Origin of the sequence: Kitasatospora sp. NPDC001547, from assembly GCF_042894165.1 — a bacterium.
In the GTDB taxonomy this organism is placed as follows: Bacteria; Actinomycetota; Actinomycetes; order Streptomycetales; family Streptomycetaceae; genus Kitasatospora.
In genome coordinates this window covers 342,013-398,408 of record NZ_JBIAVL010000003.1, presented here as the reverse complement: position 1 = coordinate 398,408, position 56,396 = coordinate 342,013, and the positions used below count along the sequence as shown (strand labels likewise).

Sequence of the window (56,396 nt, the reverse complement as noted above, 5' to 3'; positions counted from 1 at the left end):
GCGGTGCATCAACCACCTGGAGAAGATCAACGGCGGCCGCCTCTGGGTGGACGGCGAGCTGGTCGGCTACCGCCAGAAGGGCGACCGGCTGCACGAGCTCAAGGACCGCGAGGTCGCCCTCAAGCGGCGCGACATCGGCATGGTCTTCCAGCGCTTCAACCTGTTCCCGCACATGACCGCCATCGAGAACGTCATGGAGGCGCCGGTCCAGGTCAAGGGCGAGAGCAAGGCCGAGGCCCGCGAGCGCGGCATGGCCCTGCTGCAGCGGGTCGGCCTCGCCGACAAGGCGAAGAACTACCCCTCGCAGCTCTCCGGCGGCCAGCAGCAGCGCGTGGCGATCGCCCGCGCGCTGGCCATGAAGCCCAAGCTGATGCTCTTCGACGAGCCCACCTCGGCGCTCGACCCTGAGCTGGTCGGCGACGTCCTCGACGTCATGCGCGGCCTCGCCGAGGAGGGCATGACCATGGTGGTCGTCACCCACGAGATGGGCTTCGCCCGCGAGGTCGGCGACGCGCTGGTGTTCATGGACGGCGGTGTGGTGGTCGAGTCCGGCAACCCCCGCGAGGTGCTCACCGACCCCCGGCACGAGCGCACCAGGGCCTTCCTGTCCAAGGTGCTCTGAAGCCCGTACCACCGGCGCCCGGCAGACCCGTCCTGCCGGGCGCCGTCCCTTTCCCCGCCCGGGTAATAGGCTGGAATCGCCACCGGGTAATAGGCTGGAGGCAGTCAGCCCGTTACCGAATTCTGGAAGGACCCCTGTGGAGCTCGCCGCCTACGCCGACCTCGCCGTCCGGCTGGTGAACACCGAGGAGCCCGAGCGCGGCACCGACGCGCTGACCTCCGTGGAGGCGGTGCGCGCCCTGTTCTCCGACTCCTCGCGGGCCGCCGCCCTCGCCGACGAGTCCGACCTGCCCCGGCTGCGGGCGGTGCGGACCCGGCTGCGCGGGGTCTTCGAGGCCGCCGCCGACGGCGACGAGATCCGCGGCGTCGACCTGCTGAACAGCCTGCTCATGGAGTACCCGGTCAGCCCGCTGATCTCCGGGCACGACTACCTGGACGACGCCGGACGGCCGCGCTGGCACCTGCACCTGGCCGACAACTCGCCGACCGCCACCGCGCACTTCAGCGCGGTCGCCTGCATGGGCCTGGCCGTCCACCTGACCGAGCTGGGCGCCGACCGGCTCGGCATCTGCCAGGCCGCGCCCTGCCGCAACGCCTACCTGGACACCTCGACCAACCGCTCCCGCCGCTACTGCTCGGACCGCTGCGCGACCCGCGCCAACGTGGCCGCCTACCGGGCCCGCAAGCGCCAGGAGGCGGAGGCGGCGGCCCGCGAGTAGGTCCTAGACCCCGTCCACCCAGGCGCCCAGCCGGCGGGCCAGGCCCGGCACCCGGGCCAGCCGCGGGGTGAGCAGCAGCCGCTCCAGCCGGCGCCCCGGCGCCAGCCAGGCCGGGCTCGGCCGCAGCCGCAGCAGCACCCGGCCGAGCACCAGTTCGTCCGGGACGGCGCCGTAGCTGCGGCTGTCGCTGTCCACCGGACGGTTGTCGGAGAGCAGCCACCAGCCCTTGGACCGGCGCTCGGCGGCCCGTTTCACCACCAGCAGGTCCTGCTGGAAGGGGTGCCGGAAGAGCACCACCGCCCCCGGCCGGATCGGCGCGCCGTAGCGGACCAGCAGCTGGTCGCCCTCGCGCAGGGTCGGGACCATCGACGGCCCGGCCACGTCGACCAGTCCGAACGGCAGCGCGCCGCCCCGGCCCCGTCCGTCGGCTCCGGCGCCCTCCGGTCGCGTGCTCCGCGCCACGACTCCTCCTCCCGCTCCGCCCGCCCCCAGTCTGCCGTACGGACCGTCACCGGCCCGATGTCCGGATTACCCCGGTTCCGGGTCCGTCTTTTGCCCTAGGCCCGCCGCCCGACCGCGAAACCGCGAGGACGGCGGGGTAATCTCGGGCGCGGGAAGACGATCTAAGGAAGGACTCCCATGTTCTCTCGTCTGTTTGCACCGCGCGCCACCGCCCACGCCCACTGCGACCTGCCCTGCGGCGTGTACGACCCGGCGCAGGCCAAGCTCGAGGCCGAGTCGGTCAAGGCCACCCAGGAGAAGTACCAGGCCAACGAGGACCCGCACTTCCGCGCCCGCGCCATCATCATCAAGGAGCAGCGCGCCGAGGCCGTCAAGCACCACATCTCGGTGCTGTGGAGCGACTACTTCAAGGCCCCGCACTTCGAGAAGTACCCGCAGCTGCACCAGCTGATCAACGACACCCTGAAGGCCGCCTCGGCCGCCAAGGCGTCCACCGACCCGGCCACCGGCCAGGCCCTGCTGGACCTGATCGCCGAGGTCGACAAGATCTTCTGGGAGACCAAGCAGGCCTGAGCCTGACGCGTCGCCACCCGACCGCCCCCGTCCGCGCAGCCGGACGGGGGCGGTCGCGCGTTCACCGCCCGGCCCACCCCCGGTAAGGGTTGCCTGCCCTGAGTGGCTGTTATGCTGCCAGGGCGTCCGAGGGGGAAGTCCGGTGTGAATCCGGCGCTGACCCGCAACGGTGAGCGCGGCCCGTACCAGCCCGTACGACCGCGCCAGCCCGATCGCCCTCGGCCGCTGACCTCCCGACAACTCGCCGCGGACTGCGAGGGGAACGGCGCCCCGGCACACCTGCGGCCCGCGCCCGCCCCGGCGCACCCGCGGCCCGAGGCAAGGCGTCCCCGTGAACCGCGCACCCGCAGACCGTGCAGCCGGCCCGCCCGCCCGGCGCACACCCGTCGCCCCGCTCGCCGCCGGGCTCGCCGTCGCGCTGCTGCTCTCGCTGGTCTGCGGAGTCGCGCTGGGCTCCTCCGGACTCGGCCTGCCCCGGGTGCTGCGACTGCTGGGCGCCGGGCTGACGGGCGGTCGGCTGGACGCGGGCGAGGCGGCCGCGTACGCGATCGTCTGGGAGATCCGGCTGCCGCGCACCGTGCTGGCCGCCGTCGTCGGCGCCGGGCTGGCCGCCTGCGGGGTCGCCGTCCAGGCGCTGGTGCGCAACGCGCTGGCCGACCCCTTCGTGCTCGGCGTCTCCTCCGGCGCGGCCGTCGGCGCCAACGCCGTCCTGCTGTTCGGGGCCTTCGCCTCGCTCGGGGTGTGGGCCGTCTCCGCGTCCGCCTTCGGCTCCGCCCTGGCCGCCATGACGCTGGTCTACCTCGCCGCCCGCACCGCGTACGGGCTCACCCCGCTGCGCCTGGTGCTCACCGGCACCGCCCTGTCCTACGGCTTCTCGGCCACCACCACCCTGATGGTCTTCGCCGCCGACCGCGGCGAAGCCGCCCGGGACGCCATGATGTGGCTGCTCGGCAGCCTCGGCGGCGCCACCTGGGGCAAGGTGCCGATCGCCGCCGCCACGGTGCTGGCCGGCCTCGCCTACCTGACCGGCGCCGCCGGGCGGCTGGACGCGCTCGCGATGGGCGACGAGACCTCCGCCTCGCTCGGCGTGGACCCGGACCGGCTGCGCCGCGAGCTGTTCGTGGTGACCGCCGCCGTCACCGGCACCGTGGTCGCCGTCAGCGGGGCGATCGGCTTCGTCGGGCTGCTGATGCCGCACCTGTCGCGGATGCTGGTCGGCGCCGGGCACCGCCGGGTGCTGGTGGTCGCGCCGCTCGCCGGGGCGCTGCTGCTGGTCTGGGTGGACATCGCCTCGCGCACCCTGCTGGCGCCCGCCGAACTGCCCGTCGGGGTGTTCACCGCGGTCCTCGGCGTGCCCGCCTTCCTGGTGATGATGCGCCGCCGCGGCCAGGCCTTCGGAGGCAACCGGTGACCGACGTGATCGAGGCGGCGGCCGGGACCGGGCCGACGCGGGCCCAGGACCTCGCCGTCGACGCCGTCTCGGTGGAACTGGCCGGCACCCGGCTGGTCCACGAGGTGAGCCTGGCGGCCGCCGCCGGGCAGGTGGTCGGCCTGATCGGCCCGAACGGCAGCGGCAAGTCGACCCTGCTGCGCTGCGTCTACCGGGTGCTGGAGCCGACCGGCGGCGTGGTCCGGCTGGCCGGGGACGACCTGCACGCCCTCACCGCCCGGGAGAGCGCCCGCCGGGTGGCCGCGCTGACCCAGGAGCACTCCGCCGAGTTCGACTTCACCGTCGCCGAGGTGGTCGCCATGGGCCGGCTGCCGCACCGCCGCGGCTTCGGCGGCCCGGCCGCGGGGGACGCGGAGCGCTGCGCCGAGGCGCTGCGCAAGGTGCGCGCCGGACACCTCGTCGACCGGGGCTTCCTGAGCCTGTCCGGGGGCGAGAAGCAGCGGGTGCTGTTCGCCCGCGCGCTGGTCCAGGAGCCGCGCCTGCTGGTGCTGGACGAACCCACCAACCACCTCGACATCGCCCACCAGTTGGAGGTGCTGGCCCTCGCCCGCGAGGCCGGGCCGACGGTGCTCACCGCACTGCACGACCTCAACCTCGCGGCGGGCCACTGCGACCTGCTGTACGTGCTGCGGGCCGGCCGGATCGTCGCCTCCGGCCCGCCCCACGAGGTGCTCCGACCCGCCCTGCTGGCCGAGGTGTTCGGCGTCCGGGCCACCCCGGTGCGGCACCCCGGGACCGGCGCCCTCCAGCTGCTGTTCGACCGCCTCGACCACTCCGCCTGATCCGTCCCCCGGAGGAACCACCGTGCGCACCAAGGCCGTTGCCGTCACCACCCTGCTCGCCCTCGGACTCGCCGGCTGCGGCGCCGAGATCGCCCCGAAGGAGGCCGCCACCGCCTCCGCCCACTACCCGGTGACGGTGCGGAACTGCGGAGACGAGCTCACCTTCGACCGCAAGCCCGCCCGGGCGGTGACCAACGACGTCGGCATCACCGAGCTGATGCTCTCGCTCGGCCTCGCCGACCGGATGGCCGGCTACGTGATGCCCGACGACAAGGGGAGGATCGACCAGGTCGCCTGGAAGGACGGCTACCAGCGGACGAAGTGGCTCTCCAAGCAGCAGATCACCAAGGAGATCGCGCTGGACGCCGAGGCCGACCTGGTCTTCGCCGGCTGGCACTACGGCTTCGACGAGGGCCGGGGCGTCACCCCGCAGGCCTTCCGGACGCTGGGCATCGACTCGTACGTCCTCAGCGAGTCCTGCCGCAGCGGCAAGGGCACCGAACGCGGCGTGATGGACCCGCTGGAGGCGCTCTACACCGACCTGGCCAACCTCGGCGAGATCTTCGACGTCAGGGACCGCGCCGACCGGCTGGTCGCCGACTTCAAGGCGCAGATCGCCGCCGTCCCCCGGCCCGAGCGCCGCCCGTCCGTCTTCCTGTACGACAGCGGGCAGGACAAGCCGTACACCGCCGGGAAGTTCGCCGCCGCGAACGAGATCATCGCCAAGGCGGGCGGGACCAACGTGATGGGCGACCTCACCGACAGCTGGGTCACGGCCGGCTGGGAGAGCGTGGTGCAGCGCGACCCGGAGGTGATCGTGATCAACGACTACGGCGACACCGGCGCCGAGGAGAAGCGGCGGTTCCTCACGTCCTTCCCGCCGCTGGCGAACGTGGCCGCGATCAGGAACGACCGGATCTTCGTGATGGACTATGTGGACCTGGTGGAGAGCCCGCGCAACCCGGCCGCGATCAGCTCGCTGGCCGGCTACCTGCGCACCGTACCGGCCCGCTGACCGGCCCGGATCCCGCTCCCCCGGGCACGGACCTCCGGGCGTACGCTCAAGGTACGAGCCGACGGAACCCGACCGGAGGAGCGAGACCATGACCACCACGGCGACCCCCGCCGCCTTCGACACCCGTGCACTGCGCGAGGGCATCGAGCGCTGCGACGCCGAGGTCCTCCTGGCGCTCTACGCCGAGGACGCCGAACTGCGCGTGGTCGATCGCAAGACCCAGCCCAGCCATCCCCTGGTGATGCACGGGCGGGAGGAGATCGGCGCCATGCTGGACGACGTCTACGGCCGCGAGATGACCCACAAACTGGAACAGGTGGTGGTCCAGGGCGACCACGTCGCGTTCCTGGAGTCCTGCCGCTACCCGGACGGCGTCCGGGTGCTGATGTCCTCGATGGCCGGTCTGCGGGACGGCCGGATCGTCGACCAGACCTCCGTCCAGGCCTGGGACGAGACCGGTCCCGAGCAGTAGGCTCACAGGCATGATCCGCACCGCCGTCGCCACCGACGTCCCCGTCGTCCACGCCATGATCCGCGAACTCGCGGACTACGAGCAGGCCCTGCACGAGGCGAAGGCCACCGAGGAGCAGCTGCACGAGGCCCTGTTCGGCGCGGAGCCGGCCGTGTTCGGGCTGATCGCCGAGGACGACGCCACCGGCGAACCGGTCGGCTTCGCGCTCTGGTTCCGCAACTTCTCGACCTGGCGCGGCACCCACGGGATCTACCTGGAGGACCTGTACGTCCGCCCCCAGGCGCGCGGCGGCGGCCACGGCAAGGCGCTGCTGCTGGAACTCGCCCGGATCGCCGTCGAGCGCGGCTACTCCCGGGTCGAGTGGTCGGTCCTGGACTGGAACCAGCCCTCGATCGACTTCTACAAGTCGATCGGCGCGGTGCCGATGGACGAGTGGACGGTGTACCGGCTCACCGACGAGGCCCTGGCCGCCGCCGGACGGCGCTGAACGGCCCTGCGCAGTCCGGAGAAAGGGTCTGCCACCCTGCGTCGCAATGCCTTACCATGAGTAACTCCCGAACCGGGGTGCGGAAGGCAGAACGATGGCGGATCCGCGACGCCGGACCCCCTCCAGGGGTAGCAAGCGGTAACAAGCGGGGTACCAAGAAAGTACAGCGCGTCACCCAGGAGGCAAGGGTGTCCCAGATCGACGGCGATCTCGGTGTTCAGGACTTCGTGGAGGTCCGGCTGCCCGCAGCGGGGGCCTACCTCTCCGTCCTGCGAACAGCGACGGCCGGGCTGGCCGCCCGGTTGGACTTCACGCTCGACGAGATCGAGGATCTGCGGATCGCGGTCGACGAGGCCTGCGCCATCCTGCTCCAGCAGGCGGTGCCGGGCTCCGTGCTGTCCTGCGAGTTCCGGCTGGTCGGCGACTCGTTGAAGGTCACCGTCTCCGCCCCGACCACCGACGGCAAGGCCCCCGAGCGGGACACCTTCGCCTGGACGGTGCTCTCCGCCCTGGCCGGCGAGGTCGACTCCTCGGTCGGTGAGGACAAGACCGTGTCGATCAGCCTGCACAAGAAGCGCGGCGGCTCCTCCGCCCACTAGCCGGGCCGGACCGCACCACCGAGCAGCACCGAGCAGCACCCGCGCAAGGGCCGTCCGCCGCTCCCCGCCCCGGGGCCCGACGGACGGTTCCCGGTACCGCCACCCACGCGGTACGACCAACGAGACGATTCCGGGGCCAGCCGGCCCCGGTGCTCCCGGAACGGAACGGGGGAATGGCCGTGAGTGATCTGGACCGTACCGGCCTCGCGACGGCGGGACCTGCCGTACCGACCCAGGCGAGCGTTCCCGGCCTCGCCGCCAACGACGAAGCGCACCCGAAGGACGCCCAGCGGATGAGCCACCCCACCGAGCCGACGTCCGAGCCGACGCCTGCCGCCGCGCCCCCGCCGGACCCGGTGGACCCGGCGGCCCCGGCGGCCGGGACGGAGGCGCCGGCCGAGACGGACGCGGCGGCCGAGACCGAGCTGCACGGCGCCGTGCCCGCCCAGGGCTCGCCGCGCACCGGCGCCCCGGACCGGGAGGCCGCCCGCGCGCTGTTCGTCCGGCTGTCCGCACTGCCCGAGGGCTCCCCGGAGCGGGTCGAGCTGCGCAACCAGCTGGTGCGGATGCACATCCCGCTGGTCGAGCACCTGGCCCGGCGCTTCCGCAACCGGGGCGAGCCGCTGGACGACCTGACCCAGGTCGCCACCATCGGCCTGATCAAGTCGGTGGACCGCTTCGACCACGAGCGCGGGGTCGAGTTCTCCACCTACGCGACGCCGACCATCGTCGGCGAGATCAAGCGGCACTTCCGTGACAAGGGCTGGGCGGTGCGCGTCCCGCGCCGGCTCCAGGAGCTGCGGCTGTCGCTCACCACGGCGACCAGCGAGCTCTCCCAGCGGCACGGCCGCTCCCCCACGGTGCACGAGCTGGCCGAGCACCTGGGGATCTCCGAGGAGGACGTCCTGGAGGGCCTGGAGTCCGCCAACGCGTACTCCACGCTGTCCCTGGACGTGCCGGACAGCGACGACGAGTCGCCGGCCGTCGCGGACACCCTGGGCGCGACCGACGAGGCGCTGGAGGGCGTCGAGTACCGCGAGTCGCTCAAGCCGCTGCTGGCCCAACTGCCGCCCCGGGAGCAGAAGATCCTGGTGCTGCGGTTCTTCCGGAACATGACCCAGTCGCAGATCGCCGCCGAGGTGGGGATCTCCCAGATGCACGTGTCCCGGCTGCTCGCCCGGACGCTGGCCCAGCTGCGGGAGAAGCTCCTGGTGGAGGAGTAGGGCGTGTCTGACAATTCGCGTTGGATCAGCGCGCGGCGTTGGGGTGCGTGCATCGCAAGGCGGAGGAGGGAGCCACTGCGGAGCATTGGCGACCGACGACAACGCGGCGAGGTGCGTGCCCCGGCGTCGCGAGCCCGACTGGAATTGTCAGACACGCCCTAGGACTGACGGCCGCTCAGCTCCGGCGGGGCGGCCGCACGACCGGCCGGCGGCCCTGCGCGCTCAGCTCTCCTGCTGGGCGTACAGGGCCGCCGTCGACTTCGGGTTCAGCAGGCAGCCGATGCCTACCAGGCCGAGCACGCCGACCAGGACGCCGACCGCGACCATCGCGCCGCCGCTCTGGAACATGTAGTAGGCGACCGGCAGGCAGATCGAGTTGGTCAGCACCGCCGGGCTGCGGCCCCAGCGGCGCTCCTTGAGCAGTGCGAGGGCGGCGAGCACCGGCAGCACGCCGAGCAGCACGATGACCGCGCCGCCGAACTCGTTCAGGGCCAGCTGCTTGGCCTGGCCGGACAGCGCGGACACCATGTCCCAGACGCCGACGACGGCCAGGGCCGCGCCCTCCAGGGCCGTGATGGCGGCGCCCAGGGTCAGGGAGGCCGGACGGCCGGAGCCGGCCGAGGGTGCGGGTGCGGAGGTTTCTGCGGTCACTCCAGCAGGGTAGCCGCCGGTCGGTCCGTACCGACCCGTAGGCTTTCCCCATGCGCGCTCTCCTGGTCGTGAACCACAAGGCCACCACCACCAGTGGCCGGACCAGGGACGTGCTGATCCACGCCCTGCGCAGCGATCTCAAGCTGGAGGTCGCCGAGACCCAGTACCGGGGGCACGCACGCGACCTGGCCCGCGAGGCGGCGGAGGACGGCACGGTCGACCTGGTGGTGGCGCTGGGCGGGGACGGCACGGTCAACGAGGTGGTGAACGGGCTGCTGGCGCACGGCCCGGGCGAGAAGGTCCCGCGACTGGCCGTGGTGCCGGGCGGTTCGACCAACGTGTTCGCCCGCGCGCTGGGCCTGCCCAACGACCCGGTGGAGGCCACCGGCGCCCTGCTGGACGCCCTGGAGCACGGCCGGGAGCGGCCGATCGGGCTGGGCAAGGCGATGACCGAGGGGCTGCCGGACCGCTGGTTCACCTTCACCGCCGGCCTCGGCTTCGACGCCGGCGTGGTCGGCCGGGTCGAGGAGCAGCGCAGGGCCGGGCGCAAGTCCACCCACGCCCTGTACGTCGGCCAGGCGCTCCGGCACTACTTCACCCAGCGTGAGCAGCGCCGTTCCGGCCCGGTCTCCCTGGAGCTGCCGGGCCACGAGCGGGTTCCGGGCCTGGTCCTGTCGATAGTCAGCAACACCTCGCCCTGGACCTTCCTCGGCAACCGCCCGGTCTACCCCTCACCGCTCGCCTCCTTCGACACGGACCTGGACGTCTTCGGCATCACCCGGATGACGGCGTTCGGCACGGCTCGAACGGTCCGTCAGATCCTGCGGTCGTACACGCCTTCGAGCGACGGCACCCCTCCGGCCGGCCCCTCCGGGAAGCACGTCGTCTCCTATCACGACGTCAGACACTTCACCTTGGTTTCGGAGGAAGCGGCGCCGTTCCAGGTCGACGGGGACCATCTTGGAGACAGGAGTCGCGTCAGTTTCACAGGCGTACGGCGGGCACTGCGTGTGATTGTGTGACCGGAAGGGGGGTTCCTCCTTCTTCTCGAACGCACAAGCCCCCTTCACTCCATAGAAGTACTGGCTGTGAGCTAGGCGACACCGAAGAATCCAAAATTCCTCCCCGAAGGGGGTTGTATCCGAGCCCGAGGTTTGCGAACCTCTACATGGCGATCGGGACACATCGCAGCGACGGCGACTCCGGAACCACAGGGGCACCGACCGCGGGGCGTCCCTCGAATCGCCGAATCCCCCTCAGCACAGACCACCCGGGCCCGACGGGCCTTTGGTCTCTTTTGCTGTTGCGGGATTCGTGAAAGCGTTCACATTCACAAGCCATTCGATTATGCCGATCGGGCCACCCCCCGCGGCAGGAGGAGTTGGACGACCATGGACTGGCGCCACCGCGCTGTCTGCCGCGAAGAGGACCCGGAGCTGTTCTTCCCGATCGGGAACACCGGTCCTGCTCTGCTGCAGATCGAGGAAGCCAAGGCCGTGTGCCGCCGCTGTCCGGTGATGGAGCAGTGCCTCCAGTGGGCGCTCGAGACCGGTCAGGACGCCGGCGTCTGGGGCGGCATGAGCGAGGACGAGCGTCGCGCGATGAAGCGCCGCGCCGCCCGCAACCGCGCCCGCACCGCCTGATCGCGTCGCGATCACACGCCGTAGCACCCGCAGTAACCGCCGTACCGATCGACACATGATCAAAGGCTTCCCTGCTCCTCCTGGTGAAGCCTTCCGCACCAAGGACCTCGCCCAGCCGGGTCCCGCGACACCGACCCGCCCCAGGCACTTGATACTGTTCACTTAGAGCAATATTGTGGAGCTGTGGCGCTCACCGTGTGCAACGCAACGGCGGGGTGTCGCACCACCCAGAGCCCCCGTTCCGGCCGACTCCCCCCGACGGCCGGAACGGGTTGAGAGGCCCTGTCGACCCACCCCCCCCCGGTCGACAGGGCCTCGTTTCTGTTTCCGCAGCCGGCGCGCGGAGCACGCACCCGGCGCTTCCAGCGGGCGCACGCCCCCACCGCGCCTTCGTGCGACGGGTTCCCCGACGGACCGGGGCCTCAGCGGACCGGATTCTCAGCGGACCGGGATCTCCAGGACCACCTTCGTTCCGCCGTCGGGGCCCGCCACCATGTCGAAGGTGCCGCCCAGCTCACCGGTGGCCAGCGTCCGGACGATCTGCAGCCCGAGGTTGCCCGCCGTCTTCGGGTCGAACCCCTCCGGCATGCCGCGGCCGTCGTCCTGCACCGTGATCAGCAGGTACTCCTCCGGCCGGGCGCCGCCGTTCCAGCTGTCCGACCAGCCCATCCCGGTCGCCGGGGCGCGCCCGCGCAGCGCGCTGACCTCCAGGTTCCCGGAGGCGGTCGGACCGAACGCGTGCTCCAGGGCGTTCTGGAGCAGTTCGGTCAGCACCATCGACAGCGGGGTGGCCACCTCGGCGGACAGGATGCCGAAGCTGCCGGTGCGGCGGGTCGCCACCCGGCCGTCCTGGGACAGCTCCATCACCATCGCCAGCACCCGGTCGGCGATCTCGTCGAAGGCCACCTGCTCGTCCAGCGCCTGGGAGAGCGTCTCGTGCACGATCGCGATCGAGCCGACCCGGCGCACCGCCTCGTCCAGCGCCGCCCGCCCGGACTCCGAGTCCATCCGGCGGGACTGCAGCCGCAGCAGGGCCGCGACGGTCTGCAGGTTGTTCTTCACCCGGTGGTGGATCTCCCGGATGGTGGCGTCCTTGGTCATCAGCTCGCGGTCGCGGCGGCGCAGCTCGGTGACGTCCCGGCAGAGCACCAGCGAACCGGTCAGGGTGCCCTTGGGCTTGAGCGGGATCGCCCGCAGGGTCACCACTCCCCCCTGCGCCTCCACCTCGGTCTGCCGGGGCGCCCAGCCGCTCGCCAGCTTCACCAGCGCCTCGTGGACGGCCGAGCGGGACGGCGGGGCGAGGTCGGCGGTGGCCCGGCCGAGGTGGCTGCCGACCAGGTCGGTGGTGAGGCCGAGACGGTGGTACGCGGAGAGCGCGTTGGGGCTGGCGTAGGTGACTATGCCGTCCGCGTCCAGCCGGATCAGGCCGTCGCCGACCCGGGGCGCGGCGTCCATGTCGGCCTGCTCGACGCCGGGGAAGGGGAAGGAGCCGGCCGCGATCATCTGGGCCAGGTCGGAGGCGCTCTGGAGGTAGGTGAGCTCCAGCCGGCTCGGGGTGCGCACGGTCAGCAGGTTGGTGTTGCGGGCGATCACGCCCAGCACCTTGCCCTCGCGCCGGACCGGGATCGACTCGACCCGGACCGGGACCTCCTCGCGCCACTCCGGATCGCCCTCGCGCACGATCCGGCCCTCGTCGAAGGCGGCGTCCAGCAGCGGGCGGCGGCCGCGCGGGACGAGGTGGCCGACCATGTCGTCCTGGTACGAGGTGGGCCCGGTGTTGGGCCGCATCTGCGCCACCGAGACGTAGCGGATGCCGTCCCAGGTGGGGATCCACAGCACCAGGTCGGCGAAGGAGAGGTCGGAGAGCAGCTGCCACTCCGCGACCAGGTGGTGGAGCCATTCCACGTCGGCCCCGGTCAGGGTGGTGTGGCGGCGGACGAGTTCGTTCAGCGAGGGCACATGGCGAGGGTAGCGCCGCCGGTCCGGGCGGGGCGCGGCGGACCGGCGGGCGAACCGGCGGGCGGGCCCCGCGGGGGTCTGCCCTTGGGGCCGGTGGGGGCGCCGGCGGGAGGGCGCCGGCCCTGCCCGCCCCGCCGGAGTTGTTTAGACCAATTTGCCGAGAGGCCTGGACAACCGAGATTGGTCTAGTCCACAATGGAAGGGCACCAAGGAGAGGCCCCCGCGCAACTGCCCTGACCGAGCGCGGCCCCTCCTCGGTCGGACGCCGCCGAACGAGGACCCCGCACAGTTCTCGATCGGAGCCGGTGCCCGACGACAGCTCCGGGCTGCGGTGCCGCATGGGTTGAGGGTCCCGTGTCGGCGCCGTGGCCCGTAGTGTTTCCGGCCTCCTCCGGCCCGCCGGCGGCGCCCTCCCGCACCGCTCCGCCCCTCCCCGGCCTCCTCAAGGCCCCCGGAACCACGTCTCCGCCGCTCAGAGAACCGGCCCCCGGTCCACAGCCTGTGGACCGGGGGCCGGCTCGCGCGCGGGGCGGGTTACCGCGTCTCGGTGACCTTGGCCAGCGCGCGCGGGGCGTCCGGGTCCTGGCCGCGGGCGATGGTGACCTCGTGGGCCAGCAGCTGCAGCGGCAGGATCTCCAGGATCGGCTGCAGCTCCTCGGGCACGCCGGCCGGCAGCGCGAACCCCGCCGAGGCGGCCTCGACCTGCGCCTGCTGGCCGACCACCACCAGGTCCGCGCCGCGCCCGCGCAGGCGGTCCAGCACCGGCTGGAGGGCCTCGCCGCCCTTGCCGTCCGGGACGATCGCGATGACCGGCGAGACGTTGTCCACCATCGCCAGCGGGCCGTGCAGCAGGTCGGCGCCGGAGAACGGGGTGGCCGGGATGTAGGTGGTCTCCATCAGCTTGAGCGCCGCCTCGCGGGCGGTCGGGTAGCCGTAGCCGCGCGAGGTGATGACCAGGCGCTGGGCGAAGCGGTAGCGCTCGGCGAGCGCCTTCACCTCGGCCTTGCGGGCCAGCACCCCGGCGGCCAGCCCCGGCAGCTCCTCGGCGGCCGAGCCGTCTCCCCCGCGCAGCCCCTCGACCAGCAGGTAGAGCGCCAGCAGCTCGGCGGTGTAGGTCTTGGTGGCCGGCAGCGCCTTCTCCGCGCCGGCCAGCACGTCGATGTGGAACTCGGAGACCTCGGCGAGCGGCGAGGCGGCGTTGTTGGTCACCGCGAGGGTGATGGCACCGGCCTCGCGGGCGGCCTTGGTGGAGGCGACCAGGTCGGGCGAGCCGCCGGACTGGCTGACGGTGACGACCAGGACGTCGGTGAGGTCGGGCTTGGCGCCGTACGCGGTGGTGGTGGACATCGAGGTCAGGCCGGCCGGCTTGCCGAGCAGGATCTCGATCAGGTACTTGGCGTACAGCGCGGCGTTGTCGGACGTGCCGCGCGCGGTGAGCAGGACGAAGCGCGGGCCGCGGGCGGCGATCTGCGCGGCGACCTCGCGGATCTTCGGGGCACCCTCGTCGAGGATGCGCTGGAGGACGGCCGGCTGCTCGGCCATCTCCGCCGCCATGATCCGGCCGGGAACGGTCTGCGGGTCGGACATCTGGGTCTGCCTCCGATGGGACGGTTCGACCCCGCGCGGGCGGCTGCCCGGCGGGGACCTCCACGGCGGCGAGTCCGCACACTCGCTGCGGTTCTGCGTTCCGCAATCCTACGGGCGCGCCTGTCGCCGGGCACCTCCGTCCGCACGCCCTCGCGCTCGTCGGCGCGCCCTCACACCGCGCCCGTCGGCGCGCCCTCAGCGCATCCCCGGCCCCGCGCCCTCCGGTGCGCCCCTGCCGAGACGGGAGGGGCGCACCGGGACGGGCGGCGGCGGAAGGTCAGGACGCCTTGTTGATCAGCTGGTCGATCGCCGCGTCGGCCTCCTTGGTGGCCTGGTCCACCGACTTGCCCTTGAGGATCGAGACCAGCATGTCCGGGATGATCTTCTGCTTCTCGACCGCGCCCCAGCCCGGGGCCAGCGGGGTGAACCAGGCGTCCGGGACGGCGTTGGCCGCGGCGGCGGTGGTCGGCTTGTTCTTCAGCGGGTTCAGCTGGGTCAGGTTGTTCGGCAGGATGTCCTTGTCGGCCAGTGCCTGCTCGGACTTGGTACTGGTGAACATCCGGATCCAGTCGGTGGCCAGCGCCACCTGCTGGGACTTGGCGGTGACGGCGAGGTCGGAGCCGCCGATGAAGGTCGGCAGCGGCTTGCCGTCCGGGCCGGGCATGGTGGCCAGCTTGACGGCGTCCTTGATGCTCGGGTCCCCGGTGACCGGCGCGGTGACGCTGGCCGCCTCGTAGCCGTTGCCGTAGAAGGACGCGGCGCGCCCGCGGGCCATCGCCTCGAACTGGTTCTGCTCGTTCACCGCCAGGTCGCCCTTGTTGTACTTGCGCACCAGGTCGACGAAGTGGCTGACGCCCTGCTGGGACTTGGGGTCGTGCAGGGTGCCGTGCCAGTTGCCGGAGCTGTCGAACTTGGCGATGCTGCCGCCGTACGCGGCCACGTAGCTCATCGCGGCGTACCAGTACGGGCCGGGCAGGTAGAGCGGGGAGAAGGCCTTGTCCGCCTTGTTCTTGTCCGCGATCCTGTCCAGCGCGGCCAGCAGGTCGGCCTCGGTCTTCGGGAAGTCGGCGCTGCCGGTGGCCTGCTGGAAGGTCGCGGAGTTGTAGATGGCCACCCGGGAGCCGGCGTAGTAGGGCACGCACCAGAGCTTGTCCTGATAGGTGCAGGTGTTGGCGAGCGCCTTGATCCAGCTGTCGGAGTTGTCGAAGGTGCTGCGGTCCACCGGGGCCAGCGCGCCGGAGAGCACGTACTTCATGGTCTCGGTGTTGCCCAGCTCGACCACGTCGGGGGCGTTGCCCTCGGCGATGGCCCTGTCGAGCCTGCCCACCTTGTCGGCCCAACCCTGGTAGACCAGCTTGAGGCTGACGTTGGGGTACTTCGCCGCGAACTCGTCGTTGACCCGCTGGACGAGGTCCGGCCAGTTCTTCTGGGCGTCGTCCATCAGCCAGACGGTGACGGAGCCGCCGGCCGCCTTCCCGTCCGCGGAGCCGCCCGCGCCGTCGCCCGCGGGCTTCGCGGACGAGGAACAGGCCGTCAGACCGACCGCCAGGGCCATGGTCCCGAGCGTCGACATGAGCTGACGCTTCTTCACGCCATCCTCCGAGGGGTGTAGAGCCGTGTTGCCCGCCGGCAGCGTGATTGGCGCCCGCGGCGGAGAGTCCGGACAGGGGGCGGCGAAGAGCTTCAGGGAGGGCCGATACCACATCCGGCGAGGTTGAATCTCGAACCGGATGCTTGGACTCTGGCCTAGACCATAGGTGGTGTCAACGATCAAAAGCCTTACTCGGGGCGGCCGTTGCAGAGCTGTTGTACCGCGTGGCGGCCAGTCGTCGCACTGTCACCCTCAGTAGATCTTAAGGTGGATTTAAGGCCTACTTGAGGGAACACGGTCATCCCGTGAATCCGCAGGTCAACACCGGGGAAACGGAACGGGCCCGCCATGCGGCATGCGCATGACGGGCCCGCGGGCCGACGTCCGCCGGACACGGCCGGTGACGTCTCGGCGAAGGGTCAGCCGACCGCTCCCGGCTGTCCGGTGAGGACCTCCACGGCCGCCAGTCCGCAGACCCGGGCGGCGCCGTGGGTGGCGATGTGGAGCGCGCCGACCGGCTCGGACTGGGGCAGGCCCATCTCGACCACGGCGGCGTCCGGCCGGGCCGCCACCAGGCGGCTCAGCGCGGCCGACATCCACGCGTGCCGGTGGGCGTCCCGGACCACCAGTACCAGGCGGCGGCCCTCGGCGCCGGCCACCAGCTCGCCGACCAGGGCGTCCAGCAGCTCCGGCGCGGCCTCGGGCGCCGACACCTCGCGGGTGCGGGTGCCGGGGAAGCGGTCGGCCAGCATGCCGGCCACGCCCCAGGGGGTGACGTCGCCGACGGCGATGTTCGGCTCGTCCGAGAACGAGGCCACGTACGGGCGCTCGCTCACCGGCGGCACCACCAGGCCCGGCGCCCGGACCACCTTGAGCGCCCGGCGCGCGGCCCGCAGGCCGACTGCCAGGTCCGGCTCGATCCGCTCGCCCTGGGCCGCGATCCGGCCCCAGCTGCCCAGCGACCGGACCCGCGCGGCGGCGTCCGCCAGCCGCTCCTCGGCGAGCCGGCCGGAGCGCACGCCCGCCACGATGGCGTCGCGCAGCATCAGCACGGTCTCCTCGTCGGCGAGCCCGCCGCCGACGCAGATCGCGTCCGCGCCGGCCGCCAGGGCCAGCACGGTGCCCTCGCCCATCCCGAAGGTGTCGGCGATGGCCCCCATCTCGATCGCGTCGCTGACGATCAGGCCCTGGTAGCCGAGCCCGCCGTCGGCCGGGGCGGCGCGCAGCAGGTCGCGCAGCACGGTCGGGCTCAGGGTCGCCGGCAGCTTCGGGTCCAGCGCCGGGATCATGATGTGGGCGGTCATCACGGCCTTGGTGCCGGCCGCGATCGCCGCCTGGAACGGGATCAGGTCGCGGGCCCGCAGCACGTCCAGGTCGACGTCGATGACCGGCAGGCCGTGGTGCGAGTCCACCGCGGTGTCGCCGTGGCCGGGGAAGTGCTTGGAGCAGGCGGCCACGCCGGCCGACTGCAGGCCCTCCACCCAGGCGGCGGTGTGCCGGGCGCACAGCTCGGGGTCGGCGCCGAAGGAGCGGACCCCGATGACCGGGTTGCGCGGGTTGGAGTTGACGTCCGCGGTGGGCGCCCAGTTGTAGTTGACGCCGGCCGCGGCCAGCGCCCGGCCCAGCTCGCGGGCGACGTCCCGGGTCAGCGCCGGGTCGTCGATCGCGCCGAGCGCGAGGTTGCCGGGCCAGGACGAGCCGGAGCCCGCCTCCAGCCGGGTGACGTCGCCGCTCTCCTCGTCGATCGCGATCAGCAGGTCGGGGTTCTCGGCGCGCAGCGCCCGGGTGAGCGCGGACAGCTGGTCGAGGTCGACCACGTTGCGGTCGAACAGCGCGACCGAGCCGAGGCCCGCGGCGAGGTGGCGGCGCAGCCACTCCGGCGGCTCGGTGCCGACGAAGCCGGGCTGGAGGACGGTCAGGGCGTCGCGGTGCAGCTGGTCGCTGTCCGGCACGGTGGGAACGAGGATGCTCACGTGGACTCAGCCCTTCACGGCGCCGTCGGTCAGACCGCCGACCGCCTTGCGCTGGAGGAAGACGAACAGGATCAGCACGGGGATGGCGAACATCGTGGACGCGGCCATGGTGGCGCCCCAGTCGTTGCCGAAGGCCGTCTTGAAGGACGACAGCCACAGCGGCAGGGTCTTGCCCTCGTCCTTGTTGAGGATCAGGACGAGCGGGAACTCGTTCCACGCCGTGATGAAGCCGAACAGCGAGGTCGACATCAGGCCCGGGGCCAGCAGCGGGAAGATCACCTTCACGAAGGCCTGGGAGCGGGTGCAGCCGTCCACCATGGCCGACTCCTCCAACTCCTTCGGCACCGCGGCGATGAAGCTGCGCAGCGTCCAGATGGTGAAGGGCAGGACCATCATCATGTAGAAGAGGGTCAGCGGCACCAGGCTGTTCAGCATGTCGTTGTCGCGGGAGATGATGTAGACCGCGATGGTCATGACCTCCCAGGGCGCCATCTGGGCCATCATGATGACCAGCACGAAGGCCTTGCGGCCGCGGAACTTCATCCGGGCGACGGCGAAGGACGCCAGGGTCGCGATCACCAGCGACCCGAGCACCGCGCCGACGGTGACGGTGACGCTGTTGAGGACGTACGTCCAGAAGTTCGGCGCGTTGACCGCGGTGGAGAAGTGCTCGAAGGTCGCGTCGAGCGGGATGAACACCGGCGTCGGGCTGATGATGTCGCTGTTCTGCTTGAACGCGGTCGCGAACATCCAGTAGACGGGGAAGACGAAGAAGACGGCGAGGACGGCCGCGGTCACGTTCAGCCAGGTACGTCCGAAGAGAGAGCGCCTCACAGCTCGTCCTCCTGCTTGATCATGATGCGGAAGTAGTACGCCATCAGCACGCCCAGCATCAGGATGGTGAGCACCGCGATCGCGGAGCCGATGCCGTAGTGCTGGCCGGCCGAGCCCTCCAGGAAGGCGTGCACCGGGAGGGTCCGGGTCAGCTTCTCCGGACCGCCGGCGTTGACCGCGTAGACCTGGGTGAAGGCCTTGAACACCCAGATGACCTCGAGGAAGGTCGTGGCCAGGAAGAACGGCTTCAGGTTGGGGAAGATCACCGCGGTGAAGATCTTGACGGCGCCGGCGCCGTCCATCCGGGCCGCCTCGTAGAGCTCCTTCGGGATGGTGGTCAGACCGGCGTACATGTTGAACGCGACGAACGGGATCGACATCCAGACGATCAGCAGGATGATGATGAAGAACGTCGAGTACGGGTCGCTGAGCCAGTTGTAGTCGCGCATCGAGTGCCAACCCAGCTGGTCCAGGATCCAGTTGACGACACCCCACTGGGAGTCGAACAGCCAGGTGTAGACGGTGGTCGCGGCGACCACCGGCATGGCCCAGGCCAGCAGCAGCGCGATCTGGAGCACCAGCCGCATCTTCTTGCCGAGCTGGTTCAGCAGCAGGCCGATCAGGGTGCCGCCGATCATGATCAGCACCACGTTGATCGCGGTGAAGGCGACGGTCCGGCCGGTGACCGCCCAGAAGTCCGGGTCGGTCAGCTGTTCCTTGTAGTTGTCGAAGCCGGTCCACTCGGTCAGGTGCAGGACGAGCTGGCGCCTGTTGAGGTTCTGGAACGACAGCAGGACGGTCTTCAGCAGCGGCCAGCCGAGCAGGGCCAGGGTCGCCACGGTGGCCGGCAGCAGCAGCAGGTACGGCGCGAGGCGTGAGCCCAGGCTGGGGCCGCCCGCGGATCTCGCGCCCTTCGGCGCCGAAGCCTTCGAGCCGCCGCCCGGGGCGCTCGTCTCCCTACTGGCCACAGCAGCCTCCCCCGGCTCCGGGGACTGTGTCTGCACCCGCTCCGAATGCACAGCCATCGTTCTCACTTCCTCACAACCTGGCCACGACGGACAGGCGTCGCCCACCGGCCCCCCGCCGGGGGTCGGTGAGCGACGCCGCTCAGTGCTTACTGCTTCTGGTTGAGCTTCTTGGCGATCTCGTCGTCGTACTTCTTGGCCGTGGAGGCGAAGTCGCCGCCCTGGAGGGCAGCGGTCAGGAACTCCTTGATCGGGTTCGGGTTGTCCTCGACGCTCGCCCAGTTCGGGGTGTTCGGGGTGATCGCGCCGACCGCGGCGGCCGACTGGGCGGCCTTGGCGAAGTCGCCGGTGATCTGGCTGTTCAGCGAGGCCTTGTTCGGGATGTTGCCCGCCGCGGCGACGACGCCCTCGTTCTTGTCGTTGAGGGCGATCTTCAGGAAGTCCTTCGCCATGTCGGTGTTCTTGCTCTGCGAGGCGATCGCGAGGTTCGAGCCACCGAGGAACACGCCGGAGGGCTTGTCGGCGGTCTTGCCCGGGAGCGGGAAGAAGCCGATCTTGTCCTTCGGGATGGCCTTCTCGTCCGGGAGCTCCCAGCCGAGGCCGATCATGGTGCCGACGTTGCCCTGGCCGAAGACGTCCTTCTGCTGCGGGGTGGCCTCGTCCTTGTCCTTCGGACCGGTGGCCGAGTAGCCCTGGAGCTTCTTGTAGGTCTCGAAGGCCTTCTGGCTCTCGGGCGAGCCCAGGCCGCCGACCCACTTGTCGCCGTCCTTCTTGGCGATCTTGCCACCCTCGCTGGTGAGCAGACCGAAGTAGACGTACCACTCCTGGCCGGGCATGTAGATCGGGTCGACGACGCCCGGAGCGGTCTTCAGCTTCTCCAGGGCGGTGTAGAACTCGTCCAGGGTCTTCGGCGTGTCGGTCAGACCGGCCTTGGCCCACAGGTCCTTGTTGTAGGCGACCACGCGGTTGGTGACGTACCACGGGGCGGCGTACTGCTTGCCGTCCAGGATCGTGGACTCGTTCTGGTTGGCGGCCCAGGCCTCGCCGCCCAGCGCGGCCTTGTCCTTGGTGATGTCGAGCAGACCGCCCGAGGCGGCGTAGCCGGCGGTCTGGGTGTTGCCGACCTCCAGGACGTCGACCGAGCCCTCCGACAGCGCGGCGGTGACCTTGGCGCCGATGCCGCCCCACTCCTGGGTCGCGAACTCGACCTTCGAACCCGGGTAGGTGGTCTCGAACTCGGTCTTGACCCCGTCGGTCCAGCCCTTCGGGGCCGAGCCGCTCATGGTCCAGACCTTCAGCGTCTTGCCCTTGTACTTGTCGGCCGCGGAGGCGGAGGACGACTTCGAGTCACCCTCGCTCTTCTTGCCGTCCGAGCTGCAAGCCGCCAGGCCGACGACCATTGCTGCGACGCCGACCGCCGCGATGAGCTGACGCTTCACGCCATCCTCCTGAGGGATGCCTGGGTTGCCCCCGTCGGGCGGCAGCGGCAGACCCACACAAAGCGGGGGGAAAGGTGCCGCGGACCCCTTCGAACGGGTGGGGGGATTCATAGTTACCGGTCTAGTGGTGTAGACCAGCTGCCTGGAGCTTGGCCTAGACCAATGGGCCTGTCAACGGCTGTCCGACCGATCTCGACCACCCGTTATCAAGCCGACACCGCACATCGTTCATCGCGTGATGAGGTATTCGTTCCGTAGCCATACATGCAACGATGTGATCCGTTAACGATGTGGCGGGGTCGCTGAAGGCCCCGCGAGAAGCGGGAGAACAGGTCCGATGAGCAGCGACGGGGGATCCACCGCCCAGGTCGACGACCCCGAGGTGAACAACCTCCCGACGCAGGCCGGCACCGACCCGACCGCGCGCGTCCCCAAGTACTACGGCCTGAAGCGGCACCTGCTGCAGCTCACCGAGACCCAGCCGGCCGGCACCCCGGTACCGCCCGAGCGCGCCCTGGCCGCCCAGTTCGACACCTCGCGCACCACCGTGCGCCAGGCCCTCCAGGAGCTGGTCGTCGAGGGCCGGCTGGAGCGCATCCAGGGCAAGGGCACCTTCGTCGCCAAGCCCAAGGTCGCCCAGGCCCTCCAACTGACCTCCTACACCGAGGACATGCGGGCCCAGGGGCTGGAGCCCGCCTCCCGGCTGATCGAGATCGGCTACATCACCGCCGACGACCGGCTCGCCCCGCTGCTCGACATCAAGCCCGGCGGCCGGGTGCTGCGGATCGAGCGCCTGCGGCTGGCCAACGGCGACCCGATGGCGATCGAGGTCGCCCACCTGTCCGCCAAGCGCTTCCCGGCCCTGCGCCGCAACCTGGCCAAGCACAACTCGCTGTACGCGGCGCTGCGCGAGGTGTACGGGGTCACCGTGGCCGAGGCCGAGGAGACCATCGAGACCACCCTCGCCAACCCGCGCGAGGCCGGGCTGCTCGGCTCCGACCTCGGCCTGCCGATGCTCCAGCTCTCCCGGCACTCCTTCGACGCCGAGGGGGACCCGGTCGAGTGGGTCCGCTCGATCTACCGGGGCGACCGCTACAAGTTCATCACCCGGCTGAAGCGTCCGGAGTAGCCGCACTCCCCCACCGCACTTCGGGCACCGGCGCGCGCGACCTGCGCGCCGGTGCCCTTTCGCGTTCCACTCTCTGCGTTCCGCTTTCGGTGTTCTGCTCTCGGTGTTCTGCTCTCGGCGTTCTGCTCCGCGCACTGCTCCGCGTTCTGTTCGCGTTCCCACGACACCACGGCGGCGGCCTGCGGCGGCCACCCGTTTCCGGTCCCGCGGCGGTGGACACCGGCCGGTTCCGTCCGACTGGTGGGAACTTCCGTCAATCCCGGTGACATGGATCACCCCATGCTCTAGATTGCGCAGCCGTAATGATCTGACTGCCGATCACCGATGGTGCTGCTCGGCGGGTCCGTACGGCGCTCGGCGCCGGCCGGGCTGCGGCGCCGACGGGGAACCCTCCGGAGCGGAGCCGAAGATGCCCTCTGATCGACCCTTCGTCGAAGATGTCATGCCCGAGCCAGCCGGGGATCCCGTCCCGGCCGTGACGCCCGAGCGGGTGCTGGCCGCGCTCGCCCTGCTCGTGCCGATCGTCGCGATGCTCTGGGTGTCCTCGTACGACAAGAGCGACCCGGCGGTCGCCGGGATGCCGTTCTTCTACTGGTACCAGCTGCTCTGGGTGCCGGTGTCGGCCGTGTTCACGGTCGCCGCCTACCTGCTGATCACCCGGGACGAGAAGGCCCGCGCGGCGGCCCGGAAGGGCGGTGCCCGATGAAGGACGTCAACGTGCCGGCCCTCGTGGTCTTCGTGCTGTTCTTCGCCCTGGTCACGGTGATGGGCTTCCTCGCCTCGCGCTGGCGCCGCGCGGGCGACGCTGCGCACCTGGACGAGTGGGGCCTGGGCGGCCGCAGCTTCGGAACCTGGGTGACCTGGTTCCTGCTCGGCGGCGACCTCTACACCGCGTACACCTTCGTCGCCGTCCCGGCGGCCGTGTACGCGACCGGCGCGGCGGGCTTCTTCGCGGTGCCGTACACGATCATCGCCTACCCGCTGGTCTTCCTCTTCCTGCCCCGGCTCTGGTCGGTCTCCCGGGTGCACGGCTACGTGACCCCGGCCGACTTCGTGCGCGGCCGGTACGGCTCGCGGCCGCTGTCGCTGGTGGTCGCGCTCACCGGCATCCTGGCCACCATGCCGTACATCGCCCTGCAACTCGTCGGTATCCAGGCCGTCCTGGACGTGCTGGGGGTCGGCGGCGGGGAGAACGCCAACTGGTTCGTCAAGGACCTGCCGCTGTTCATCGCCTTCGGTGTGCTGGCCGCCTACACCTACTCCTCCGGCCTGCGCGCCCCGGCGCTGATCGCCTTCGTCAAGGACGCCCTGGTCTACATCGTGATCATCGTCGCGGTGATCTACATCCCGATCCGGCTCGGCGGCTACGGGCACATCTTCGACACGGCCGCGCAGCACTTCAAGGAGACCAAGGCCGGCTCGCTGACCATCCCCGAGAACAAGCAGTGGACGTACGCCACGCTCGCGCTCGGCTCGGCGATGGCGCTGTTCATGTACCCGCACTCGGTGACCGGCGTGCTGGCCTCCAAGTCCCGCAAGACCGTGCGCCGCAACATGGCGATCATGCCCGCCTACTCGCTGATGCTGGGCCTGCTGGCGCTGCTCGGCTTCATGGCGCTGGCGGCGGGCGTCGGCAAGGGCGTCAAGGGCTACAACGCCCAGCTGTCGGTGCCCCAGCTGTTCGCCGACATGTTCCCGGACTGGTTCACCGGCGTGGCCTTCGCCGCGATCGGCATCGGCGCCCTGGTGCCGGCCGCCATCATGTCCATCGCGGCGGCCAACCTGTTCACCCGCAACGTCTACAAGGACTGGCTCAAGCCCGCCGCCACCCCCGCCGACGAGACCAGGGTCGCCAAGCTGGTCTCGCTGCTGGTGAAGGTCGGCGCGCTGGTCTTCGTGCTGGGCATGGACAAGCAGGCCGCCATCAACCTCCAGCTGCTGGGCGGCCTGTGGATCCTGCAGACCTTCGTGGCGATCGTCGGCGGCCTGTTCACCCGCTGGTTCCACCACTGGGCGCTGTTCGCCGGCTGGGCGGCCGGCATGGTCTACGGCACCTGGGAGGCGTACGGGATCTCCAGCAAGGCCACCAAGCACTTCGGCGGCAACGCGGCCGAGATCCCCGGCATCGGCGAGATCGGCTACATCGGGGTGACCGCCTTCGCGCTCAACCTGATCGTCGCGGTGGCGCTCACCCTGGTGCTGCGGGCGGTCAAGGCGCCGGTGCTCCCGGACGAGACCAAGCCGTCCGACTACAGCGCCGAAGCCGGCGACGACGAGCTGAAGAACGCGCCGGAGCCCGTAGCGGCGCACTGATTCGCGCCGTACGCGCCCTGTGATCGCGCCGCCTTCTCCGTGAACACTGGAGAAGGCGGCGCGATCATATGTATGAACAGGCGTGCACGCCGGGCACCACCAGACCGGACCGGCATCCGGCCGGAACCTGATCGACCACGGGGAGCTCGCGGCCATGGCAGAACTCGGCACCACCCTCAACGGCCAGCACCAGTCCACCCAGAGCCAGCACCACCACGGCACCGCGCAGGGCCAGCCCGGCACCACCCAGGCCCAGCACCCCGGCGGCCCGGGGCAGCACGGCGCCAGCCACGCCCAGCACCCCGGCGGCCACGGCCAGCACGGCACCGCCCACCGCCCGGCGGCGGCCGGCCGGCTGCCGTCCGTGCTGATCGCCACCCGGCACGGGGAGTCCACCGCCAACGTCGAGTTCCAGCTGGCCGAGGCCGCCGGAGCGCTCAGTGTCCCGATCAGCTGCCGCGACGCCGACATCCCGCTGTCCCTGCACGGCCGCCGGCAGGCCCAGGCCCTCGGCCACTGGTGGGCCGGCCTGCCCAGCGCCGACCGCCCGCGCAGCGTCTGGTGCTCGCCGTACGTGCGCACCGCCGAGACCGCCCGCATCGCGCTCGCCCAGGCCGCCGGACTGGGCGCCGTCCCGGTCACCCTGCCCGTCCGGTACGACGAGCGGCTGCGCGACCGCGAGCTCGGCGTCCTGGAGATGCTGCCGAAGGCCGCGATCGAGGCCAAGCACCCCGAGGAGGCGGCCCGGCGGCGCAAGATGGGCGAGCTGTACTACCGCCCACCCGGCGGCGAGTCCTGGACCGACGTCGCCCTGCGGGTGCGCAGCCTGCTGCGCGACCTCTGCGAGGAGGAGGCCGGTCGGCCCGTCCTGCTGGTCGCCCACGACTGCACGGTGCTGATGCTCCGCTACGCGCTGGACCGGCTCACCGAGGAACAGCTCACCGCGCTCGGGCCGGTGCACAACTGCTCCACCAGCCTCTGGCGGGCCCAGGACGGGCGGCTGCGGCCGGACGGCTGGAACGGGGTCGGGCACCTGGCGGTCGAGGCGGACTGACCGCTCCCCGGGCTCCGTCCGGCAGGGGGCTCCGGCAGTCGGGGCCGGGTCCGGGCTGCCCGCCGGTCCGTTCGACCCCGGAACACCGCCCGGCAGGGGGCTCCGGCACACTGGCCCGATGGACTTCCTCATCCGCCAGGCCCTCCCGGAGGACCTCCACGACGCGGGCCGGATCACCGTCGAGGCCTTCGTCGGCGACGGCTACACCAAGCCCACGAGCGGCTACGTCGAGCAGCTGCGCGACGCCGCCCGGCGGGCCCGCGAGGCCGAACTCCTGGTCGCCGTCGACGCGGCCGGAGCCGGCGTCCTCGGCTGCGTGACCTTCGCGGTCGGCGGCACCGAGTGGGCGGACATCGCCTCCCCCCGGGAGGGCGAGATCCGGATGCTCGCCACCGCCGCCGCCTCCCGCGGCCGCGGCGTCGGCGAGGCCCTGGTCCGCGCCACCGTCGCCCGCAGCCGCGAACTCGGCCTGGCCGGCATGGCCTTCTCCACCCGCCCGGAGATGACCACCGCCCACCGGGTCTACGAACGCATCGGCTTCCTGCGCACGCCCGAACGCGACTGGGCGCCGTACCCGGGGATGGACCTGATGGTCTACACCATGGCGTTCTGACGAACGGGCCTGAGCACCCGTAGGACGTCGCCGGCCGTCCCACCGGCCGGTGACCGACAGACGATCAACAGACGTCTTTTGATATAAACCACAGATCAAGTCATGCCCTCTGAGCATGTCGCGACAGTCGATCGACCCCGGGGGAATAGACCACATGGACGACGGGCCCGGCCTCGGCGCGCCCTCGAGCGGACCCACGCTCCAGGACATGCGCAGGAGCAGGGGCTACGAAGCCCCCGCGACCAGCCGTTACGCGATCCCCGCACCGACCCCGGTACCCCGCGGTCCGCTGCCGCCCTCCGTCCGCTTCAAGGCGGTCGACGGTCTGCGCGGCCTCGCCATCGCGTCGGTGCTGCTGTACCACACCAACTGGTTCCAGAACGGTCTGTTCGGCGTGGACGTCTTCTTCGTCCTCTCCGGCTTCCTGGTCACCCTGGTGCTGGTCCGCGAGCTGGACCGCACCGACGGCATCCGGCTCGGCGTCTTCTACCGCCGCCGGGCCAAGCGGCTGCTGCCCGGCCTGTTCGCCACCATCATCCTGGTGGTGGGGCTGTCCGCCCTGGTAAGTCCGCTACGGGACGTCAGGGACCTCCGTCCGCAGGCGCTGGCCGCGCTCGCCCAGATCGCCAACTGGGCCCAGCTGTCGCGCGGTGACGCCTACTGGCAGCACTTCTCCTCGATCGACCCGCTCGCGGCCATGTGGTCGCTCAGCATCACCGAGCAGTTCTACGCGCTCTGGCCGCTGCTGCTGCTCATGGTCTACGGGATCTGCCGACGTTCCGTCCGCGCGGCCGGCTTCGTCACCGCCGGACTGTTCGTCGTCGCCGCGCTGATCGCCCCGCTGATGTGGAACGGCGACAACAGCGACCGCCTCTACCTCGGCACCGAGACCCGTGCGGTCGGCTTCGCGGCCGGCGCCACCGCCGCCTTCGGGGTCTACCTGTGGCTGCGCCGCAAGGTCCGCGCCGGGTCCTCCGGCGGATCGCGCTCCCGCTCGCGCGGGCCGGCCGGACCCGTCCTGCCCACCCTGGTGGGCACCGCGGCCCTCGGCGGCCTGGTCTGGGCCAGCCTCTCCGTCGGCAACTACCACGAGCCGTGGCTCTACCAGGGCGGGCTGGCCGTGGTCGCGGCCCTCGCCGCCGTCCTCACCGTCTCGCTCTGCCAGGAGCGGGGCCCGCTGGTGTGGCTGATGTCGCTGCCCCCGCTGCGGCTCACCGGCACCATCTCCTACAGCCTCTACCTGCTCCACCTGCCGGTGTACTGGCTGCTCCAGCACTACGTCGACGACATCTCGCCGAAGCGGCTGCTGCTCATCGGCGCGCCGGTCTCCTGGGTCCTGGCCTGGCTGCTGCACACCGGCACGGAGAAGCTCCGGGTGCTGCGCTGGCGGGCCTTCCCGGCCGTCCCGCTGGTGGCCGTCACCGCCGCGGTGGCCACCACCGGCGCCTGGTACCTGCCCGCCTGGGTGACGCACGACATGAAGTCCGGGCCGGGCCGGCCGATGGTCCTGCTCCTCGGTGACTCCTTCTCCCAGGACCTCTCCACCGGCCTGTACCGGCACGGCGACCGCTACCGCGTCGTCGACGGCGGCATCAGCGGCTGCGGGGTGTTCGGCTCGGAGAAGGTCCGCACCACCTCCCAGGAGGAGTTCGAGACCAGCCGGGAGTGCCGCGACCGGGCCGCCGCCTGGGACCGGCAGCTGGGCACCGGGCCGCAGGCCGTCGTGGTCCACCTCGGCTGGGACGCCGCCGAGCAGTACCTCGACGGCAGCTGGCTCAACCCGTGCGACGAGGACTACCGGACCCGGTACGGCACCCAGCTCTCCCAGGCCGTGGAGCAGATCCGCCGCCGCGCGCAGGGCGCCCAGGTGCTGCTGATGAACGAGCGGGTCGAGAACGGCGCCATCAACAAGACCTGGGGCACCTGTTACAACCAGCAGGTCGGCGACTTCGTGAAGGCCTCCGGAGGAACCGTCCGGCTGCTCGACCTCAACACCTTCTACTGCCCGTACGAGACCTGCGCCTGGAAGGACAAGGCGGGCCACCTGGTCTCCCCGGCCAACGACGGGGTGCACCTCACCTCGGCCGGCATGCGGTTCGTCACCCCCTGGCTGGAGAAGGAGATCGCGGGCGCCCTGGCCGGCGCGACGCCGGGTCAGCCCGCCGTGACGCCGACGCCGTCTCCCACGCCCACTCCGACCCCGACGGCCACGCCGACACCGACGCCGACTCCGACGCCCACCCCGACGTCGACCGGCAAGCCGAGCAGCCACCCCCCGGCGAAGCCCACCCGGACCCCGACCGCCAAGGCGACCGGGCCCCAGGGCGACGGGCGCTAGCGGCGCTGCCCCCCGTGGGGCGGCGCGGCTCAGGAGGGCGGCAGCTCGTAGGTCTGCGCGAAGCAGCTGCGGATCGCCTGCTCGGAGGCGGGGCGCCCGGCGAAGTCCATCCGCGGGGTGTCCTGGTTGGTCGGCAGGGTCGGGTCGATGCCGAAGTAGAGCGACCAGAAGTACACCCCGCCCAGCTTGCGCTCCTGCGCCACCTGGCAGACCGCGGTGAACCAGGCTGCCTGGACGGCCTCGTTCAGCTCGCGCTTGGTGTAGAAGTCGCCGGGCGTCTTGTAGGCGCCCTTCTGCGCCGGGATGCCCACCTCGGTGAGCTTGGTGGCCGGCTGCGGACCCGCGCCGCGCTTGTCGAGCCAGCCCTGCCAGCTGGCCACCAGGTCGGCCACCGGGGCGTCGTCGCCCGCCGCCTTGGCGGGGAAGTAGGCGTCCACACCGGTGCCGTCGGTCGGCAGCGGGAGCGGCCCCTTGGACCAGTTGTCCCAGTTGGCGTCGTACACCAGCTGGCCCCGGAAGGTCTTCCGGGCCTGCTCGATCAGGCCGGGCCAGTGCGGGTCGTTCTCCAGCGAGTTGAACTCGGTGCCGATGGTGAACTCGGTCGCGGAGTGCTCCTGGGCGGTCTTCAGGTACGGCGCCAGGAAGGTGGCGTAGCTGCCGAACCAGGCCTCCTTGTCGGCGGGCGCGATGTTGCCGCGCCACACACCGGTGGCGGAGTAGTTGAACACCTCCTCGTCCAGGATCGGCCGTACGGTGGTGCGCAGACCGGCCCGGTGGGCGGCGTCCAGCAGCAGCGCCAGCCGCTCCGGGGAAGGGGTGGTCGGCCGGGCGGCGACGGCGTTCGACTTCGGCCCGGTCGTGTAGTACGGGAACGTCACCGAGAGGGAGTTGGCGTTCAGCCCGACCACGTACTTCACGATGCGGTCGACCTTGCCCTGGACGAAGCTGTCCGGGTCCGCGGGGTCGTCCAGCCAGTACACCTGGACGCCCCACTCCGGGCTGCCCTTGGTCCACGGGCGGGCCACCTTGGGGCCGGTGTCCTCCACCGGCGGCGCGTCCTTGCCGAAGCCCCAGACCCGGCCCTGCTCGGTCGGTGCGCCGGCCCAGCGCACCGTGGTGGGACGCTGGTGGTCGAACTTGATCGGGTGGTCCCCCCAGACCAGCGGGATGCCGACGGTGAGGGCGACCACCACGGTCGGGAGGATGAAGATGACGGGGCGCTTCACTGTCGTGACTTCCGATCAGGCCGGCTTGGCGATGACGACGAACTTGTTCTCCTCGCGCTTCAGGAACTTGATCAGTCCCCTCAGCCCTCCCCAGCCCTCCAGGAAGGAGAAGAGCGGAATGCCCGCCACCACCACGATCGGCTCCCACCACTTGCGCCGGTGGTTGGCCGAGGCCACCACGTTCAGCCGCAGGCCCTCCCAGTACGTCCAGATGACGTAGGCGAAGTTGATCGCCCAGACCAGCACCACGGACTGGGTGACCGGCGAGGTGTTCCAGGTGCCGGTGAACCACGCCACCAGCAGCACCAGTCCGACGTGCTGCAGCGGGCCCAGCACCCAGCTGACCATGCCCATCCCGATGAACAGCCGGTACCGCAGCGGGATGGTCTTGTTGAAGCAGAGCGCGACCAGGCCCCAGGCCCAGCGCTCGCGCTGCTTGAGGAAGTCCTTGACGCCGGCCGGCGAGGCGCCGTAGCAGCGGCCGTTGAACCAGTCGCTGCGGCCGGGGTAGCGCTGGCAGAAGTTGAGCGCCATCTGGGCGTCCTCGACGATGGTCTTCGGTCCGAAGTCCCAGCCGATGGTGGCCTCCACCGACGAGCGCACGATCAGCAGCTCGCCGTGCACGCCCGCGATCGGGGTGCCGGTGCCGGTCATCGCGCGGAAGCGGGCGATGTCGTCGGCCGGGCGGATCGCGTCGGCGAGCCAGGTGAAGGTGGAGACGGCGTTCTCGCGCGGGTACGTCAGGATGCCCTGCGCCATGTGCTTGGCGTCGTCCCCGGCCCGGCGCTGCCGGTTGACGAACTGGGCGACGGCGGCGGCGGTGTCCGGGCCGACGCCGGTGTCGTCGTCCATGTGCAGCACCCAGACGTCGTCCTCGGCCTCGCCCTCCTCGATCCGCAGCTCGTGCGAGTAGTGGTTGGCGCGGGCCTTGAACTTGGTGCCGTTGGGCGTCTCGTACGCCTTCGGCACGGTCACCACCCGGATCAGCGGGTGGCGCTCGGCCAGCTCGTCGATCTTCTCCGCGGCGGCGCAGCCCTCCTCGGTGAGGATGTCCACCCGCATCCACGGGAAGTACGGCGGCAGGTGCTCGACGTACGAGAGCACCGAGCGCTCCAGCGCCGGGTAGGTGTCGTGGCGGCCGATGGTCGGCACCAGCACGATCAGGAAGTCGTCCTCGACGGGTGCGGCCGGCGTCATCCGGCTGACCTGGCGCAGCCTGCGGCGGACCATCAGCACACCCTGGAAGCCGATCAGCACGCCGAACACCGGCATGCCCCACAGGATGGTGATCGCCCAGCCTAGCGGCGTGGGGTTGGGCACGTACGCCCACACCGAGAACGCGAAGATGATCACGAAGGATATGTAGAACGGCGCCACCCGGGGCTTCCACGACATCTGTCGCTCGGCGAGCCGGGCGGCCTCGCGGGACGTGGTCAGCACCGTCCGCTCGGCGGTTGTCGATGACATGGCGAAAGTGGTTCCTCGTCTGGTGTCGGCTCGGCCCCGGGCGGGGCAGGGGTCGTTCGTGATCGGTCAGCCCGGTGGGTCAGCCCTGCGGCGGACGGTCCGCGGGCGGCGGCGCGACCGGGCCGGTCGGCACCTGGCCCGGAGTCACCGGACCGGGGGCCGGCGCGCCGGGCTGCGGCTGGACGCCGGGCCACGGCTGGGCGGGCTGCTGCTGGTGCTGCGGGTACGGCAGCGGCGCCGGCGGCTGGCCCCAGCCGGGCTGGTGCTGTCCGGGCAAGGGCTGCGGCCAGCCGGGCTGCGGGTACGGCTGAGGCTGCGGCTGCCCCCAGGCGGCGGGCTGGGACTGGAACGGCGGCGGCGCCTGGGCCGCTGCGCCGCCCGGCTGCTCCCGCCAGACCGAACGGCCCAGCAGCGCGATCAGCACCGCGGTGACCACCACCCCGATCCCGAAGGTCGCGAGCTTGAGCCAGCCCTCGGTGGTACCGGTGAACCACTCCCGCTGCGGCGCGTCCAGCAGCGCCCCGACCAGGCTGCGCACCCGGTTGTACCCCTCGACCAGCGCGACACCGGCCGCCACCCCGAGCGCCCAGTTGCGCCCGCGCAGCAGCAGGATGCCCGCAACCAGGTACAGCAGGCCGTAGTTGAGGCTGCCGGTCTCGGCGTTCACCGAGGAGCCGCCGTAGTAGAAGACGCCCTTGAGGTACGTGGCGACGCCGACCTGGCCGAAGCAGTTGTACCCGGCCCAGCCGAGCAGCACCGCGCCCCAGCCGACGGCCACGCCGCCGGCCACGCGCATCGGACCCGTCCCTGTCATCCCGTATCCCCCGCCCCTTTGGGCCCGTCCCGGCCGTTCGCCCGCCCTCGGCTTCGCCGCCACAGGATGCCACACGCCGCAACGGAGCCGGAATTCCACCCGTTCGGCGGAGCGCGCGGTGCGGCCCACCTCACACCGCCGACCACCGGGCCGACGGTGCCGGCGGCTCAACGCACGTGCAGACCACTCCAGTCGACGTTCGCGCCGAAGGTGCCGGAGCCGCCGGTGAGCGCCAGCGGACTGCGGTACGTCGCGGTGACGTCCGCGGCCGAGTTGCGCGGCTGGTCCGGCAGCAGGTTGTTCGCGGTGAGCGACTGCCCCCAGACCGTCCAGATCGTCCAGGGCGTGCGCCGCAGGGTCTCCGGCTGGCGGGAGTTGACCGGGACGGCGAAGGACTCGGCCAGCATCCGCGGCTTGCCGTAGGCGGACAGCCCGTCGTAGTACCGCTTGGTCCACACCTCGCCGGTGCCGATCGGGTGCGCCGGGCTGCCGCTGTAGTCGTCCACCCCGACCACGTCGACGAACCGGGCGCCCGGGTAGTAGTCCCAGGGGTCCACGCCCGGGGCGCCGTCCCAGGACACCGGCGTCCAGACGAACAGCAGGTTGTGCAGCCCCCGGGTCTCCACCAGGTACCGGTAGGTGATCTTCCACAGCGCCTGGTACTCGGCCGGCTTCTGGCCCGCCCACCAGAACCGGCGGGAGCAGTCCAGCACGTTCATCTCGTGGTACGGGCGCAGCAGCACCGGCACGTCGTGGGCGGCCAGGTACTCCAGGTGGTCGGCCAGGTAGGAGAGGTCGGTGATCAGCGCGCGGTACTCGGGGGTGTCGTGCGCCGCGTCCACGACCCGGCCGAACCAGTCGGGGTCCTTGGCCGCCGGCGAGTTCGAACAGAGCACCCGGTCGAAGGACTTGACCTCCGAGCCGGGGTACGGCTGGTGGAAGGACATGCCGACGATCCCGGCCGGGCCGCCGCCGTTGTCGGGCAGTTCGGTGCTGCTGCCGTCGCAGTTCTGCTGCACGCCCGCCGCGCCGTAGCCGCCGTCCTCGGCGCGCGGGTGGCCGCTCCAGACGGCGGACAGCAGGTCGACGGCGTCGTCGGTGTACTGCCAGCCGGCCCGGCAGGTGGGCCAGCGGCCGGCCGAGTAGGAGCGCGGGTTGCCGACGCCCCAGCCGTTCTGGCCGTAGCCGGGGCCGAGGTCGGTCTCCACGAAGCCGGGCAGCTTGCCGGTGATGTCGGCGGCCTTCTTGTAGTAGTAGCCGACCTGCTTGGTGCCCCGGTAGTCCCCGTACTCGGGGTTGTTGCGCTCGTTGTGCGCCTCGACGTGCTGGCCGATCACCGTGCCGCCGCTCTGCCCGGTACGGGCCTGGGCCTCCAGGTCGGCGAGGAACTGCTGGACCGCGCGGGCGTTCGGCGAGGCCTGCGGGTCCCGGGCGAGCAGGTCCCGGCCGACCTCCGGCGGCAGGGTGCGTCCGGGAAGGCCGACCGACACCGGGACCCTCGGGGGCTGTTCGCCGTCGGCCCTGCCGTCGTGGTCGAGCAGGAAGACCGCTCCCGCGGCGACGAGGGCCCCGGCCGCGGCCAGGACGGCGGGCTTGCCGCGCAGGGCTCTGGGCAGGGCCACGGACCGCTCCTCCGGTTGCTCGCCGGCGCCGCCCCCCACGGACGCAACCGGAACACGCATGCGAAATGACTGTCCCGAGAGCCTGCCACACTCCCCCGGCCCCCGCGAACGGTCCACCGGGGCCGGAGTGTCCCGGCGGGCCGACCCGCCGGGGTCACCGGCGGCGGCGTCCCGGCAGGTCAGCCCGCCGGAGCCGGCGGGGTCCCCTGAACACCGGGCGCGGCCGAGGACGCGGCCTTGGCACGCTTGAGCAGCTGCCCCTTCACGTGCTCGGCGAACCCGGAGGCCGCCGCGGTCGCCGTGGCGTCCGGGGCGTTGCCGCCCTTCGCCGATCCCTCGACGGTGAAGTACGCGTACCGGCCCAGGCTGTTGTGGGTGCCCGTGCAGCCGGCGGCGGCGCAGAACGCCGGCGATCCGGCCGCGGGCGCGCCCTTGAGCTGACCGGCGAAGTTCTTCGTCGCGGTCTCGGCCTGGATCTTGTGGTCGAAGACCGCCACCCCGACGGTGACCGCGCTCTCACCGGACACGTACGTCGCCCGGAGCACCTGCTGGCACCCCTGGTCGCCGAGCACCTTGCCCAGCCCGCCGGTCGTGGAGTTCCCGTCCCAGCAGGGCGAGTCCAGAGCCACCACGGTCCGGTTCCAGGTGGCACCGTTGATCGTCACCTGGAGCGAGGAGAAGAGCGCTCCCGCGTCCTGCGGCGCCGGGTCGGTGGCGACCTCCCAGATCGGCTTCGACGGGTCGTCCGGCTGGCCGGGCGTGCCGGAGGCGCTCGGGTTGGCCGTCGGCGGGGTGGTGGTGGCCGTCGTGGGGCCGTTGTCCTTCTTGCCCTTGAACAGCAGCACGCCGCCGGCGGCCAGGCCGCCGACCACGGCGACCGCGGCCACCACGCCGATGACCCTCATCCGGCGACGGCGCTTGCCGTCGGCCTCGTTGCGGTCCGCCAGCGCGTCCCAGTCCGGCTCGACCCGCTGCGGCGGGACGGGCTGCTGGGGCTGCTGCTGCAGGTGCCACTGCGGCTGGGGGTTCGGCTGCGGCTGCGCGACCGGGTGCGGCTGACCGACCGGGTGCGGCTGGGGCTGCGGCTGACCGACCGGCGGGGCCGGCTGCGGCGCAGGCGCCACCGGATGCGGCACCGGAGGGATGGGCTGTGCGACCGGCTGCGCCGACGGCACGACCGGCCCGTACGAGGCGGGCGGCGGCCCGAAACCTCCACTCGGCGGCGGTACCGGACCAGGTACCACCGGCTGCTGACTCTGTGCGCCCCCCGGCCCGGCGGGAGGCGTTCCCTGCGGCCCCTGCCCAGGTACGCCAGTTCCGTCGCTCATGCGCCCAGATCGTAGGGCATCCGCATGACCACCGGTCCTCCCGGTGGCCATTCCGTATCGAAACCAGGACGCCCCGGCCCGGCTTCCGGAGTCGCCGAGGGCCATCGTCCGCCATGGTTCCGGCACGACCGGTTATCGCCCAGACACGCGGCGCCGCACTACATCTGGGGCCGCTTCAGGGAGACACCACTACATGTATGCTCACTCCTGCTGTCGATGCAGGGGAACCCGGTGCGAATCCGGGACTGCCCCGCAGCGGTGTGCGGGCGGCTCCAGCAGCCGTGCCCGCGAGTCCGAGTACCTGCCGACGGCGTGCGCCACGGCCCTCCCGCAGAGGCCGCGCCGGCACGAGCAGTACCCCTCCGGGCCTCGCGGGCGGGCCGGGGAGTCACCGTCGCGCGACGCCGTCTGCGTTCGTGCCGTGCTCCCCTGCCCCGATCGGCCCGGTGGCCCCCGATCACCGCCGCCGATCGCCGCCAGGAGAGAGCGCCTTGACCACCGCTGCCTCAGCCACCCTGCCCGCCCAGGGCTCCGGTACCGCCTTCACCGACCCGACGGTCTCCGACCCCGGCGGCGCCCTGCTGCGGCTGCTCACCGACCGCAGCACCGACCTCACCGAGGTCGACCCCGGCCACGTCGCCGCCGCCGCGCTGCGCGGCCGCCACGCCGGCTCGGACTTCGCCGAACTCCGCGGGCTGGCCGTGGACGCCGCCGCGTCGATGATCGCCGAGGACCCCCAGTACTCGAAGTTGGCCGCCCGCCTGCTCGCCCTGGAGATCGTCGACGAGGCGAACAGCCAGGGCTCGACGTCCTTCTCCGCCTCGATCGCCGTCGGCCACGCCGAGGGCCTGATCGGCGACACCACCGCGGCCTTCGTCGCCAAGCACGCCGCCGCCCTGGACGCGCTGGTCGACACCGCGGGCGACGACCGCTTCGAATACTTCGGCCTGCGCACCGTGCAGTCCCGCTACCTGCTGCGCCACCCGATCACCCGCAAGGTGATCGAGACCCCGCAGCACTTCCTGCTCCGCGTCGCCTGCGGCCTGGCGGTCGGCGACAGCGAGCAGTCGGTGCGCGAGGTGGCCGAGCTGTACGGCCTGATGAGCCGCCTGGAGTACCTGACCTCCTCGCCGACGCTCTTCAACTCCGGCACCCGGCACCCGCAGATGTCGAGCTGCTACCTGCTCGACTCGCCGCTGGACAACCTGGACTCGATCTACAACCGCTACGCGCAGATCGCCCGCCTCTCCAAGCACGCCGGCGGCATCGGCCTGTCCTACTCGCGCATCCGCTCGCGCGGCAGCCTGATCCGCGGCACCAACGGCAAGTCCAACGGCATCGTGCCGTTCCTGCGCACCCTCGACTCCTCGGTCGCCGCCGTCAACCAGGGCGGCCGCCGCAAGGGCGCGGCCTGCGTCTACCTGGAGACCTGGCACGCCGACATCGAGGAGTTCCTGGAGCTCCGCGACAACACCGGCGAAGAGGCCCGCCGCACCCACAACCTCAACCTGGCGCACTGGATCCCGGACGAGTTCATGCGCCGGGTCAACGCCAACGAGGACTGGTCGCTGTTCTCGCCGGCCGACGTGCCCGAGCTGGTCGACCTGTGGGGCGCCGACTTCGACGAGGCGTACCGCAAGGCCGAGCTGGCCGGCAAGGCCGTGCGCACCATCCCGGCGCAGACCCTGTACGCCCGCATGATGCGCACCCTGGCGCAGACCGGCAACGGCTGGATGACCTTCAAGGACGCCTCCAACCGCGCCGCCAACCAGACCGCGCTGCCGGGCCGCACGGTGCACTCCTCCAACCTGTGCACCGAGATCCTGGAGGTCACGGACGACTCCGAGACCGCCGTCTGCAACCTGGGCTCGGTCAACCTGGGCGCCCACGTGGCCTCCGGCGCCTCGGCCGCCGACCTGCTCGGCGCCATGGACTGGGAGCGGCTGGACGCCACCGTGCGCACCGCCGTCACCTTCCTCGACCGCGTGGTGGACATCAACTTCTACCCGACCACCGAGGCCGGGACGTCCAACTCCCGCTGGCGGCCGGTCGGCCTGGGCGTGATGGGCCTCCAGGACGTCTTCTTCAAGCTGCGGATCGACTTCGACTCCGCCGAGGCGAAGCAGCTGTCCACGCTGATCGCCGAGCGCATCATGCTCACCGCCTACGAGCGCTCCGCCGACCTGGCCGAGCAGCTGGGCCGCCACGAGGCGTACGGCGAGACCCGCGCCGCCCGGGGCGAGCTGCACATCGACCACTTCCCGAGCGCCGCCCCGCAGTGGGCCGACCGCTGGACGGCGCTGCGCGCCCGGATCGCCGAGACCGGCCTGCGCAACTCGCTGCTGCTGGCCATCGCGCCGACCGCGACCATCGCCTCCATCGCCGGCGTGTACGAGTGCATCGAGCCGCAGGTGTCCAACCTGTTCAAGCGCGAGACGCTGAGCGGTGAGTTCCTCCAGGTCAACCCGTACCTGGTGCGCGAGCTCAAGGAGCTGGGCGTCTGGGACCAGCAGACCCGGGACGCCCTGCGCGACGCCAACGGCTCGGTGCAGGAGCTGAACTGGCTGCCCGCCGAGGTCCGTTCGCTGTACCGGACGGCCTGGGAGCTGCCGCAGCGCGCGCTGATCGACCTGGCGGCGGCCCGCATGCCGTACCTCGACCAGAGCCAGTCCCTGAACCTGTTCATGGCGGCGCCGACCATCGGCAAGCTCAGCTCGATGTACGCCTACGCGTGGAAGGTCGGCCTGAAGACCACCTACTACCTGCGTTCGCGCCCGGCCACCCGGATCGCCCAGGCCGCGTCCGGCACCGCCCGCGCCGCCGCGCCGGCGCCCGTGCCCGTGAACAGCCCGACCCTCACCCCGGAGCAGGAGGCCGCCATCGCCTGCTCCCTGGAGAACCCCGAGTCCTGCGAGGCCTGCCAGTGATGTCCCCGTCCGAAGACCGCAAGATGCTGCTCGACCCCGGCTTCGAGCTGACCCTGCGCCCGATGCGCTACCCGTCGTTCTACGACCGGTACCGGGACGCCATCAAGAACACCTGGACGGTGGAGGAGGTGGACCTGCACTCGGACGTCGCGGACCTGGCGAAGCTCAGCGAGGGCGAGCGCCACCTCATCGGGCGACTGGTCGCGTTCTTCGCCACCGGTGACTCGATCGTCTCCAACAACGTGGTGCTGAGCCTCTACAAGCACATCAACTCCCCGGAGGCGCGGCTGTACCTGTCGCGCCAGCTGTTCGAGGAGGCCGTGCACGTCCAGTTCTACCTGACGCTGCTCGACACCTACCTGCCCGACCCGGAGGACCGCAACGCGGCCTTCGCCGCGGTGGAGAACATCCCCTCCATCCGCCAGAAGGCCCAGTTCTGCTTCAAGTACATGAACGCGGTCGACCACATCGAGTCGCTGCAGACGAAGGAGGACAGGCGGGCGTTCCTGCTCAACCTGATCTGCTTCGCGGCGTGTGTGGAAGGCCTGTTCTTCTACGGCGCGTTCGCCTACGTGTACTGGTTCCGCAGCCGGGGCCTGCTGCACGGCCTGGCCACCGGCACCAACTGGGTGTTCCGCGACGAGTCCATGCACATGGACTTCGCGATGTCGGTCGTCGACACCGTCCGCGAGGAGGAGCCCGACCTCTTCGACGACGAGATGGCCAAGCAGGTGACGGAGATGCTGGAGGAGGCCGTCGAGGCCGAGCTCCAGTTCGCCCAGGACCTGTGCGGTGACGGCCTGCCCGGCATGAACACCGCGTCGATGCGGGAGTACCTGCAGGCGGTGGCGGACCAGCGCCTCGCGCGCCTCGGCCTGCCGATCCGCTACGGGTCGACGAACCCGTTCGGCTTCATGGAGCTCCAGAACGTCCAGGAGCTGACCAACTTCTTCGAGCGCCGGGTGTCGGCGTACCAGGTCGCCGTCGAGGGCACCGTCGCCTTCGACGACGACTTCTAGGACGAGAAGAACGAACGACAGCGGTGCCCCGCACGGCCAACGGCCCGTGCGGGGCACCGCTGTCATGTCCGTCGGCGACTTGTGCCACTCAGGTCCTGCGGCACTCTCCGGCGAGAACGACGACAGCTGGAGCGTCACCCTCCACGTCGGCGACATGACCGACTGGACCGCCCGCCCGATCACCGTCACCTCCCGGCCCTGAAGTCCCCCGCCCCGCCCGGCGTTCACGCCGGGCGGGGCGGCCGCAGGTCCACGCGCGCCCGTCCGGATGAACTCCCGGGCCGCACCGGCATTCCACGCCCGCGGACGACCGAGCCCCGGCTACGGTCCGGCGCACAGCCGAACGAAAGGGGTACACCGTGGCGACGACCGGCATCCTGGACTACGAGAGCGACGCGATCGTCCAGCTCATGAACATCGCCGAGGAGGACTGGACCGAGCAGGAGCTCAAGGACGCGCTCCAGCGGGCGATCATGCTGGAGCTCTCCACCATCCCGCCCTACGCCACCGCGCTCTGGTCGATCACCGACAAGACCCAGCCCGTCCGCCGCACCATCCGCGAGATCGTCTTCGACGAGATGTCGCACTTCGGCCTGGTCTGCAACATGCTCACCAGCATCGGCGGCACCGTGGCCCTCATCGACCCGCTCACCGTCCCCAAGTACCCCGGCGAGCTGCCGGGTGGCGTCAACCCGGGGCTGGAGGTCTTCCTCAGCGGGCTGACCCGCGAGTCCGCCACCCTCTTCTCCGACATCGAGAAGCCCGAGAACCCGCTGGCCTTCGCCGCGGACGGCAACACGATCGGCGCCTTCTACCAGCGCATCGCCGATGTCTTCCCGAACTTCGCGCACCTGCTGACCGGGCAGAACCAGGTGACCTTCCCGCTCGGGTCGGGCCACGGCGCGGGCAACGACATCGTCGCGATGAACACCATCGACGACGTCCTGAAGGCGATCGACATCATCCAGACCCAGGGCGAGGGCACCACGGCTTCCCCGGCCAATCCCTTCCCCGGGCCCACGGACGAACTCGCCCACTACTACGCCTTCAAGGAGATCGCCGTCGGCAAGAAGCTGGTGAAGAACCCCGCCACCGGGAAGTTCGAGTTCACCGGCCCCGACGTTCCGCTCCCGCCCACCGCACCGGTCGCCCGCGTCCCCGCCGGCGGCTGGGCGAACGACCCCGCCAACGCACCCGACGCGGCCACCGCCGCCGTGCTGCAGGAGTTCAACGCCACCTACACCGACATGCTGAAGGCCCTCCACGACGCCTGGCGCGGAACCCCGGACCGGCTGTTCGACGCGATCAGCGACATGGGCGACCTGGGCGACACCGCAGAGCGGATCAACGCCGTCAAGCTCCCCAGCGACCCCCACTCGACCTACGGTCCGGAGTGGCTCTTCATCCCGTAGGGGACCCGAACCGAGGCCGAGGGCCGGTGCGGACGGTGGTCCGCACCGGCCCCATTCCTGTCCGCCCGATATTTCACCCGGACGGACGCGGTTCCGCAGGCCTGGAGCGCGGGCGTGTTCAACGGCTGATATATCGAATATATGCTCGAAGAATACGACAAGGTATTGGTGTCGGGCGGACTGGGTTTCGTCGGCCGGCACCTGACCAACGCCCTGCTCTTCCTGGGCAAGGAAGTGGCGATCATCGACAACGCCCGGACCGCGACGAGCATCTCGGCGCCGTCCGGGGCCACCCTGCACATGCTGGACATCCGCGAGGTCGACGCCATCGCCGAGGCCGTGGACGACGCCGACCTGGCCTTCCACGTCGCCGCCAACGCGAACGGCACCCTGTCGGTGACCCAGCCCCGCCTGGACTTCGAGATCAACGCGCTCGGCACGCTCTCCTTCGCCGAGGCCCTCCTCAAGGCGTCCGTACGCCGGGTCGTCTACGTCTCGTCCGCGTCCGTCTACGGCATACCCCGGCGGTTCCCGATGGACGAGGACCACCCGACCCGCCCCTTCGTGCCGTACGGGGCGTCCAAGCTCAGCGGTGAGATCACCTGCCTGGCCCTCCACCGCGCCTGCGGGCTGCCCGTGGTGGTCGGCCGACCGTTCTGCGTCTACGGCCCCGGGGAGAACCCGCACGAGGCGATGGTCGAGGTCGGACGCTTCCTGCGCTGGCACCTCAACCACCGGCCCATCCAGATCGTGGGCGACATCGACCGCAAGACCCGCGACTTCGTCCACGTCACCGACCTGGTCCAGGGGCTGCTGACGATCGCCGACCGGGCCGAACCGGGCGAGGTGTTCAACATCGGCTCCGGCACCGAGGTGTCGATGCGCGACCTCGTCAACGTGATCGGGGAGGCCACCGGCGTCCCGCCCGAGGTCAGCGTGATCCCGGAGATCGAGGACGACACCTACCGGCTGGTCGGCGACATCTCCAAGCTCACGGGCCTGGGGTACCGACCGGCGGTCACGCTCGCCGAGGGTGTGCGCGACCTGGCCGACCACCTCGGTGCGAACCCGGAACTCCCCGGCAGCCCGACCATCTTCTCCCGCGGCCAGCACGGCGAGTCCTGATCCGCGCACCCGGCCGACGGCCGGGCGGCCACGACGGCCGGCGCGGGCACGGCCGCCGAGCCCGCCCGGAGCCGGCTGCCGTCGGCGCTCAGCAGGCCGGGCAGGACGGTCGCGATGCCGAGCCCGAGCGCGCACCCGGCAGCCGACACCGCCAGCCCGACCAGGACGGCCTCGGCCATACGAAAGGACGGGGCCGGTCCGGGAATCCCCGGACCGGCCCCCAACCGGCCTCGGCGAGTTACTCGTTCGGCACGGTCGCGTACTTCGGGGTGCCCTCGGCCATCTGCCGCAGGGCGTCCTTGCGGTCCCGCTTCGACAGCTTGTCGATGTAGAGGGTGCCGTAGAGGTGGTCGGTCTCGTGCTGGAGGCAGCGGGCGAAGAAGCCGGTGCCCTCGACCCGGATCGGCTTGCCGTCCTTGTCGACGCCGGTGACCGCGGCGAAGTCCGGGCGGGGCAGCTCGGCGTAGGCGCCGGGGACGGAGAGGCAGCCCTCGTTGCCGTCGTCCAGGCCGCGGCGGCGATCCGCCGGGTACTCCTCCAGCTTCGGGTTGATCACGTGGCCGATGTGGCGCACGCCCTCGTCGTCCGGGCAGTCGTAGACGAAGACCTTGAGGTCGACGCCGATCTGGTTGGCGGCGAGGCCGACGCCCTCGGCGGCGTACATGGACTGGAACATGTCGTCGACCAGCGCGGACAGCTCGTCGTCGAACGCGGTGACGTCCTTGACCTCGCGGTGCAGCACCGGATTGCCGACGACGGTGATCGGGCGCGCGGTGCCCTTGCCGAGGTCGGGCTCCTCACCGATCACCTTCACGGGCGTCTCGGGCGCCGCCCCCTCCACGTCGTGCTCGTGCTCGTGCTGCTCGGCCTGCTCCGCCATGTCTTCCGCTTCCGTCGGTGTACGCGTTACCTCACCAGGGTACTCAGCACACTTCTTCGAGATCCCGGTAAGCCCGGCTTGCCGGGGCGGCCGCGACCCAGCGGTCCAGCAGGGTGCGCACCAGGTGGGCCGGCGCGGCGATCCCGCACTCGCGCTCGACCAGCCAGGACATCCCGGCCGCGCCGCCCTGGCTGAGGTGGCTGAGGTGGCCGGGGTGGGCGGCGTCGCCGTCGTCGTGCGGGTCGTGGTGGGCGGCGACGCCGTCGTCGGAGGCCATCCGGCTCTCCGAGCAGGCGCGGCACAGCAGCCGCACCGAGGACGTCCAGTCCTCGGCCGCGTAGCCGGCGTCGGCGACCAGCCGCTCCAGCGCGTCACGGTCCCCGGCGGTGGCGGCCTGCAGCAGCACCACGTAGGTCGGCACCGGGGACGGCGCCCACAGCTCGATCTCGTCGAACACCGGGTAGGCGACGCCGTCGGTGACCCGCTCGCCGTGCGGGGCGCCGTCGTGCAGCACCACCTCGCCCCAGCGGCGGCCGGAGGACGGCAGCGGGATGGACAGCACCTCGATCCGGGCCGGGTCCAGCCGGCGGCCCCAGACCACCTCGGACTCGCCGTCCGGGGAGAGCCGCACCGGGGTGGTGCCGAGGTCCAGGCTGACCGGGCCGTCCTGCTGCCCGCCGGGGCCGCCGGGCAGCTTCAGCCCGTACGCCTGCCAGGCGCGGCGGGCCAGCGGCCAGTCCTGGAGGGCGGTGGCGGTGATGCCGAGGTTCCACCAGTCCGGGGCGCCGTGCTCGCGGTCCAGCAGGGCGACGGCGCGCAGGCCGGCCGAGCGGGCCTGCTCCCAGTCCCGGCGGAACTTGTGCAGCAGGGCGAGGTTGAACCAGGAGTCGGAGAGCCACGGCTCCAGGTCGGCGGCCATCACCAGCAGCGCGCCGGCGTCCTCGTAGCGGCCGTCGCCGATCAGCGTGAAGGCCCGGTCGGTCGTCTGCCGCCAGGTGGCGGACGGCCGGTGCCGTGCCCGGTGGAAGATCCTCACGTTCGTCCCTGCCGTCGTCGTCCGCTCAAGTCCCGTGCCACCATGCCCGTACCGCCTCGGACGGCGTGCGGGCCCGGTGCCCCGGGTCGGTGTTCCACGCTACGACCGCATCCAACCACGCCCGCCCCCGCCCGCGCTCCCCACCGCCGAGGTTGGGGCCCGCCCCTCCCCAGCCTGCCTGCCCGATCCCGCCCGCTCAACCCCTGGGGCCCCCAGCCCGGTTCCCCGGGGCCCGCGGCGGAGGCGGGCGGCCCGGGCCGTCCGGGCCCCGCCCCCCGGACCGCCCCTCAGCGCCGGGCCTGCCCGCCCACCCGGACCAGGGCGTCCACCACGCGGGCGTCGTAGACCCGGCCGCGGCCCAGCCGCAGCGCCTCCAGCGCCTCCAGCCGCCCGACCGCCTCGCCGACGCCCCGGCCGCGGGCCGCCGTGAGCAGGTCGTCGTGGGCGTTGGCGACCCGGATGATCCGGGACGCGAGCGGCACCGGGCCCTCGGCGGCCGGCCCGGTGCACGGGTCGGCCAGCCGGGCGACCTGCTCGGCGACCTGCCGGGGCACCCCGGTGCGGCTGATCACCTCGCTGCCGAGCCGGGCGATCCGCTGCTGCTCGGCGCAGGGCAGCAGCGCGGTGGCGCCGTCCGGCACCGGTTCGACCAGGGACAGCTGGCCGACGTCGTGCATCAGCGCGGCGTACTCCAACAGGGCGAGCTCGCGGGTGCCCAGACCCAGCTCGCGGCCCAGCGCGCACGCCGTGTCCGCAACCCTGCGCGCGTGCCCGTGCGGGGTGTAGCCGGCCACCTCGGTGGCCCGGGCGAGGCTGGCGATGGTCTGCCCGGTGGTGGCCCGCACGGCGGCGGCGCGCCGGAAGGACACCTGGGCGAGCAGCAGCGGGCTGCAGAACAGCGGCAGCGCCCAGAGCCCCACCTCGCCGGCCGCGAGGCTGACCAGCATCCCGGTGGCGACGATCGCCGAGCCGATGCCGAACAGCGAGCGCAGCTCGTCCTCCAGCGCCGCCGGGAAGCGCGGCCCGCCGCCGGAGCGGCGCTGCAGCGCCGCCAGGGTGGCGTCGCAGAGCGCGGCCAGCGCGGCGACGGTGGTCAGGAACGCCCCGTACGCCGGGCCCGCGGGCGAGAAGCGGTCGACCGCGCCGCCGTTGTAGAGCGGCTGGAAGACGGCGGCGGCGAAGCCGACGGCGAGCAGCCGGCGCGCGGCGCCGTCGCGGCGGGCCGGGTCGGCCCAGGCCGGACGGCGGTCGGGGCGCCCGGGGCCGTCCGGCAGGACGCGGCGCGGCAGGACGAGGCCCGCCAGCCAGGCCAGCACCAGGCCGGTCCCGGTCACCGCGACCACCTGGAGAGTGCCGTGCGCGGTCGGCACCCCGCGCAGCGGCCCGAGCAGGGCGTACGCCAGCGCGCCGGCCGCGCCGATGGGCGCCTGCTCCCGATCCCCCGGAAGGGTGATCCGGACGCACTCGCCGAGCGCGATCAGGGTGGTGAACGCCAGCGCCACCCCGGGCTCGGCGACTCCGCGCACCGCGACCGCGCCCAGCGCGAGCGCCAGCAGGGCGGCGGCCGCCGCATGTACGGCGCGCGCGGTGCGTCCGCAGGGCGCGCGGCCCAGGACCGCGCGCCGCAGCACCCGGGGCGCGAACGCCCCGGACCCGGGCACCGCCCGCCCGTCGGCGGCACCGGCGGCCGCCCGGTCGGCCGAGCGCCCGAGGCCCTGACGTCCCCGGGCCGCGCGCCCGGGGGGCCTCACGGCTGCCCGGCCGCGGGAACGTTCCCGCCCTGGGTCGGCACCCGGCCCGGCGCCGCCCGGACCGGCTCGGGCACCCCGAGCGGGATGTCCGGCACCGCCTGGATGCAGTCCTCGGGGTGCACCACCGGCTGCCAGTCGTGCCCGGCCAGCGCGTCGATCAGCGCCCGCACCATCACCGGGTCGAACTGGCTGCCCGAGCAGCGCTCCAGCTCCGCGACCGCCTCGCCGACCGGGCGCCCGCGCCGGTAGGAGCGGGTGGAGGTCATCGAGTCGAAGGCGTCGGCGACCGAGATGATCCGGGCGAACTCGGGGATCTGCTCGCCGGCCAGCCCGCTCGGGTAGCCCCGGCCGTCCATCCGCTCGTGGTGGTGCAGGATCCCGGCGTGCGCCTCGCCGAGGAAGTCGATCCCGCGCACCAGCTCGTACCCGTACACGGGGTGGATCTCCACCGCCCGGCGCTCCTCCTCGGTGAGGGGACCGTTTCTGCGCAGCAGCTCGGTGGCCACCCCGAGCTTGCCGACGTCGTGCAGGATGCCGGCGAAGCGCAGGGTGCGCAGCCGCTCGTCCTCCATGCCGAGCTGAGTGGCGATCAGCACCGACGCCCGCCCGACCCGCTCGCTGTGGCCCCGGGTGTAGGAGTCCTTGATCTCCACGGCCTGCACCAGCGACTGCACGGTGGCCTGGTGGGCGTCCCGCTCGCGCTGGCCCTGGGCGAACACCCAGGCCGAGATGGACAGCGGCAGCAGCGTGAGCAGCGCCGCGAACGCGCCGTACGGGCCCTGCCAGAGCACCGCGACCATCAGCCCGCCGGCCGCGTGCACCAGCACCGGCAGTCCGCACGCCGAGTGCGCCCCGCGCAGCAGCACCCGGGGCCGGCGGCCCTCGCTGAGCACCAGCATCACGCCCACCACCGCCCCGTTGACCAGGCAGAACACCGCAACGGCGGCGATTGCGGGCAGCAGCGCGGCCGGGAAGCGGGAGCCGAGCAGCAGCTGCGGGCCGTGCAGCAGGTGGAAGGCGGCCGAGGAGGCGAAGGCGCACAGCGCGAGCTGGGAGCCGTTGAACAGCCGGCGCGGGCGGCAGCCGGGCCCGCTCGGTCCGCCGAGCAGCGCGGCCGGGACGGCGACCAGGGCGGCGGCGGCCGGCGGGAGCATCAGCACCCCGGCGAACAGCACCGGGAAGAACGCGTGGACCCCGGGCCGGGCGGGCGCGCGCTCGGGCGGCGCCGACCGGCGCAGCAGTCGGCGCACCAGCACCAGGCAGGGCGTGGGCAGGCCCTGGGCCAGGGACTCCCAGCAGCCGTGCAGGAAGGCCAGCAGGCCGACCTTGGGCCAGTCCACCGGCGCGCCGAGCCAGTGCGGCGCCCCGGGGGCGGCCGCGGCCGGCAGCAGCGGCACCAGGCAGCACAGCGCCGCCACCGGGACGGCCACCAGGTAGCGCGCCGCCCCCCGCGGCAGGGTCGGTCCTCCACAGTCGGTAGCGATCTCGACCTCCCCGCCGTACGGACCCCGTGTTGCCTCGACACGTCGGGCGGACCGACGGTGAGTGTCCGTCAGGAGAATAGGCCGCCGCCCCCGCATGGGGACGCATGATGGCGCAACGGCGCAGTTGGCGCACCGCCAACTCACTCGATCGAGTGAGGGCGCATCCGGGCGGAACGGGAGCGGCCCCGGGAGCTCGCACTCCCGGGGCCGCTGCCCTCCTTGCCCGAACCGTCCGGCCCGCCCTCACCGGCGGGCCGTCGGACCACCGCATCCGGTGGTCGACCACCCGAGCGACCCCCGTACGGACGTTCGCCGTACGGACGTTCGCCCGACGGGCCGTCACTCCACCTGGGCGCCGGCCTCGACCGGAGCGCCGGAACGCCCGGCCGGCTTCGCCTCGGCGGCCCCGCCCGGCTTGGGCGCCGGCCGGGCCGACTCGGCGTGCAGCTCGACGGTGGTCTCCACCGCGACCACCACCTGCTCGCCCGAACGCTGCCCGGCCCGGATCGAGTCGATCCTGGCCAGCACCTTGCTCCGCAGGTCGGTCGGGGTGTCGTCGCACCCGCAGGAGCGCTTGATCAGCGCCTTGATCGCCTGCTCCAGCCCGTACTGCTTCAGGCAGGGCGAGCACTCCTCGAAGTGCACCCGCAACTTCGCGCAGTCGCCCTCGGGCATCTCGTTGTCGAGGAATTCGTAGAGGTGGTCGAGGACCTCGCCACACTCGGTTTCGTGCGGATCGCCGCAGCTCATGAGCCCGAGCCCTTCGCTTCCTGCCCTGCCCCGCTGCCGGCCGGGACCAGCCCGCGCTCACGGGCGTAATCCTCCAGCATGCCGCGCAGCTGACGGCGGCCGCGGTGCAGCCGGGACATCACCGTACCGATGGGAGTACCCATGATGTCCGCGATCTCCTTGTACGCAAAGCCTTCTACGTCCGCGAGATAGACGGCGATCCGGAATTCCTCCGGGATGGCCTGGAGCGCGTCCTTCACATCGCTGTCGGGGAGGTGGTCGAGCGCCTGGGTCTCGGCCGAGCGCAGACCGGTCGACATGTGCGACTCGGCCCGGGCCAGCTGCCAGTCCTCGATCTCCTCCGCCGCGGTGCGCTGGGGCTCCCGCTGCTTCTTGCGGTACGAGTTGATGAACGTGTTGGTGAGGATGCGGTACAGCCAGGCCTTGAGGTTCGTGCCCTCACGGAACTGGTGGAAGGACGCGTACGCCTTGGCGAACGCCTCCTGGAGCAGGTCCTCCGCGTCGGCGGGGTTGCGCGTCATGCGCAGCGCCGCCGAGTACATCGGATCCAGGTAGCCCAGGGCGTCGCGCTCGAAGCGCTCCCGCCGGGCCTCCTCGCTCTCCTCCGCCGACACCCGGTAGGTGTCCTCACCGATCGCCTCGGCCAGCTCCTCACCGGTGAGCGCCTCGCCCGCAGGCAGGGCCTCGTCCGGGCCACGGCCCGGCTCGGCCTCGTGCTCGGTCCCGACGACCGGACCCACCTCCTCGGCATGACGGGTACGGCCCACGGCGGGCCGCCCAGAAATGGAGGATATCGGGCTGACGGGCTTCTCGCCCGCGTCAAGCCACTCCGACCAGGAGGGTGCGAACGCCGTGGTGGCCTCGCGCTCCTCAGGCCGTTCCGGGCACGCGATCGAACCCATCTGCCCTGCCTCTCACCGGTGACTCCTGCTGACGGAGACGACAACCACGCGGGCCCCGCCCGCATTCCCGGTCGCACCAGGCATTCACTCGCACGAGTGATCGAGTGGAAACTCCCCGCTCACGGCCTCACAGCAGCCCCAGCACCCAGTCCCCCACCGACGAACAGATCAGGTCCAGCACCTCCTGCTGCCCGACCGGCGCCCGCTTCAGCACCTCGAAGCCGTGGCTGCCGTACGGCACCGCCACCAGCTCGTGCCCGGCCGGCAGCCCGGGGAACTCCGCCGGCCCGCCGAACGGGTCCGCCGCGCTCTGCACCACCAGCGTCGGCAGCCCGGACTCCAGCAGCTCCCCGGCCCGGCTCTTCTCCGGCTTGCCCGGCGGGTGCAGCGGGAACGCCAGCGCCACCACCCCGACCGCCCCGGTCGCCGCGCCCGTCCGGCAGGCCACCCGCGCCCCGGCGCTGCGCCCGCCCACCACCAGCGGCAGCCCCTGCCCGGCCAGCCGCTCCGCCACCGGCCGCCAGCCGAGGTCCAGCGTCCTCGGCGCCGGGGCGAGCCTGCGGCCCGCCACCCGCCAGGGCTGCTCGACCAGCGCCACGGTGATCCCCCAGGCCGGCAGCCGCCCGGCCAGCGCCACCAGGTCCCGGGCCTCGATCCCGCCGCCCGCACCGTGGCCGAGCGCCAGCACGGCCCGCGGCCGCGCGGCCCGGTGGTAGCTGACCCGGGCCTCCCCGGCCTCGGTGGGGACCAGTTCGGTGGTGCTCATCGCGGTGACTCCAGGGTGTTCACAACGGATCGGAACAGTTCGTGACCGGTCGGGAAGTTCCAGGCCAGGTCGGGTGGGATCAGAACAGGGTGGTCTCGTACTCGGCCTCCGCCCACGGCTCCTTGAGCTCCGGGCCGTTGTTGCGGATGCTGCCGACCGCCGGCGACACCGGGGTGGCCAGCAGCGCGCCCGGCGGCGGGGGTATCAGCAGCCGGCGCAGCGCGTCCGGATCGGTCAGCCGCGGGTCCAGCCACTCGTCCCAGTCCCGCCGGTCCAGGAACAGCGGCATCCGCTCGTGGATCGGCGCCAGCGCCTCCTCGGCGTCCGTGGTGACGATGGTGAACGTCACCAGCCAGGCCTCCGGGTGCCCCGGCGGCACCGCCCGGTTGCGCCAGAACTCGTACAGCCCGGCCAGCGCCAGCGGGGTGCCGTCCGCCCGGGAGACGAAGTACGGCTTCTTGCGCGCCTTGCCGCGCTCCCCCGGCACCGTCTGCCACTCGTAGTAGCCGTCCACCGGCACGATGCACCGGCGCGCGGCGAAGGCCTGCCGGTACGAGGGCTTCTCGTGCACCGTGTCCGACCGGGCGTTGATCATCTTCACCGCCGTCTCGGCAGAGTTCGACCACTGCGGCACCAGCCCCCAGCGCAGCACCCGCAGCTGCCGCAGCGGCCGCGGCCGCTCCCGGCCCAGCCGCTCCAGCACCACGAAGGCGCTGTTCGTCGGCGCGACGTTCCAGTTCGGGTCCAGGGTCTCCGTGGGATCCCAGTGCTCGACGTCGAACAGCTCTACGACGTCCTCGGGCTTGCTGCTGGCTGCGAACCGACCGCACATGCGGGCCAGCTTGCCATGCCGCCGGTCCGCCGGACCCGCCCTCCCGGACCAGAACCGCCCGCCCCCTCCCGCCCGTCCCCCCGCATGGGAGGCTGCCCCGAACGGCCCAACGCGACGGCCCAGTGCGGCGGACGGAGGCGGAGAGACACCGATGAACGCGAACCACCACACCTTCGGCGACCTGTGGAACCAGGTGACCGGCACCCAGACCGCCCCACCCGGCTGGCTGGTGCTGGCCACCGGCGCCGCCGCCCTGCTCACCGTCCTGGCCCGGCCGCTGTGGCACGTCGCCCGCAACGCCGTGACCATCGCCCACGAGGGCGGCCACGGCCTGATCGCCCTGGCCACCGGCCGCAAGCTGGCCGGCATCCGGCTGCACTCCGACACCTCCGGGCTCACCCTCTCCTACGGCCGCCCCACCGGCCCCGGCATGGTCCTCACCGCCGCCGCCGGCTACACCGCCCCCGCCCTGCTCGGCCTCGGCTGCGCCGCCCTGCTCGCCGCCGACCGGATCACCCTGCTGCTCTGGCTGGCGATCGTGCTGCTGCTCGCCCTGCTGCTGCGCATCCGCAACGCCTTCGGCTTCCTCACCGTGCTGGTCGCCGGCGGCGCCTTCTTCCTGGTCTCCTGGTTCGGCAGCGCCGAGGTCCAGGCCGGCTTCGCCTACCTCGGCTGCTGGTTCCTCCTGCTCGGCGCCGTCCGCCCCGTCCTGGAGCTCCAGCACCAGCGCCGGATCGGCTGGGCCCGCGACTCCGACGCCGACCAGCTCGCCCGCCTCACCCACGTCCCCGCACTCGCCTGGGTCACCGTCTTCCTGCTCGTCGCCCTCGCCTGCCTCGCCCTCGGCGCCGCCTGGCTGCTCCAGCCGCTCTCCTGACCCGGCCCGCCGGAGGAACGGCCGGCCCCGCACGAGCGCCGGAGCGCCGACCGCCGGCACCGCGTCCGAGCGCCCGGCGGCGAGCGGGCGAGCCCCGCCCCGAGCTGTAGTCGGGCGAGCGGGCGGGTCACGTTCCGTTCCCGCACGGCCCCTAGACTTGCCCCATGACCGAGACCCTGTGGCCCGCCCCCGTCGCGACCAGCCCCGTCGACGCCACCGTCACCATCCCCGGCTCCAAGTCGGTCACCAACCGGGCCCTGGTGCTGGCGGCACTCGCCGACGGGCCGGGCTGGGTGCGCCGCCCGCTGCGCAGCCGCGACTCCCAGCTGATGGCCGACGGCCTGCGCGCCCTCGGGGTCACCATCGAGGAGAAGGTCAACAACGACTCCGGCGGCACCGGCGGCGGCGAGGCCTGGCGGGTCATCCCCGCCCCCGCGCTGCTCGGCCCCGCCTCGGTCGACGTCGGCAACGCCGGCACCGTGATGCGCTTCCTGCCCCCGCTCGCCGTCCTCGCCGACGGCCCGGTGCACTTCGACGGCGACCCGCGCTGCTACGAGCGCCCCCAGCACGGCGTGATCGACGCCCTGCGCGCGCTCGGCGCCCGGATCGAGGACGACGGCCGCGGTGCCTTCCCGCTCACCGTGCACGGCACCGGCTCGCTGGACGGCGGCCCGGTCGAGCTGGACGCCTCCTCCTCGTCCCAGTTCGTCTCCGCCCTGCTGCTCTCCGGCGCCCGCTACAACCACGGCATCGAGGTCCGCCACGTCGGCGGCCCGGTCCCGTCGCTGCCGCACATCCGGATGACCGTCGAGATGCTGCGCCTCGCCGGCGCCCAGGTCGACGCCCCCGAGGACGGCGGCGAGAAGGACGTCTGGCGGGTCACCCCCGGCGCCCTGATCGGCCGCGACCTGGTGGTCGAGCCGGACCTCTCCAACGCCGCGCCGTTCTTCGCCGCCGCCCTGGTGACCGGCGGCCGGGTCACCGTGCGGGACTGGCCCCGGCACACCACCCAGCCCGGTGACCAGCTGCGCGACATCTACACCCGGATGGGTGGCGCCTGCGAGTTCACCGACGAGGGCCTCCAGTTCACCGGCACCGGCCGGATCCACGGCATCGAGGCGGACCTGCACGACGTCGGCGAGCTCACCCCGGTGATCGCCGCCGTCGCCGCGCTGGCCGACTCCGAGTCCCACCTGTACGGCATCGCCCACCTGCGCCTGCACGAGACCGACCGGCTCGCCGCGCTCGCCAAGGAGATCAACGACCTGGGCGGCGACGTCACCGAGACCGAGGACGGCCTGCGGATCCGTCCCCGCCCGCTGCGGGGCGGCATCTTCCACACCTACGAGGACCACCGCCTCGCCACCGCCGCGGCCGTGCTCGGCCTCGCCGTGCCCGGCGTGGAGGTCGAGAACGTGGCCACCACCGCCAAGACCCTCCCGGACTTCCCCGGGATGTGGGCCGAACTGCTCGGCGAAGCGGCGGCGGACCTCTGAGCGGAGACTGAGCACATGCGCCGCTACGGCAAGGACGCCGACGAGGACGACATCCGCAACCGCCCGGCCCGCCGGGGCTCCCGGCCGCGGACCAGGATCCGGCCCAAGCACGAGGACGCGGCCGAGGCGATGGTGCTGACCGTCGACCGCGGCCGGATCACCTGCCTGGTCGACCCGGGGACGAAGCAGGAGCGCGAGGTCGTCGCCATGAAGGCCCGCGAGCTGGGCCGCAAGGGCGTCGTCGTCGGCGACATGGTCAACCTGGTCGGCGACCTCTCCGGGGACGCCGACACCCTGGCCCGGATCGTCCGGGTCGAGGAGCGCAGCTCGGTGCTGCGGCGCACCGCCGACGACGACGACCCGTACGAGCGGATCGTGGTCGCCAACGCCGAGCAGCTGGCCATCGTCACCGCCCTGGCGGACCCGGAGCCGCGGCCCCGGCTGATCGACCGCTGCCTGGTGGCGGCCTACGACGCGGGCATGGAGCCGCTGCTGGTGCTCACCAAGTCGGACCTCGCCCCGGCCTCGTCGCTGCTGGACTCCTACGCCCCGCTGGGCATCACCTACGTGGTCACCCGCCGCGACGAGCTGGAGACCACCGGCGCCGAGGCCGTCCGCGCGCACCTGCGCGGCCTGTCCACGGTGTTCATCGGCCACTCCGGCGTCGGCAAGACCACCCTGGTCAACGCGCTGGTCCCGGACCGCCAGCGGCAGACCGGGCGGGTCAACGCGGTCACCGGCCGCGGCCGGCACACCACCGTCTCCGCCCTGGCGCTGCGGCTGCCGCCGCCGCCCGGCGCCAAGCCGGGCTCGAAGAAGGCGCTGGATCCCGGCTGGGTGATCGACACCCCCGGCTTCCGTTCCTTCGGCCTCTCGCACATCGACCCGTCCCGGGTCATCCACGCCTTCCCCGACCTGGAGCCCGGCACCGTCGACTGCCCGCGCGCGTGCAGCCACGACGAGCCGGACTGCGCGCTGGACGCCTGGGTCGAGGACGGCCACGCCGAGGCCGCCCGGCTCTACTCGCTGCGCCGGCTGCTGGCCAGCAAGGAGGGCGAGGCCGACTGAGCCCGCGGGCGCCGCGCCCTTTCCCGGGGTTGGTGGCCCGTTCGAGGTGTCGGAGCGGCCCCACCTGGTGATCATAGGAAAGTCGGCCCGTCCCCGGCCCGACCGTCGATCGACAGGGAGGGCACGCGATGGCATGGGCCCTGGTGGTCCTGGCCGGCCTGCTGGAGACCGGCTTCGCGATCAACCTCAAGCTCAGCGAGGGCTTCACCAAGCTCTGGCCCACCATCAGCTTCTGCGTGTTCGCCCTCGGCAGCTTCGGGCTGCTCACCCTCTCCCTGAAGAGCCTGCCGGTCGGCCCCGCCTACGCGGTGTGGACGGGCATCGGCGCGGCCGGCACCGCGATCTACGGCATGTTCTTCCTGAACGAGAGCAGTTCGGTGCTCAAGCTGGTCTCGATCTCGCTGGTGATCGCCGGCGTCATCGGCCTCCAGCTCAGCGGCACGGCGCACTGAGCGGCACGGCGCCCCGAACGGCACCCACCGAGCGGCACCGCGCCGGACGTCCGCGCGCCGCAGGCCGGTCCGCCCCGCTCCGCGAGCCCGGCTGTGCCGATCGGGGGAGGCTCGCTAGGGTTTCCGGCATGGCCGACTACCACGACGACCTCCGACTCGCCCATGTCCTCGCCGACTCGGCCGACTCGGTCACCCTGGAGCGCTTCCGCGCCCTCGACCTGAAGATCGAGACCAAGCCCGACCTCACCCCGGTGAGCGACGCCGACAAGGCTGCCGAGGAGCTGGTGCGCGGGGTGCTGCAGCGCGCCCGCCCGCGCGACGCCGTCCTCGGCGAGGAGTTCGGCCTCCAGGGCTCGGGTCCGCGCCGCTGGGTGATCGACCCGATCGACGGCACCAAGAACTACATCCGCGGCGTCCCGGTCTGGGCCACCCTGATCGCCCTGCTGGAGGACGGCCCGGACGGCGTCGAACGCCCGGTGGTCGGCATCGTGTCCGCCCCCGCGCTGCAGCGCCGCTGGTGGGCCGCCAAGGGCCTGGGCGCGTTCGGCGGCCGCAGCCTGGCCAAGGCCTCCCGGCTGCACGTCTCCGGCGTCTCCCGGATCGAGGACGCGTCCTTCTCGTACTCCTCGCTCACCGGCTGGGAGGAGCGCGGGCGCCTCGACCCGTTCCTGGACCTCACCCGCGCCTGCTGGCGCACCCGCGCCTACGGCGACTTCTGGTCCTACATGATGGTCGCCGAGGGCGCCGTCGACATCGCCGCCGAGCCCGAGCTGTCGCTGTGGGACATGGCGGCCAACTGCATCATCGTGGAGGAGGCCGGCGGCCGCTTCACCGGCCTGGACGGCGTCCCCGGCCCGGGCGGCGCCGACGCCGTCGCCTCGAACGGCCTGCTGCACGAGGAGGCCCTGCGCCGGCTCTCGGTCTGAGAGCCGGCGCGGCCCCCGTGACCGGTGGGAGCCGGTCACGGGGGCCGCCGTTCTCCGGCCGACGGGCTACTGCTTGCGCAGCTCCCGGACCGCCGCGTCCAGCCGCTGCCCGAAGTCGGCGTCGGCCTTGCGGAAGTTGTCGACCGCCCGCTCCACGATGTCCTCGCGGTCGGCGGAGACCTTGGCGATGAAGCCCGACAGGTTGGCGATCAGCCGCTGCTTCTCCTCCTCGGAGAACAGCCGGTACAGGGCGCCGGCCTGCACGAAGTCGTCGTCCTCCGCGTGCGAGGGCGCGACGTGGTTGCCGGTGGTGCCGTCGACGGCGGTCGCGGCCCACAGCGGGCGGCCGGTCTGCACCGGCCCGCCGAAGCTGTTCGGCTCGTAGTTCTTCTGCCGGCCGTGGCGGCCGTCGTACAGGTGGCCGTCCCGGCCGTTGGTGCGGGCCTCGGTGGCGTGCGGGCGGTTCACCGGCAGGTGGTCGGCGTTGATGCCGACCCGGTAGCGGTGGGCGTCGGCGTACGCGAACAGGCGGCCCTGGAGCATCTTGTCCGGGGACGGGCCGATGCCGGGCACGAAGTGCGCCGGGGAGAACACCGACTGCTCGACCTCGGCGAAGACGTTGTCGGGGTTGCGGTTGAGCTCCAGCTTCCCGATCTCGATCGGCGGGTAGTCGGCGTGCGGCCAGACCTTGGTCAGGTCGAAGGGGTTGAAGCGGTAGTTCGCCGCGTCGGCCGCCGGCATGATCTGGACCTGCACCGTCCAGCTGGGGAACTCGCCGCGCTCGATCGACTGGCGCAGGTCGCGCTGGTGGCTGTCCGGGTCCTCGCCGGCGAGGGTGTTGGCCTCGGCCTGGGTGAGGTTGCGGATGCCCTGGTCGGTCTTGAAGTGGTACTTGACCCAGAAGTGCTCGCCGGCCTCGTTCTGCCACTGGTAGGTGTGCGAGCCGTAGCCGTTCATGTGCCGGTACGAGGCCGGGATGCCGCGGTCGCCGAACAGCCAGGTCACCTGGTGGGTGGCCTCGGGCGACAGGCCCCAGAAGTCCCAGACGTTGTCCGCCTCCTGCGAGCCGGTGTACGGGTCCCGCTTCTGGGTGTGGATGAAGTCGGGGAACTTGATGGCGTCCCTGATGAAGAACACCGGGGTGTTGTTGCCGACGAGGTCGTAGTTGCCCTCCTCGGTGTAGAACTTCAGCGCGAAGCCGCGCGGGTCGCGCACCGCGTCGGCCGCGCCGAGGTTGCCCGCCACGGTGGAGAAGCGCAGGAAGACCTCGGTCTGCTTGCCGACCGCGGACAGGAACGCCGCCCGGGTCCAGGGCGTCACGTCGGCGGTCACGGTGAAGGTGCCGTACGCGCCGGCGCCGCGGGCGTGCACCACGCGCTCCGGGATCCGCTCGCGGTTGAAGTGCGCGAGCTTCTCGAACAGGAGCTGGTCCTGGATGAGCGCGGGGCCCCCGACGCCCGCCGTCTCGGTGTTCTGGTTGTCGGCGACGGGGGCACCCGCCTCCGTGGTCAGGGTCGGGCGCAGCTCGTCCTGGGCTGTCATGGGAGTGCCTCCGCGGTATCCGGTCTCGATGACACGATCCTAACTTGGACTTTGTCCAAGTCAATACTGGAACCAGTCTTGGAGCCTGACCTACTCTGGATGGCATGAGCGACCTGCTGGAGAGACTGCGCGCAAGAGGCTGGCGACTGACCTCGCAACGCCGGGTCGTCGCCGAGGTCCTGGACGGCGACCACGTCCACCT

General features: G+C 72.2%; 52 protein-coding genes and 2 riboswitches (2 of these 54 only partly in view). Of the genes, 29 read left to right on the top strand and 23 right to left on the bottom strand.

The window, feature by feature from the left end:
* Both ACFY0X_RS07510 and ACFY0X_RS07505 read left to right on the top strand, forming a co-directional pair.
* Positions 1-622, top strand: partial view of an amino acid ABC transporter ATP-binding protein gene (locus tag ACFY0X_RS07510; RefSeq protein ID WP_387750171.1) — the 3' portion only. Its footprint begins 182 nt before the window's first position; the window shows 622 of its 804 coding nt (coding positions 183-804); the start codon falls outside the window, past its left edge; the stop codon is at positions 620-622.
* A 136-nt stretch (positions 623-758) separates the two neighbouring features.
* Entirely contained in the window at positions 759-1,340 is a 582-nt protein-coding gene (locus ACFY0X_RS07505; RefSeq protein ID WP_387750169.1) for a CGNR zinc finger domain-containing protein, read from the top strand.
* 3 nt (positions 1,341-1,343) lie between these two features.
* On the opposite strand, the gene sodX is transcribed toward ACFY0X_RS07505, so the two are convergent.
* Positions 1,344-1,706 (bottom strand): nickel-type superoxide dismutase maturation protease, encoded by a 363-nt coding sequence (gene sodX / locus ACFY0X_RS07500; protein WP_387750598.1) that lies wholly within the window; start codon positions 1,704-1,706, stop codon positions 1,344-1,346.
* A 273-nt stretch (positions 1,707-1,979) separates the two neighbouring features.
* On the opposite strand from sodX, the gene sodN reads away from it, so the two are divergent.
* The 8 genes from sodN (at position 1,980) to ACFY0X_RS07460 (ending at position 8,403) form a co-directional block, all read left to right on the top strand.
* Positions 1,980-2,375, top strand: a complete 396-nt coding sequence (sodN, locus tag ACFY0X_RS07495; protein ID WP_045699892.1) for a superoxide dismutase, Ni — start codon at positions 1,980-1,982, stop codon at positions 2,373-2,375.
* 89 nt (positions 2,376-2,464) lie between these two features.
* Positions 2,465-2,614: riboswitch (cobalamin riboswitch) on the top strand.
* 92 nt (positions 2,615-2,706) lie between these two features.
* Positions 2,707-3,786, top strand: coding sequence for a FecCD family ABC transporter permease (locus ACFY0X_RS07490; RefSeq protein WP_387750166.1), 1,080 nt, complete (start codon positions 2,707-2,709; stop codon positions 3,784-3,786).
* Positions 3,783-4,607 (top strand): ABC transporter ATP-binding protein, encoded by an 825-nt coding sequence (locus tag ACFY0X_RS07485; protein ID WP_387750163.1) that lies wholly within the window; start codon positions 3,783-3,785, stop codon positions 4,605-4,607. Before ACFY0X_RS07490 ends, ACFY0X_RS07485 begins: the two co-directional genes overlap by 4 nt.
* 22 nt (positions 4,608-4,629) lie before the next feature.
* Positions 4,630-5,622, top strand: a complete 993-nt coding sequence (locus tag ACFY0X_RS07480; protein WP_387750160.1) for an ABC transporter substrate-binding protein — start codon at positions 4,630-4,632, stop codon at positions 5,620-5,622.
* An 88-nt stretch (positions 5,623-5,710) separates the two neighbouring features.
* Positions 5,711-6,094: a nuclear transport factor 2 family protein gene (locus tag ACFY0X_RS07475; protein ID WP_387750157.1), complete on the top strand. Its 384-nt coding sequence runs from the start codon at positions 5,711-5,713 to the stop codon at positions 6,092-6,094.
* A gap of 10 nt (positions 6,095-6,104) precedes the next feature.
* Positions 6,105-6,581, top strand: coding sequence for a GNAT family N-acetyltransferase (locus tag ACFY0X_RS07470; RefSeq protein WP_387750154.1), 477 nt, complete (start codon positions 6,105-6,107; stop codon positions 6,579-6,581).
* A gap of 188 nt (positions 6,582-6,769) precedes the next feature.
* Positions 6,770-7,180: an anti-sigma regulatory factor gene (locus ACFY0X_RS07465; protein ID WP_387750151.1), complete on the top strand. Its 411-nt coding sequence runs from the start codon at positions 6,770-6,772 to the stop codon at positions 7,178-7,180.
* 179 nt (positions 7,181-7,359) lie between these two features.
* Complete coding sequence (locus ACFY0X_RS07460) at positions 7,360-8,403, top strand: RNA polymerase sigma factor SigF (protein WP_387750149.1); 1,044 nt, start codon at positions 7,360-7,362, stop codon at positions 8,401-8,403.
* A gap of 222 nt (positions 8,404-8,625) precedes the next feature.
* Here the strand turns inward: ACFY0X_RS07460 and ACFY0X_RS07455 are convergent, their stop codons facing one another.
* Positions 8,626-9,054, bottom strand: a complete 429-nt coding sequence (locus tag ACFY0X_RS07455) for a hypothetical protein (protein WP_387750146.1) — start codon at positions 9,052-9,054, stop codon at positions 8,626-8,628.
* A 50-nt stretch (positions 9,055-9,104) separates the two neighbouring features.
* Between ACFY0X_RS07455 and ACFY0X_RS07450 the strand changes: the two genes are divergently transcribed.
* Positions 9,105-10,076 carry a diacylglycerol/lipid kinase family protein gene (locus ACFY0X_RS07450; protein WP_387750143.1) on the top strand — a complete coding sequence of 324 codons (972 nt, stop codon included), beginning with the start codon at positions 9,105-9,107 and terminating at the stop codon, positions 10,074-10,076.
* 369 nt (positions 10,077-10,445) lie between these two features.
* Positions 10,446-10,697: a WhiB family transcriptional regulator gene (locus ACFY0X_RS07445; protein ID WP_014138019.1), complete on the top strand. Its 252-nt coding sequence runs from the start codon at positions 10,446-10,448 to the stop codon at positions 10,695-10,697.
* A gap of 438 nt (positions 10,698-11,135) precedes the next feature.
* Here the strand turns inward: ACFY0X_RS07445 and ACFY0X_RS07440 are convergent, their stop codons facing one another.
* The 7 genes from ACFY0X_RS07440 to ACFY0X_RS07410 form a co-directional block, all read right to left on the bottom strand.
* A complete protein-coding gene (locus ACFY0X_RS07440) occupies positions 11,136-12,656 on the bottom strand; it encodes a sensor histidine kinase (RefSeq protein WP_387750140.1) in 1,521 nt (506 codons plus the stop codon).
* A 534-nt stretch (positions 12,657-13,190) separates the two neighbouring features.
* Entirely contained in the window at positions 13,191-14,243 is a 1,053-nt protein-coding gene (locus tag ACFY0X_RS07435; RefSeq protein WP_387750137.1) for an SIS domain-containing protein, read from the bottom strand.
* Positions 14,244-14,520: 277 nt separating this feature from the next.
* The gene (locus tag ACFY0X_RS07430; protein ID WP_387750595.1) at positions 14,521-15,816 is read right to left on the bottom strand and encodes an extracellular solute-binding protein; all 1,296 of its coding nucleotides are present in this window, start codon (positions 15,814-15,816) and stop codon (positions 14,521-14,523) included.
* A 437-nt stretch (positions 15,817-16,253) separates the two neighbouring features.
* Positions 16,254-17,807 (bottom strand): glycoside hydrolase family 3 protein, encoded by a 1,554-nt coding sequence (locus ACFY0X_RS07425; protein ID WP_387750134.1) that lies wholly within the window; start codon positions 17,805-17,807, stop codon positions 16,254-16,256.
* 6 nt (positions 17,808-17,813) lie between these two features.
* Positions 17,814-18,641, bottom strand: coding sequence for a carbohydrate ABC transporter permease (locus ACFY0X_RS07420; RefSeq protein ID WP_387750130.1), 828 nt, complete (start codon positions 18,639-18,641; stop codon positions 17,814-17,816).
* Complete coding sequence (locus tag ACFY0X_RS07415; RefSeq protein ID WP_387750127.1) at positions 18,638-19,666, bottom strand: carbohydrate ABC transporter permease; 1,029 nt, start codon at positions 19,664-19,666, stop codon at positions 18,638-18,640. The genes ACFY0X_RS07420 and ACFY0X_RS07415 overlap by 4 nt, the downstream gene beginning before the upstream one ends.
* Before the next feature lie 89 nt (positions 19,667-19,755).
* Complete coding sequence (locus tag ACFY0X_RS07410) at positions 19,756-21,045, bottom strand: extracellular solute-binding protein (protein WP_387750124.1); 1,290 nt, start codon at positions 21,043-21,045, stop codon at positions 19,756-19,758.
* 337 nt (positions 21,046-21,382) lie between these two features.
* Here ACFY0X_RS07410 and ACFY0X_RS07405 point away from each other — a divergent pair, with 337 nt between their 5' ends.
* The 6 genes from ACFY0X_RS07405 (at position 21,383) to ACFY0X_RS07380 (ending at position 28,492) form a co-directional block, all read left to right on the top strand.
* Positions 21,383-22,174 carry a GntR family transcriptional regulator gene (locus tag ACFY0X_RS07405; protein ID WP_387750122.1) on the top strand — a complete coding sequence of 264 codons (792 nt, stop codon included), beginning with the start codon at positions 21,383-21,385 and terminating at the stop codon, positions 22,172-22,174.
* A gap of 442 nt (positions 22,175-22,616) precedes the next feature.
* Positions 22,617-22,880 carry a DUF3311 domain-containing protein gene (locus tag ACFY0X_RS07400; protein WP_387750119.1) on the top strand — a complete coding sequence of 88 codons (264 nt, stop codon included), beginning with the start codon at positions 22,617-22,619 and terminating at the stop codon, positions 22,878-22,880.
* On the top strand, positions 22,877-24,487 hold the full coding sequence (gene mctP, locus ACFY0X_RS07395; protein WP_387750117.1) for a monocarboxylate uptake permease MctP: 1,611 nt from the start codon (positions 22,877-22,879) through the stop codon (positions 24,485-24,487). Before ACFY0X_RS07400 ends, mctP begins: the two co-directional genes overlap by 4 nt.
* Before the next feature lie 154 nt (positions 24,488-24,641).
* The gene (locus ACFY0X_RS07390; RefSeq protein ID WP_387750114.1) at positions 24,642-25,541 is read left to right on the top strand and encodes a histidine phosphatase family protein; all 900 of its coding nucleotides are present in this window, start codon (positions 24,642-24,644) and stop codon (positions 25,539-25,541) included.
* 118 nt (positions 25,542-25,659) lie between these two features.
* On the top strand, positions 25,660-26,154 hold the full coding sequence (locus ACFY0X_RS07385; protein ID WP_387750111.1) for a GNAT family N-acetyltransferase: 495 nt from the start codon (positions 25,660-25,662) through the stop codon (positions 26,152-26,154).
* A 208-nt stretch (positions 26,155-26,362) separates the two neighbouring features.
* Positions 26,363-28,492, top strand: coding sequence for an acyltransferase family protein (locus ACFY0X_RS07380; protein WP_387750108.1), 2,130 nt, complete (start codon positions 26,363-26,365; stop codon positions 28,490-28,492).
* Positions 28,493-28,521: 29 nt separating this feature from the next.
* On the opposite strand, the gene ACFY0X_RS07375 is transcribed toward ACFY0X_RS07380, so the two are convergent.
* The 5 genes from ACFY0X_RS07375 to ACFY0X_RS07355 form a co-directional block, all read right to left on the bottom strand.
* Positions 28,522-29,718 carry a glycoside hydrolase family 113 gene (locus ACFY0X_RS07375; RefSeq protein ID WP_387750105.1) on the bottom strand — a complete coding sequence of 399 codons (1,197 nt, stop codon included), beginning with the start codon at positions 29,716-29,718 and terminating at the stop codon, positions 28,522-28,524.
* Between the two features lie 15 nt (positions 29,719-29,733).
* Complete coding sequence (locus tag ACFY0X_RS07370; protein ID WP_387750102.1) at positions 29,734-31,185, bottom strand: glycosyltransferase family 2 protein; 1,452 nt, start codon at positions 31,183-31,185, stop codon at positions 29,734-29,736.
* Between the two features lie 79 nt (positions 31,186-31,264).
* Complete coding sequence (locus tag ACFY0X_RS07365; protein ID WP_387750100.1) at positions 31,265-31,981, bottom strand: hypothetical protein; 717 nt, start codon at positions 31,979-31,981, stop codon at positions 31,265-31,267.
* A gap of 185 nt (positions 31,982-32,166) precedes the next feature.
* Complete coding sequence (locus ACFY0X_RS07360; RefSeq protein ID WP_387750097.1) at positions 32,167-33,621, bottom strand: glycoside hydrolase family 26 protein; 1,455 nt, start codon at positions 33,619-33,621, stop codon at positions 32,167-32,169.
* A gap of 179 nt (positions 33,622-33,800) precedes the next feature.
* A complete protein-coding gene (locus ACFY0X_RS07355) occupies positions 33,801-34,745 on the bottom strand; it encodes a hypothetical protein (RefSeq protein ID WP_387750094.1) in 945 nt (314 codons plus the stop codon).
* A 384-nt stretch (positions 34,746-35,129) separates the two neighbouring features.
* Positions 35,130-35,273: riboswitch (cobalamin riboswitch) on the top strand.
* A gap of 191 nt (positions 35,274-35,464) precedes the next feature.
* Here ACFY0X_RS07355 and ACFY0X_RS07350 point away from each other — a divergent pair.
* The 5 genes from ACFY0X_RS07350 (at position 35,465) to ACFY0X_RS07330 (ending at position 41,432) form a co-directional block, all read left to right on the top strand.
* Entirely contained in the window at positions 35,465-37,876 is a 2,412-nt protein-coding gene (locus ACFY0X_RS07350) for a ribonucleoside-diphosphate reductase subunit alpha (RefSeq protein ID WP_387750593.1), read from the top strand.
* Positions 37,876-38,895 carry a ribonucleotide-diphosphate reductase subunit beta gene (locus ACFY0X_RS07345; RefSeq protein ID WP_387750092.1) on the top strand — a complete coding sequence of 340 codons (1,020 nt, stop codon included), beginning with the start codon at positions 37,876-37,878 and terminating at the stop codon, positions 38,893-38,895. Before ACFY0X_RS07350 ends, ACFY0X_RS07345 begins: the two co-directional genes overlap by 1 nt.
* A gap of 64 nt (positions 38,896-38,959) precedes the next feature.
* Complete coding sequence (locus ACFY0X_RS07340; protein ID WP_387750089.1) at positions 38,960-39,097, top strand: hypothetical protein; 138 nt, start codon at positions 38,960-38,962, stop codon at positions 39,095-39,097.
* Positions 39,098-39,254: 157 nt separating this feature from the next.
* Positions 39,255-40,307 carry a ferritin-like protein gene (locus tag ACFY0X_RS07335; RefSeq protein ID WP_387750086.1) on the top strand — a complete coding sequence of 351 codons (1,053 nt, stop codon included), beginning with the start codon at positions 39,255-39,257 and terminating at the stop codon, positions 40,305-40,307.
* Positions 40,308-40,448: 141 nt separating this feature from the next.
* On the top strand, positions 40,449-41,432 hold the full coding sequence (locus ACFY0X_RS07330; RefSeq protein WP_387750083.1) for an NAD-dependent epimerase/dehydratase family protein: 984 nt from the start codon (positions 40,449-40,451) through the stop codon (positions 41,430-41,432).
* A gap of 238 nt (positions 41,433-41,670) precedes the next feature.
* On the opposite strand, the gene def is transcribed toward ACFY0X_RS07330, so the two are convergent.
* The 8 genes from def to ACFY0X_RS07290 all read right to left on the bottom strand — a co-directional run bounded on the left by def (position 41,671) and on the right by ACFY0X_RS07290 (position 49,833).
* Positions 41,671-42,312 (bottom strand): peptide deformylase, encoded by a 642-nt coding sequence (def, locus tag ACFY0X_RS07325; protein ID WP_387750080.1) that lies wholly within the window; start codon positions 42,310-42,312, stop codon positions 41,671-41,673.
* A gap of 43 nt (positions 42,313-42,355) precedes the next feature.
* Positions 42,356-43,348 carry a tetratricopeptide repeat protein gene (locus tag ACFY0X_RS07320; protein ID WP_387750078.1) on the bottom strand — a complete coding sequence of 331 codons (993 nt, stop codon included), beginning with the start codon at positions 43,346-43,348 and terminating at the stop codon, positions 42,356-42,358.
* A 287-nt stretch (positions 43,349-43,635) separates the two neighbouring features.
* A complete protein-coding gene (locus ACFY0X_RS07315) occupies positions 43,636-44,961 on the bottom strand; it encodes an HD-GYP domain-containing protein (protein WP_387750590.1) in 1,326 nt (441 codons plus the stop codon).
* Between the two features lie 134 nt (positions 44,962-45,095).
* Complete coding sequence (locus ACFY0X_RS07310; protein WP_387750076.1) at positions 45,096-46,529, bottom strand: HD-GYP domain-containing protein; 1,434 nt, start codon at positions 46,527-46,529, stop codon at positions 45,096-45,098.
* Positions 46,530-46,922: 393 nt separating this feature from the next.
* The gene (gene rsrA, locus ACFY0X_RS07305; RefSeq protein ID WP_387750073.1) at positions 46,923-47,333 is read right to left on the bottom strand and encodes a mycothiol system anti-sigma-R factor; all 411 of its coding nucleotides are present in this window, start codon (positions 47,331-47,333) and stop codon (positions 46,923-46,925) included.
* Entirely contained in the window at positions 47,330-48,073 is a 744-nt protein-coding gene (locus ACFY0X_RS07300; RefSeq protein ID WP_387750071.1) for a sigma-70 family RNA polymerase sigma factor, read from the bottom strand. Before ACFY0X_RS07300 ends, rsrA begins: the two co-directional genes overlap by 4 nt.
* Positions 48,074-48,362: 289 nt before the next feature.
* The gene (locus ACFY0X_RS07295; protein ID WP_387750068.1) at positions 48,363-49,001 is read right to left on the bottom strand and encodes an alpha/beta family hydrolase; all 639 of its coding nucleotides are present in this window, start codon (positions 48,999-49,001) and stop codon (positions 48,363-48,365) included.
* Positions 49,002-49,080: 79 nt separating this feature from the next.
* On the bottom strand, positions 49,081-49,833 hold the full coding sequence (locus tag ACFY0X_RS07290; protein WP_387750066.1) for an SOS response-associated peptidase: 753 nt from the start codon (positions 49,831-49,833) through the stop codon (positions 49,081-49,083).
* Between the two features lie 151 nt (positions 49,834-49,984).
* Between ACFY0X_RS07290 and ACFY0X_RS07285 the strand changes: the two genes are divergently transcribed.
* The 5 genes from ACFY0X_RS07285 (at position 49,985) to hisN (ending at position 54,652) form a co-directional block, all read left to right on the top strand.
* A complete protein-coding gene (locus ACFY0X_RS07285) occupies positions 49,985-50,710 on the top strand; it encodes a M50 family metallopeptidase (RefSeq protein WP_387750064.1) in 726 nt (241 codons plus the stop codon).
* Positions 50,711-50,874: 164 nt separating this feature from the next.
* Entirely contained in the window at positions 50,875-52,206 is a 1,332-nt protein-coding gene (gene aroA / locus ACFY0X_RS07280; protein ID WP_387750061.1) for a 3-phosphoshikimate 1-carboxyvinyltransferase, read from the top strand.
* Positions 52,207-52,221: 15 nt separating this feature from the next.
* Positions 52,222-53,274, top strand: coding sequence for a ribosome small subunit-dependent GTPase A (gene rsgA / locus ACFY0X_RS07275; RefSeq protein WP_387750058.1), 1,053 nt, complete (start codon positions 52,222-52,224; stop codon positions 53,272-53,274).
* A gap of 128 nt (positions 53,275-53,402) precedes the next feature.
* Positions 53,403-53,726, top strand: coding sequence for a DMT family transporter (locus tag ACFY0X_RS07270; RefSeq protein ID WP_387750055.1), 324 nt, complete (start codon positions 53,403-53,405; stop codon positions 53,724-53,726).
* A gap of 128 nt (positions 53,727-53,854) precedes the next feature.
* A complete protein-coding gene (hisN, locus tag ACFY0X_RS07265; RefSeq protein ID WP_387750052.1) occupies positions 53,855-54,652 on the top strand; it encodes a histidinol-phosphatase in 798 nt (265 codons plus the stop codon).
* 66 nt (positions 54,653-54,718) lie between these two features.
* Here hisN and ACFY0X_RS07260 read toward each other — a convergent pair whose 3' ends face one another.
* Entirely contained in the window at positions 54,719-56,194 is a 1,476-nt protein-coding gene (locus ACFY0X_RS07260; protein ID WP_387750049.1) for a catalase, read from the bottom strand.
* A 104-nt stretch (positions 56,195-56,298) separates the two neighbouring features.
* Here ACFY0X_RS07260 and ACFY0X_RS07255 point away from each other — a divergent pair, with 104 nt between their 5' ends.
* On the top strand, positions 56,299-56,396 hold the beginning of the coding sequence (locus ACFY0X_RS07255; RefSeq protein ID WP_387750046.1) for a Fur family transcriptional regulator. It continues 316 nt past the right edge of the window; the window shows 98 of its 414 coding nt (coding positions 1-98); it begins with the start codon at positions 56,299-56,301; its stop codon lies off the right edge, out of view.

Excerpts from the sequence above, each read along its gene's own strand:
- def (WP_387750080.1), bottom strand. The coding sequence starts at position 42,312 with ATGGCGGAGCAGGCCGAGCAGCACGAGCACGAGCACGACGTGGAGGGG.
- ACFY0X_RS07445 (WP_014138019.1), top strand. The coding sequence starts at position 10,446 with ATGGACTGGCGCCACCGCGCTGTCTGCCGCGAAGAGGACCCGGAGCTG.
- ACFY0X_RS07285 (WP_387750064.1), top strand. The coding sequence starts at position 49,985 with ATGAACGCGAACCACCACACCTTCGGCGACCTGTGGAACCAGGTGACC.
- sodN (WP_045699892.1), top strand. The coding sequence starts at position 1,980 with ATGTTCTCTCGTCTGTTTGCACCGCGCGCCACCGCCCACGCCCACTGC.
- ACFY0X_RS07370 (WP_387750102.1), bottom strand. The coding sequence starts at position 31,185 with ATGTCATCGACAACCGCCGAGCGGACGGTGCTGACCACGTCCCGCGAG.
- hisN (WP_387750052.1), top strand. The coding sequence starts at position 53,855 with ATGGCCGACTACCACGACGACCTCCGACTCGCCCATGTCCTCGCCGAC.
- rsgA (WP_387750058.1), top strand. The coding sequence starts at position 52,222 with ATGCGCCGCTACGGCAAGGACGCCGACGAGGACGACATCCGCAACCGC.
- ACFY0X_RS07415 (WP_387750127.1), bottom strand. The coding sequence starts at position 19,666 with ATGGCTGTGCATTCGGAGCGGGTGCAGACACAGTCCCCGGAGCCGGGG.
- ACFY0X_RS07385 (WP_387750111.1), top strand. The coding sequence starts at position 25,660 with ATGGACTTCCTCATCCGCCAGGCCCTCCCGGAGGACCTCCACGACGCG.
- ACFY0X_RS07270 (WP_387750055.1), top strand. The coding sequence starts at position 53,403 with ATGGCATGGGCCCTGGTGGTCCTGGCCGGCCTGCTGGAGACCGGCTTC.
- ACFY0X_RS07340 (WP_387750089.1), top strand. The coding sequence starts at position 38,960 with ATGTCCGTCGGCGACTTGTGCCACTCAGGTCCTGCGGCACTCTCCGGC.
- ACFY0X_RS07475 (WP_387750157.1), top strand. The coding sequence starts at position 5,711 with ATGACCACCACGGCGACCCCCGCCGCCTTCGACACCCGTGCACTGCGC.
- ACFY0X_RS07290 (WP_387750066.1), bottom strand. The coding sequence starts at position 49,833 with ATGTGCGGTCGGTTCGCAGCCAGCAGCAAGCCCGAGGACGTCGTAGAG.
- mctP (WP_387750117.1), top strand. The coding sequence starts at position 22,877 with ATGAAGGACGTCAACGTGCCGGCCCTCGTGGTCTTCGTGCTGTTCTTC.
- ACFY0X_RS07450 (WP_387750143.1), top strand. The coding sequence starts at position 9,105 with ATGCGCGCTCTCCTGGTCGTGAACCACAAGGCCACCACCACCAGTGGC.
- rsrA (WP_387750073.1), bottom strand. The coding sequence starts at position 47,333 with ATGAGCTGCGGCGATCCGCACGAAACCGAGTGTGGCGAGGTCCTCGAC.
- ACFY0X_RS07380 (WP_387750108.1), top strand. The coding sequence starts at position 26,363 with ATGCGCAGGAGCAGGGGCTACGAAGCCCCCGCGACCAGCCGTTACGCG.
- ACFY0X_RS07330 (WP_387750083.1), top strand. The coding sequence starts at position 40,449 with ATGCTCGAAGAATACGACAAGGTATTGGTGTCGGGCGGACTGGGTTTC.
- aroA (WP_387750061.1), top strand. The coding sequence starts at position 50,875 with ATGACCGAGACCCTGTGGCCCGCCCCCGTCGCGACCAGCCCCGTCGAC.
- ACFY0X_RS07430 (WP_387750595.1), bottom strand. The coding sequence starts at position 15,816 with ATGTCGACGCTCGGGACCATGGCCCTGGCGGTCGGTCTGACGGCCTGT.
- ACFY0X_RS07260 (WP_387750049.1), bottom strand. The coding sequence starts at position 56,194 with ATGACAGCCCAGGACGAGCTGCGCCCGACCCTGACCACGGAGGCGGGT.
- ACFY0X_RS07435 (WP_387750137.1), bottom strand. The coding sequence starts at position 14,243 with ATGTCCGACCCGCAGACCGTTCCCGGCCGGATCATGGCGGCGGAGATG.
- ACFY0X_RS07365 (WP_387750100.1), bottom strand. The coding sequence starts at position 31,981 with ATGCGCGTGGCCGGCGGCGTGGCCGTCGGCTGGGGCGCGGTGCTGCTC.
- ACFY0X_RS07400 (WP_387750119.1), top strand. The coding sequence starts at position 22,617 with ATGCCCGAGCCAGCCGGGGATCCCGTCCCGGCCGTGACGCCCGAGCGG.
- ACFY0X_RS07345 (WP_387750092.1), top strand. The coding sequence starts at position 37,876 with ATGTCCCCGTCCGAAGACCGCAAGATGCTGCTCGACCCCGGCTTCGAG.
- ACFY0X_RS07405 (WP_387750122.1), top strand. The coding sequence starts at position 21,383 with ATGAGCAGCGACGGGGGATCCACCGCCCAGGTCGACGACCCCGAGGTG.
- ACFY0X_RS07295 (WP_387750068.1), bottom strand. The coding sequence starts at position 49,001 with ATGAGCACCACCGAACTGGTCCCCACCGAGGCCGGGGAGGCCCGGGTC.
- ACFY0X_RS07470 (WP_387750154.1), top strand. The coding sequence starts at position 6,105 with ATGATCCGCACCGCCGTCGCCACCGACGTCCCCGTCGTCCACGCCATG.
- sodX (WP_387750598.1), bottom strand. The coding sequence starts at position 1,706 with ATGGTCCCGACCCTGCGCGAGGGCGACCAGCTGCTGGTCCGCTACGGC.
- ACFY0X_RS07390 (WP_387750114.1), top strand. The coding sequence starts at position 24,642 with ATGGCAGAACTCGGCACCACCCTCAACGGCCAGCACCAGTCCACCCAG.